Origin of the sequence: Butyrivibrio sp. XBB1001 (genome assembly GCF_000424505.1) — a bacterium.
Classification (GTDB): Bacteria; Bacillota; Clostridia; order Lachnospirales; family Lachnospiraceae; genus Butyrivibrio.
This window is the reverse complement of sequence record NZ_AUKA01000022.1, coordinates 1-52,089: the sequence shown is the minus strand read 5'-3', so window position 1 is coordinate 52,089 and position 52,089 is coordinate 1. Positions and strand designations below refer to the sequence as shown.

The window sequence follows — 52,089 nt, the reverse complement described above, 5'->3', positions numbered from 1 at the left end:
TGATATGATTCCCCTAAAGTAGACAATGGAAATATCCAAAGTCTCCTTTAGGGGGATTTTTTATGGCAAAAAGGAAACATTCTGCTGAGTGGATGATTGACAGAGTAAAAGAATACCTTAATGGTAGTGGATCTTATGAATCAATTGCCCGAGACAATGGGATTGGATATACCACAATCAGAAGATGGGTTGCCGCCTATCGTTATCATGGCGAAGCTGCATTTTTTGAAAGATACGGAAATAATCAATACACTCATGAATTTAAGATATCCTGTATTGAGATGGTTATAAGCGGAAAATTGTCCGTTGAGGAATGTACAGCGAGATTCGGAATCTCACATGCTAGCGTTCTTCGGAGATGGATTTCAGAGTATAATGCCAATAGAGAGCTTAAGGACTATGATCCTAAGCGGGAGGTCTATATGGCAGAAGCTAGAAGAAAAACCACTATTGAAGAGCGTAAGGAAATCGTTAAATACTGCATTGATCATGATCGCGATTATAAAGGTACAGCAGCCACCTATGATGTTTCCTATACACAGGTGTACAGCTGGGTGAGGAAGTTTGATGCTAACGGAGAAGAGGCCCTCATTGATAAGCGTGGACATCACAAAACAGATGATGAAGTTGATGAACTTGAACGTTTACGCAGAGAAAACCTGCGACTTAAACGGCAGCTTCAGGAAAGGGATATGACTGTTGAACTGTTAAAAAAAGTGAGAGAATTGGAAGGGATGTGAGGCTCGGCAAGGTTAGGTTTGAGTGCAAATATATAGCAATACTGTCTTTCTACAATGAAAAGCACTGGAGTATAAACTGGATGTGTAAAACGCTGGGTGTATCACACGCAGCTTATTACAAATGGCTTAATCGAGAGATCCCCGAAGAAGAACTGGAGAACCATAAGATTGCTGAACTTATAAGAGAGTATGACGATCGCTTTGGCCATATCCTTGGATACAGACGTATGACACTGTACATAAATCATTTCAATGGTACTGAATACAAGATCAAACGCATACACAGGATCATGAAGGCTCTTGGGATCCATGCCATTATACGCCAAAAGCGAAAACAGTATACGTATGCAACACCGGAAACAGTTGCAGCAAACAAGCTTAACAGAGATTTCCATGCTGACAAACCTAACGAAAAGTGGGCTACTGATGTTACTGAATTCAAAATCCCAGAGGTAAATAAAAAACTATATCTAAGCGCTATTCTGGACCTCTATGATCGTATTCCGGTATCATATGTAATCAGCACAAGAAACGATAATGCATTAGTGTTCAAAACATTTGATAAGGCAATAGAGGCATACCCGGACGCCACACCTCTGTTCCATTCAGATCGTGGATTTCAATACACTAGCAAAGTTTTCCAAATGAAGCTTCAGAACCAAGGAATGGATCAGTCAATGTCCAGGGTAGGACATTGCATTGATAATGGCCCTACAGAGGGATTCTGGGGAATAATCAAGACAGAAATGTATGCAATGTACGACATAAACGACGAAACATCGCTCAGAGATGCAATAGAAAAGTATCTCCACTTCTACACATATGAACGTCCACAGGAAAGATTTAAAGGAAAGACTCCGGCAGAAGTACGTAAGGAAGCCCTGCTCACAGACACTCCAGAGGATTATCCTATTGCAGAGAACAAGCGAATCCAGAAGTACAAGGCAAAGTGGGCAGCATAATTATCTATCCAAAATGAAGTCAGAGTCTGACGACTCTGCCCTTGAATAAAGTGCGCTAAAGCGCACAAATATCCTTGATCTGCTTGACTACAGAATAACTGTCGGGAAATATCAGTCAACCCCAACGCCGCTTCGCGGTGCGCTTGGCGCAGGGTTGACAGTTATTTCCCGGCAGTTATAGTAGTCAACAAGCAGACCAAGGATAAATATGATGGCTATAACCATCAGCATAACAAAAGGTGATCACAGTTTATGTGACCACCTTTTCGTTTGATGTTATTTTGTTTGTTTTGCCTGTCTACTTGACAGACCTCAGATCAATTTTTAAGCTGGCTCGTTTTTTTCTTTTCATTGGATAGCCAAAATTCATGTATAATGAAGAGTAACAATGTTAGAAAAGGAGTAATCTCATGAAATTCATATCCTGGAATATAGATTCAATAAACGCTGCTCTTACAGGCACAAGCCCCCGTTCAGACCTAAGCAGACAGGTTCTTGATACAATAGCAAAAGAAAATCCTGATATTATCGCAATTCAAGAGACCAAACTTCCTGAAAGTGGCATGAATGCCAAGCAGGAAGAGGCTTTGAAGGCATATTTTCCTGACTATGATTATGTATATGTTAGTTCAAGAGAGCCTGCAAGAAAAGGTTATGCGGGAACTATGGCACTTTATAAAAAAGATATCAAGGTAGTAGCAAGCTTTCCTGAAATAGGTGCTCCTGATACCATGGACAGTGAAGGTAGAATGATAACATTAGAGCACGACAAGTTCTTTTTTAACCTGGTATATACTCCTAACGCAGGCGATGGTCTAAAAAGGCTGAAAGAGCGCCAGGAGTGGGACGTTCAGTATACGAAATATCTGAAATCACTTGATGAAGTTAAACCCGTTATATCCTGCGGAGATTATAATGTGGCTCACGAAGAGATTGATCTTGCCAATCCTGACAGCAACCATATGTCAGCAGGCTTTACAGATGAAGAAAGAGCCGGTTTTACAAATCTTTTGGATGCGGGATTTACTGATACGTTCAGGCATGTGCATGGCAACACCCCAAATGTGTACTCCTGGTGGGCTCAGCGCATCAAGACCAGCAAGATCAATAATTCAGGCTGGAGAATTGACTATTTCCTTGTCAGCAACAGGATAAAAGATAAGGTTACAAGGTCAGACATGCTAGATTCCGGGGCACGTCAGGACCATACTCCAATCGCCCTGGAGATTGAGCTATAGTGGCTTTTCCCTGCAACAAATACTCTTGCCACGATGTATAATAGCAGTAATCAATTTCTCTAGGAGCATGTTTTATGTTTAAAAGAAAAAAATATTTGGCCCTTCTTCTGACTCTGGCTATATCTACATTCACACTATCAGGGTGTGCTGACTTTGGCTCTGATCCTGATGCAGAAACAATAACTCAGCTATTTGATGCTACTAAAGAAAGTCTTTATTATGCTACAAGTCTATCTGTTTCAGGATTTGGCCAATGTACTATAGATTGTAATTTTACGTCAACTACTGATACCAGCTCAACTAATGAAGGACTCGATGCCTATACAGCTATCGAGCATATTAATTTCTCTTTTAACCGACAATATGCCGGAACTAAAGACTATCGTAATACACTTGTAATAGATGATGCATATGAACAAAAGGACAATTCTGTAACATCAATTTTTTTAGACTACAATACATATGATAAGTCAGAGCACTACGGATACACACTGGTGCAAGAGGTAAAAAACGGTGAAGAAACCTCAGCTGGTTCATATGCTGATAGTTGGGAACCTATTCCAGATGTGGATATGATGGAGCTTTTATTTCCAGATCTTGATAAATGCTCTCTATATATAGATGAGTCAGAAGGATCCACTGATACGGTTGTGCTGAGCCAGAATCCTGAATATGGCTTTGAATATTATAAGCCTTTTTTAAAGGCTTTCAGCCAAAAGATAAACTACGATAAGATTGATAAAGTCAAATACACTTTTGACGCAAACACTCATATTTTAAAATACTTAAATATAACTGGGCATTATAGGGAGTCCAAAAAAGGCTTTCCCTCTTTTACGTATAATTCCACTTGTTATTATAGTATTGCTATCTCAGTTGATAGCTACGAATTTTAATAAAATACTAACCAAAGGTTAGTATTTTTTCTTTTAATTCCACCTTAATATTTATAGTGACTGATGAGAAGGTTTTCTTATGAGAAAGGTGGGATAAAATGAGTAAAAAATTTTTAGTTAAAGTGTTGGCACTGACAATATGTGCAGGGCTTACTTTGCAACCGGTAACGGTGCAAGCTGCAGAGACTACCGAGAAAGAAATCGGGGAAATTGCAGTTGAAGGCCAGGCAGAAGCACCGGATGAATCTACGGCAATCGTCTCAGATAATGAATCCGTTACACAGACCGAGGTCGATGTAGTAGTACCGGAGGATGAAAACAAAACACAAATAGAAACGGATAAAATGCAAAATGCAAATCCCGATTCTGATGATATGGAATGGGAAATTGAGATATTAAATATAAGCCCAGAACCCCCTTCAGAAGAAGCAGTTACAGGTGTAGCATCGCCAAATTCTTGGACATACCCGGATTTTGATTTATCTGTATCTGAGTATACATTTCCTGAGTTCGATGAATATCCTTTAGACGAGAATCGTCCATCACTTAGAGTAAACATAAAGTGGCATAGTACTTATAATAAATATTTTAATGATTCCCGCCCAGAATATGGTCGTAGACGATTTACTGTTAACTGGCCGGAGGGGAAGACCAATCCTCATTACTTTACAATAACTCCGAACCAAGAACTTGAAGCAGGTTCCTATGAAGATACACTAAAAATTTGGGCTAATAACGCATGGGGCGACCTTGTGGGTGAATATTATATAACCGTTAGGGCGAAGCTAAACTCTAAGCCATTGCTTAATACCATAGAGGCAACCAGTAATATAGCCGATATCTTTGGATACGAAAAAGAAACTAAACATCCCGATTTTACTGTGACATCAGGAAAAGAGGTCTTTTTTGATGAAACAGCTACATATCCATATGGTGTAAGCAAAAGCTATTGGAAAAAGAAAAACGGCGATAAATGGGAAAACTATACAGAGGATATATTTACCCTTGGAACTTATCAGTATTATACTTTTATAAAGTTGGACCCTAAATATATACCGAGTATGAAAATCTTGGGAGGGACCAATGTAGTAATTAACGGTCAGTCATGGAAAGCATGGGATTATTATTTTGCCGAAGGACAGATATTAGAGGTGTGTTCCCCAGAATTAGAGTGTAATTACCCCGAACTTTCCAATGTCAGACTAGAGGGAGATGTATTATCCTGGGATCCCGTCGAGGATGAAGATCTTTGGTACTATGTTGTAACTGTAGGCAAATACGAAAGTGTACAGTATGAGTGCAGTATTGATCTAAAGGAAATATGCAATGCCATAAATCTTTATGGGGGAACCCATACCGTAGAGATTGTTGCATATGATTACAATCGTGAGCCTCTCACCCAGACCTATAAATTTGAGTATGACTATGATGGTCCTATGCCAAAAGAGAGAACTACTATCAGTGACATCGTAATGACTAGTACTATTAAAGGTATGTTCAAGGAAGGTTATCCAAGTTCAAATATTATATCATCAGGCGACATGCCATGGATTGACTGTTCAGACTGGAACTGGGAAATATACGGCGAAGAAGGGTGGAGTGAATATACAGACTATACCTTCGGGGAGGGTACTTATAGGTATAAGACAAAAATACGAATTGCGCAGGACTATATCGACCAGTATATGCTCGATCCGGAGCTTAAACTGACTGTAGACAAAAATGAATGGACTGGTGGAGATACCAAATTTGATTTTAATGATGAAGTTGAATATAAAGAGTTTACATCACCTGAATATGTACTACCTCTGCCTGAGAAAAACAAGATAACCTCAGTATCAGCAAACTGTGACGATTTAAGTAATTATGTTATAAAGGACGCAGAGCTTGCTTTGCCTGAATTTACAAATATTGACAGAGAGGAAGTTTATATTAGATCAACCTGGTGTTTGCTTGAAAATGGAGAGCCTATACAGCCTGAGGGAACTACTTTTACACCAGGCAAATGGCACCTTATTGCGGCAGTGAAGATGAAAGAGGATTATGAAGAAGACTACGAGCTTGAAAAGACCACAACATTAACCGTCAATGGAATAGAATGGACCAATATAACAGGTAAAAGCGATCCATATTTCGGAGTATATTTTCTTTCTCCAGAATATGTGATAGAAGATGATGAACCAGTAATAGCAGGCGGAACCTGGTCTAGCAAGTGGGGTTCTACCTACTATGAGACAGAAGACGGCGAAAAATTAACTGGAATTCAAAAGATAAATGGAGAGTACTATCTCTTTAGCAAAAACGGCATACTTCAGTGTAATGTTTTCCATGAAGAAAATGGTCAGAAGTATTACTTTGGAAGCGAAGGCAAGATGAAAATTGGCTGGTTTGATAAGTGGGGTTCGACTTATTATGCTGACGAAAATGGCGTGATTCAGACGGGCTTTGTAGATATTGATGAAGATACCTACTACTTTAAGGCAGATGGAAAGCTTACCAGGAGTACCTGGATAACCGTTGGCGACGCTAAATACTATACAAAAACAACTGGTAAACTTGCTAAGTCAGAAACCATCACGAAATGGGGCAAGAAATATACCTTCGATGAAAATGGAGTGCTGATTCAGTAAAATATTTTTTATTCAATGTCCTGGCTTCTTTTTGGAAGCCAGGATTTTTAAGTTTATCTGAGCAAAACAAAAGACAATAATAGGAAAAAGTGATAATATTGTAATATAATATAGTATATGGCATAGGAATAACTAAATTGGATCAGGTAGTGGGAGTACTAAAGGGGATTGAGAAGCGTGTCTAGCACACGGGTCAAATATCCCCTTTTTGTTTTAAAATCAAGTAGGAGTCAGCTTACTTGATTATTGGAAAGAATAATCATGAATAAAAAGAACAAATTAGCTCGTTCAAGCATAGCGCAGATTGCCTGCATTTTCATCCTATTACTTTTTGTGGCTTTTTCTGCTGTTACAGGCAACAAGGAAATAAATACAGATAAAGCCATGCTAATGGACATTAATGAAGGCTGGGTCAATGAAGATGGAGAGGCAGTGGATCTTTATGATCTTGCTCTTGGAAAACACTTTGTCACATTGGATATTAGCAAGCACAATACTACTGGCAAAGCACTTTGCTTCAAATCTATCGATACAAATTTTAAAGTGTATGCTTCGGGTGAGATGATTTACGATTATGATCCTGTGATACCCAGGCATCTTGGTGTCTCATATGGTATGCAGTACCATACCATTGCAATTCCTGAAGGAAGTTCTTTTTTGACCCTGTATATCGAGCCTGTATTTTCAAATGCCCCCGCAGCTATACAAGACATAGCTATTGGTGATGCCGGGCAGTACATGACGAATGTCTTTAAAAGAAATCTCTTTTCATTTGGACAAGGCGCAGCCACTATACTTATCGGAATTCTTTTTGTTATAGCAGGAATAACAGGCCAAATAGTCATGAAATCAACAGGCATCGATTTTATATCTTTTGGTATAAGCTGTATAATGATCGGTTTTATAGGCTTTAATGATACGCTTCTTCTTCAGGTTCTGACAGGTCGTCCTGATCTGATCAGGGTTACTGAATATATGTTTCTCGTGTTTGTATCATTTCCTATGCTTTCTTTTTTCTCCAGTACAACTGGCGTTTCACATTCAAGGATATTATCCGGAATGTTTGTAACCTGTCTTTTAAATTTCCTTCTTCAGGTTGGCCTGACACAAAGTAGGTTATCAGATTATTACTATCTTGTGTATATTTCACAAGCTGTTATATTAGTTGGCTTTATGATAGCTGTTGTGCTTGTCATTATGGCAATGCGTCAGGGAACAATCAAGCAAACGTTGTTGCGAAGCGTAGTTTGGGGACTATGTGCTTGCCTCCTTGGTGCTGTAATTGATATGATCCGTTTTCATTTTTTGCACAGCTACGGAAGTTTAGCTTTTACGCGACTTGGAGTACAGCTGTTTACTGCATTTATGGGAATATATCTGTACATGGATCATATCGATTCTCTAAAGAAAAAGCAGCAGGAGAGTGCAGTATTTGCGTCTGAGATAGCAGAGGCTTTTGCCAAAGTGATAGATATGAAGGACACGTATACTAACGGTCATTCAGAGAGAGTAGCCAAATATACAGCTATGATCGCAAAAGAGATGGGGTATGACGCTGAGACTGTAGAAAAATATTATCGCATTGGCTTGCTGCACGATGTTGGCAAGGTCGGAATTCCCAATGCTGTGCTTAAAAAACCGGGTAAACTTACAGATGAAGAATATGATATGATTAAATCCCATACCATAAAGGGATACGAAGTGCTAAAAGATATAAGTGTTGTTCCCGAACTTGCAGTAGGCGCTCTGGCTCATCATGAAAGGCATGACGGAAAGGGCTATCCTAATGGACTTTCGGGAGATGAAATCCCTAAAGTGGCGCGTATTATTGCGGTGGCTGATAGCTTTGATGCCATGTATTCCGACAGACAATACCGTAAACGAATGGATTTTGATAAGGTTATAGCTGAGATACATGAAGTCTCCGGAACTCAATTAAATCCTGAAGTAGTTGATGCATTTTTCAGACTCGTTGATAAAGGTAAAATAAGGCCGGAATGAACTCTTTTGGATGATATAATATATTACACTTGCAGCGTATGCACATTACAGGCTGTATTTAAGATATAACGATGTGGAGGAGATATGTGATACGATGAATGCTTCAAAGAAAACACGTGGTATTTTAATTGGCCTTTTTGTAATAATCTTAGGTGCACTTGCAGTTGTAATTGGATACCTTAGTCAGCCAGCGAACATAGACGGCACCCCGGTTGTGGTATTAACTACCAGCTACTGGTCGGATATTGAAACAAAACCCAATGAATATACTAACGAATTTACAGACATAAAAAAGGGTGATGTCATATATGAATATGCCCATTACAAATTAACAGTAAAAAGAATCAGCGAAGATGCTGTTATCTTACGTTCTTCGGGTGGACTTATTGAGGCAAATCCAGATGGAACAATAAATCTTAACGATAAGGGTCCAAAAACCTTTACTATCCCTGTTAACAGCGAAATGAAAATATCCAGCCAGTCTATGGATGGGGGCGTGAGCCTGACTATCAGCTACCGTATTGAAGAAAAAGAATAATGAAATCTAGATGCGCGGAGATGAGCTATATCCTGATTGATAAAGATTGATAGTTTATCTTTATCCCCATGGAGGCAAGAGAAAGCGTGTGGCAGGGGCTATTTCATTGTAAGAACCTCATGCCGTTAGATTTTGATTTAGGGATAGTTTTTTCAACTTTTTCTATATTCTCAGCCTCTGTTTCTTTAAACTGGGCAACTATGTCTTTTTTGCAGTCAGGACATAGTTTTCCTGAGGATACAGGTTTTCCACATCTGTCACAGACAGCACCTAAATTTACAGCATTAGAAGATATCAGCCTTTCTTCTCGTACCCATTTGATCAAGGTACTAATGGGTACACCAGTAGCCAGGAATACTTCTTTGCCTTCAGCGCCAGGATACTGATCTAGAAATTTTTTGACAAGCTGAAACTGTGCTTCATCAGTACGACGACATTCCGGGCAGAGGATATACCCATAGCCCGGATATTTAAATACTTTATGGCAAGTCGAGCAGTTCTTCAATTCCATATTTTTCTACTATTCTTCGCTATATGTGAACCATTTTACATTTGTGTTTAACATAATTGTAAACAATATAATCCCATTAGTAAATGGTGTCAACTTAGCTTGACAGCTTCATAGGGATGGACTATACTGACTATAAATACAAATTTAGTCAAAAGGATGTAAAGAAATTTGCCTAAGTCATATTCGGATCAGGAAAGAGAATATATAGTTAAGAGACTCAAGGAAGAAGCTGCAAAGTGCCTATCCCAGTACGGTGTCAGGCGTACAACAGTTGATGAACTGGTACGGCGCGTCGGGATTCCCAAGGGTACCTTTTATCTCTTTTATAAGTCCAAAGAGCTGCTTCTTTTCGAGGTTATCCAGGATCAGCATGAGACCATCAATAAAGAGCTTTCTGATGCACTTTCGAAATTAGCAGGCAAGGGCTTTTCTGCAGATACTGTGACGGATCTGATCTTTGAATTTTTTAAAAAGACAGAAGAGATGCCAATCTTAAAGCTTCTTGATACTGATGAAGTTGAGCTTTTGGTGCGCAAGCTTCCGCGGGAAGTTGTAGAGGCGCATTTCCAGGATGACACAGACACTATCGAGCAGATGCTATCCATGTTCCCTATAAAGAAGGATCTGGATGTTAAGGTTGTCAGCGCTGCCTTCCATGCTGTGTACTTTGCAACACTTCATAAGAACGACATCGGCGTGGAGAATTATAATGAGGCGCTTCGCCTTTTGATTTATGGAATTGTTAAGCAGATGATGCAATGAATTGTTTTTTTTAGTCCGGTTTATGCCGGACTTTGATTAGCATTTTATTTGACTATATAATCACATATGGTCAAATAGATGCAAATGCTGAATAGAATCAATCAGGAGGAACAATGATGATAGAAGTTAAGGATCTTACTTTTAGCTACACGAGAAAGCCATTTATTGAAGGTATGAGTTTTGAAGTAAAGGAGGGAGAAATTTTCGGATTTCTGGGGCCTTCCGGTGCAGGAAAAAGTACCCTTCAGAAAATCCTTTTGGGAATGCTGCCTGGTTATAAGGGCATAGCCAAGGTTGGAGGCGTAGAGTACAAGAAATGTGGCGCTGATTTTTATAGAACAATAGGCGTTGACTTTGAATATTCAACTATGTATGAAAAGCTCTCAGCCAGAGAAAATCTGGAATTTTTCTCATCTTTATATGGCGGGAACGGGCGAAGTATAGATGAACTGCTTATTGCAGTGGGACTTGAGAATGACGCAGATAAGAGGGTTTCGGACTTTTCCAAGGGAATGAAGAGCAGGTTGAATTTTATCAAAGCCCTTGTGCATGACCCGAAGCTTCTTTTTCTGGATGAGCCCACAAGCGGCCTTGATCCAACAAACAGCCGCATGATGAAGGACCTTATTCTTGAGGAGAAGAGCAAGGGCAAAACAATTCTTTTAACGACTCATAATATGCAGGATGCAACTGAGCTCTGCGACAGAGTAGCCTTTATCGTAGGAGGAAAACTCTTTGCCCTGGATAGTCCCCATAACCTGATCATGTCAAAAGGGGCTGCGAAGGTGAACTATTCTTGGATTGAGGACGGAGAACAGATTGGCAGCTGCGAACTGGATAAGTTGTCAGAGGATAAGAAGCTTCAAGGTCTTATCGCTGAAAACCGCCTTACGTCAATCCACAGCAGCGAGCCGACGCTTAACGACATATTCTTGGAGATTACCGGGAGGACCTTGGTATGAGATTTGTAAGATTACTTAGATGGGATATGCGTTTTCAAGCCAGGTACGGTTTTTATCTGTTATATGGATTCCTTACGACCTTTTATACCCTTATTCTTTTTGCGCTTCCCGAAGTCTGGAAAGAGAATATGGCAGCAATACTGATATTTTCTGATCCGGCGGCCATGGGACTGTTCTTTATGGGAGCTATTATACTTTTGGAAAAGAGTCAGAAAGTCACTTCATATTTTGCAATCACCCCATTAAAAGTAAGGAACTACTTGTGGTCTAAAGTTCTTTCATTATGTGCGATTTCACTTATTGTTGCAGCGGTACTGGGAATTATCGCAGGTCATGAGCATATACTTCTGCTCCTTGCTGGGACATTTCTTGCCAGCGTGATTTTCACGCTATGCGGGATAATTGTGGCTACGAAGATAAGTAGCCTTAATCAGTTTATTTTATTCACAGTTCCGATTGAGATAATTGGATTTATTCCTGCGATATTACATCTATTTGGAATTGGTTCTTTCTGCAGAGGAAATTGGCTTTCTCCGGAAGGTTGGACAAACTTGTTGGCATTTTTAGTTACCTTTATGGGAAGAGTGTATCCCGCCAACGTGTGCATGGACCTTGTGATGGGGAAAGTGCCTTCAAGCTTAGGGCTTGTTGTGACTGCGCTTACGATAGTTCTTTTGACTAGGGGTGCCAACAAAAGTGTTTTCAATCTTTGGCAGGAGCAGGGAGGAATAAAACTATGAGGGCTATACGACTAAGCTTTATACAGATGTTAAGATTTGTGAGAAGAGATATGATGCTGATGGCGGCAGGGCTTGCGCCGCTTCTGATGGGAGCAGCAATCAGGTTTGGAATTCCTCTTATGGAGGAGGCGCTGATGACGATTACTGGGAGGCCACATATTCTAGCCCCATACTATAGCCTCTTTGATATATTTTATGCAGCAATCACCCCTGCTATGTTCTGCTTTATCGCAGCAATGGTGATGCTAGAAGAGAGGGATGATCATATAGACAGGTATCTGTTTGTGACGGAGCTTGGGAAAAGGGGCTACTATATATCACGAATAGTAGTTCCGGCTATGGTGGCTTTCGTAATTTCTTCGGTTCTGCTTCCTATTTTCAGGTTGGCAGTAAGTTCTTTTGTGGAGATACTATTTTTATCGCTTTCAGGTACACTTCAGGGAATAATCATTGCGCTTATTGTGGTGAACATATCCTCTAACAAGCTAGAGGGAATGGCACTTATGAAGTGTTCGTCACTTTTGATGCTAGGGGCTATGGGGCCGTATTTCATAAAGCGTCCCTTCAGCCATATTCTCTTTTTCATGCCATCATATTGGACAGCCCTAGGGATTACGGAAGGAAATGCTATTTACATGCTGCCTGTGGTGCTGGTTTCAGCAATTTGGATATGTATCCTATTTGAGCTTATCTGACTTATAAGAAAATCATAATCTGCTTCTATGCAGAGCCAGTGTGTGGATCTGGACTATGGATTTTTGACACCAAAATGGTCTAAATGTGTGATTTGATAGGCGACGATAACAAAGTAACGTTATTGCACACATTTTTTACTGCTGTAAAACAAGTTCTTGAAACTTAGCAGTAGCCCTCTTTTTTCACTACTGCTAGATTTAGGAAATTAAAAATTTTCTAGTAGCCTAAGCGATAATCTACCATATTTTAAACGGATGAGTTTAAATTTCTTACATCTATTTTTTATTTATTCATCAAAAAGGATGATAATTGTCAGATTCTTCATGAAAATGTTCAAGAATCCTATGCAATAAAAATTGCAGCACTACTATAAATATTTGAAAAATGGATATGCAGCAGTAATGAAAAATTTGCCCTACTGCTGATTTACAAAAAAGTCAAAAACACTCGTAAAAGATGCGGAATCGAGTAGAAGGCGGTCAGCCTTCCTACTCGTCTGCGAGCCGCTGGTCAGCTTAGCTGACATATTTCATATCAGCGGCTCTGCAATAAAAATACCCACCTTACTGGTTGTCCAGTAAAGAGGGTACATATCACACTGGTACTGTAATAAGATGCCTGGAATAGCATTCAAAACACCTTGTACTCATGCTTAACATCGAATTTCTTTTCTATAGCATTCATCATGATATTCATGGCCAAGTTGGCTTTTTTCTCAATATCATAATGGATGGTCTTAAGACCCTTGGAATAAACATGAAGATTATCTTCACAGGAAACTACAACTAAATCCTTGCATTTGGCATTCTGCTGAATTATCATTCCCAGCTGCATTCCATAAACAAGGACCTTTTTGCCTTTTAGCATAGAAAAGTCACTGCCTTCAAAATCTGAGAAAAAGAAAACATTTTCTCCTGGGAGATCTGCTAGCAGATAATCGCAATATCTTTTATTGTTGTACTTATCAATAACAAGGCAGTAATCTTCACCCAGAATTTCTCTGGCCTTGGCAGCGATGCTCTCCATGTCAGTATGTATCTGATAAAAAAGAAAATCGTTAATCATCATGTCAAGGCAAAGGATAGGGATGAAATACTGTCCTGACATCTGCTTGAACACAGATTCTTCAAGGTCTATAGCTATTATGCCATCAAGCCCCTCGATAGGTTTCTGATATTCTGCTGCAGATTCCAGTGGAATGAGCTGACAATTGAAGCCAATCCTAAAAAACCTGCCAGCCAGAAGATTTATAAGAGAAAGAATCTCTGCGTTTCTAGAGGGAGTATCCGCCATGAGCGTATACATAACGCCGATAGTATAGGCACCTTTTCTAGCATCTATATTCTTGTACTTCTCAGGAATACTGTAGTTGAGCAGATTTGCGACCTGTAGTACTTTCTTTCTGGTTACATCACTTATTTTAGTATCCTTTTTATCATTAAGTACATATGAAACTGTAGCTACTGATACACCGGCCTTTGCAGCAATATCCCGGACAGTAGCTTTCTTTTCGTTAGCCATGATTATAAGTCCTTCAAAATCTAAATAATATCAACGTGTTGGTACGCTGGGTTAACATGTTAAGTTAATAATAGCAGAGGTGCCAGATATTGACAAGGGATATTCAAAGTGTTATTACTAATTTAACAGTTAAGTTAACAAGCTTAACAAATTTAACAAGATATAAATGACAAAACAAAATCTAAATGAATATGTAAAGGGAGGACAAAACATGAAAAAGAATGGATTAGTAACAAGAATTTTAACCGGAACAATGGCAACTTTATTTGTATTATGCGGGCTTGCAGGATGCGGAGAGAAAGATGTGCAGGAGGCATCCAAGGAAGACATCACTATTACTTTTATGAATCAGGATACAACTCTTGGTACAGCCAAGGTAGCAGCAGGTGAACTTTTGGATAAGGCTTCTTATGAAGCATTTGAACAGACAGAAGAGGCTGAATTTAATGGCTGGTTCGAGACTCCATCATATCTTGAAACCAGCAAAAAAGATCTTTCTGTAGATACCTTTGAGAAAGACACAACTCTTTACGGAGATTTTAGAGCTAATAGTGTAGCAGAAGATACAAGACACTGGTATATTGCGGGTTCATCCAAGAAAGGTACACTTGCACTTAACAACTGGGCTGGAAGCCTTAGCGATGAAGAAAAAGCTACATTTGAACTAGTTCCAACCGGAAATGCTACTAATGAATTTGCTCTGACTATTGATCTTTTTGAAGGTGACGAATTTCAGATCATAGCAGACTGGTCATGGGATACACAGAAGGGCTTTGGTAAGTTTACAGAAATAGATGAGTCTCAGATGGAAAATGCAGGAGGCCTTGCCGGAACTGATGACAAAGCAAATGTTAAGGTTCTGACTGATGGTAACTATACAATTACTCTTACAACAAATCCTGATAACCAGGCTCAGGATACTCTTTCAATAGTAAGAAATTCTGATCCATTGACTGATGGAACAGCAAATGAGTAAAAGGAGCTGCTTAAATGAACCAGTTTGCACTTTTACACATTACAGATTCGGAATACTGTTTTCCCGTATCTGAAAATGAAATTGTCATAAGGCTCCGCACAGCCAAAAATGACATAGAAAGAGCATATATTATCTACGAGAGCAAATATGTTATTGGAAATAGTCAGCAAAAGCTTCAGATGAAAAAGGAATTATCCGGAGAGCTTTACGACTACTTTTCAATCAGTCTTAAGCTAGAGGACACCAGGCTTGCATATGTCTTTTACCTTTATGATGGAAAAGAGTATTACTATTTTTCTGAGGATGGCGCAACACTCACATATGATTTCACCAAGGGCTTTTACAATTTTTTCCAGTATCCCTACATTAACAGCGCTGATATTCTTAAAAAAGAAGAATGGTTGTCGCAGGCCAGCTTTTATCAAATCTTCATAGACAGATTCTGCATGGCAGATGAAAACAAAGATAAGAACTATATTAACCTTAAGTGGGGCGATATCCCTAATCCCAAGAGCTTTGCGGGAGGTGATCTTAAGGGAATCATCTCCAAGCTTGACTACATAAAAGCGCTTGGATGTGATGCCCTTTACCTTACACCTATTTTCAAGTCTCCTTCCAATCACAAGTATGACATTGTGGATTACTTTGATGTAGATCCAGATTTTGGAGACAAGACAGATCTTAAGAATCTGGTAAAAGAGCTACATAACAGGGAAATGAAGCTTGTTCTGGATGCAGTTTTTAACCATGTAAGTGAGCTCAATGATAAATTCCAGGATGTGATTTCAAAGGGAAAAGAGTCTGAGTATTACGATTGGTTCGTTATAAAGGGCGATTATCCTTGCGCTGAGCCGCTAAACTACGAGGTTTTTGCAGGATGCACATATATGCCCAAGTGGAATACCTCAAATATCCATGTTCAAGACTACCTGATTTCTATCGCCACCTATTATATCAAGGAGTTTGATATAGATGGGTGGAGACTGGATGTATCTGATGAAATAAGCCACGATTTTTGGAGAAGGTTCCGAAAGGAAGTTAAAGCAGCAAAAGAATCAGCGGTGATCATAGGTGAAAACTGGCATAATGCTAGTAATTACCTTAGGGGAGATCAATATGACAGTATTATGAACTATGCTTTTACTAAGGCTGCATTAGATTATTTTGCTTATGGACAGCTTGATGCTCAGGGAGTAGCCAATAAGCTTAATGATATCCTGGCAAGAAATACTGATACTGTCAATGATATGATGCTAAATCTCCTTGATAGTCATGACACAGACAGATTTTTTAGCGAAGTTCATGAAGACAGAAAGAAGCTTAAGGCTGCGCTGGCTCTTTTGTATATGTTTCCAGGTGCGCCATCTATTTTTTATGGAACAGAGTGCTATACTGTTGGAGGTTATGATCCAGATTGCAGAAGATGCATGGATTTTGCAAAAGAAAAAGAGGATACTCTTAATGATTACATAAAAAAGCTTGCTGATATAAGAAAAAAGTGCAGCTTCAAGTTCAGCGGAACCCGCATTTATGCTTCGGAGGATAAAAAGCTCTTTTGCCTACAGAGACAGGGCAGAAACGGTGACGTGATGCTGTATATAAATGAAACAGATAGCATTGGAAAAGAAAAAGATATTCAGGTAGAACCTGGAAACTTCAGATTATTTGTTTGTGGAGGAGAAGTACTATGAGAGGATTAAAGAAAGCGTTCGCGCTGCTACTTATATCATCACTTGGCGCCAGCATGACAGCGTGTGGAAGCGATAACGCAAAGGCAGCCACTGATTCTGCAAATGGTGAAGTGATCACACTTCGCATTCTTGAAAATGATACTGCCAAACAGGAAGGATACCTTGATGAACTCTTGTCTGCTTTTAATGAAGCATATAAAGATAAAGGAATTCAGGCGGTTGATGCAAACATGGAGGAATACAGCAATCTGGCAGAAAACGGCCCTTACGGCTACGGCCCTGATGTGCTTTATCAGGCCAACGATAAGTTGATGGCATATGCAGAAGATAAGCACATCCTGGCACTTAACAGGGATGATTTTGAGTGCGCAAGTCTCATCCCGGAAGAAGCATGGGATGCCTTTACCATGGCAGTCGACGGCAAACAGTACACCTGCGCCATTCCTGTCAATGTTCAGGAGCCAATGCTTTTTTATAGAAAAGATAAGCTGCCTGAAGGCTGGGAAGCCCAGTGGGATGAGGATGGAGATAAGACTCCGGATTTCCTTCAGAACTGGAGCAGCTTGTACCAATATTCACAGCAAATTGTAGAGTCCTCTGATGGCCAGAACTATGGTCTTGTTGCTTCCTGCAAAGATCTTTACATGATGGCGCAGTTTGACTTTTCTTATGGCGGATATGTTTTTGGAAAAGATGAGAATGGGCTTACAAAGGCAGAGGATGTAGGCTTTGGCAAAGGAGATGCTGCTAAGGGACTGTTAGCTCTTCGCCAGTTTGCAGGTCTTATGAATGAAGAGTGTATAGATGATTCAATTGCTCAGAATAGATATGCCAAGGTTGCTGATGGAACTTATTTTTGCTCTATTTCAACTCCAGATACCTATGTTCTTTTCCATGACAGGCTTGCTGATGTATATAAAGCTGAGGGAAGTAGTGACGAAGAAGCTGACCAAAAAGCTACTGAGAATCTTGGAATGGTAGAACTTCCTGGAAAAATGCCTGCAGATGGAGATTTAAGTAAAAAGGGAGATACCGTTGATACTGTAGTAATGGGCGGTGTTAATGGCTATGGAATCAGTGCTTATACAGAACACAGAGAGGCCTGCATTGAGTTCGTAAACTTTGCAACAAGTAGAGAAATGATAAAGAGAAGGGCCGAAATTCTTGGAATTGCGCCAACAAGGTCAGATGTAGCACAGGAAATGGGTGGAACAACAAGTATGATCTTTGATAGTCTTAACGCCGGACATATAAGCCTTATGCCGTCTGTTAAGGCTGTTGATCAGATATGGGATCCTATGGGAACCCTTCTTAGTGATGTGGCCAAGGATGCCTTTAGAGAGAAAAAAGGTGAAACTGTCAAGTATGCTGATGAAGCTTCCATGCAGGAGGCACTGGATAAAGCATCAAAGAGTATATACGATGCAATCTATACTTTGTCTAATTAAGGGAGCTTAACATGGATTCGAGAAATATTAAAACAAAATGCTCCTACGTCATCATGGGGCTTGGGCAATTCCTGTACGGACAGAGAATAAAGGGAATGCTTTATATGGCAGTGCTTGCCTTATATTTGTGGTATCTTTTTACCGCAGGATTTGGTGATATGGCAGGTTTTTTTACCCTTGGAACTGTAGAAGGTGATCCATGGCTTGGCACAAAGGGTGATGACTCTATCATCATGATGTTGAGAGGAATATTGGCATTTCTGATACTTATTTCGGTCATAGTATTTTATCTTTCTAACATAAAAGATGTCAGAAACACAGAAAAGCTAGTGGAGCAGGGCAAGCCTGTTCCCGGCTTTTTGGCATCATTGCAGCTGTTTGTGGATAAAAAATTTTATGTTGTAGCGCTGTTTCTTCCTGTTGCGGGAGTTGCACTATTCAACGTGCTTCCTATTATTTTCATGATCCTTATTGCTTTTACAAACTATGGCGGAGATATCGTGCCTCCAAAGCTTGTGGATTGGATAGGATTTGGGAATTTTATACAGATTTTTTCCCTGTCAGGAATAAAGGATACCTTTCTAAAGATACTAGGATGGAACATAATCTGGGCAGTGTGCGCAACAACGCTTAACTATTTTGGAGGTTTGTTTCTTGCACTTCTTCTAAATAAGAAATGTGTTAAGGGAAAGACCTTTTGGAGAGCCTTTCCTATTCTTGCCTACGCTGTTCCGGGATTTATTACCCTTCTGGGATTTAAGTTTATGTTCTCTTATGGTGGCCCGATCAATTACTACCTGAAAGTTATGGGACTTGCGCCGGTAGGCTTTTTGGATATTGATGCCGGATGGAAAGCCAGAATTATAGGGCTATTGGTTAATGCCTGGATATCAATACCTACTTCAATGTTGCTGGCTACAGGAATTCTTTCAAACATGAATAATGAACTCTATGAGGCAGCCAGTCTCGATGGAGCAGGCAGATGGAAGCAGTTTACAAAGCTCACACTTCCTTTTGTGGTATTTTCTACAACGCCAACGCTGATCACAAGCTTTGTAGGAAATTTCAACAACTTCGGTGTGTTCTACTTTCTAAGGGGAGGTCTTTATCTGGATGATTATTTCCTGGCAAGTGACACAGACCTTCTCATCAACTGGCTCTATAATCTGTCTATTGACAATAACTACTACGGAATAGGCGCAGCAGTCAGCCTTATCATTTTTATTATTACTTCAGTGATTTCTCTGGTGACATACGTGAATTCATCAGCATTTAAAAAGGAGGATACTTTCAGATGAAAAAAGAACGACTTTCAGAAGCTGTCGTTACACATATAGTACTTATCTTTGTATCCTTCATTTTCTTTTTTCCAGTGCTGTGGCTTGTATTGGCTTCTTTTTCGGCCTCTGGATCAATTTACGATTATGATGGATTTTTTCCTAAAAGTTATAGTCTTGGGACCTATATCAAATTGTTTACAGATACCCAGATGTATGACTATCCAAGCTGGCTTAGGAATACACTTTTTGTGGCTGTTTTCTCCTGTGTGCTATCTACAGTACTTGTGATTCTGACTGCATATACAATGAGCAGATTCAGATTCAAAATGAGAAAGCCTCTTATGAAGACAACGCTGGTACTTAGCATGTTTCCCAGCTTTATGGGAATGACGGCAGTTTATCTTATCATGATCAACTTCAATCTCATAAACAATCTGTGGAGCCTTATATTGGTGTATTCTGCAGGGGCACCTATGGGTTATCTTGTTCAGAAAGGGTATTTCGATACAATAAGTAATTCAATCTATGAGGCTGCCAGAATTGACGGAGCATCTAATCCAACTATCTTTTGGAAGGTTACAATGCCTCTTTCAAAGCCTATTTTAGTATACACAGCTCTTACATCTTTTGCATGGCCATGGAGCGACTTCATTCTTCCAAACATGCTTCTTAAAAATAGGGACCTCTGGACCGTAGCAGTAGGGCTAACACATCTTGGAGAGACGGAGTTTTCTAGATTTGCGGCAGGAGCGATATTTATCGCGGTGCCGATTGTAATCCTGTATTTCTCTTTATCAAGATTCCTTATTTCTGGAGTATCCGACGGAGCAGTAAAGCAGTAAAGGGAAAGCAGTTGACATACAGTTGTCAGAAAGTTATACTAACAACTAAATATTTTCTGAAAGCGATTTGAATTATGAAAAAACTTGATCTCGTCAATTCAATGCTAACTATTAAATCCATGAACAAATTTGATCAGGGATTTATTGTTAATGCATTTGATGGGGACGAGATAAATGCTTAGGTTTATACATTTTTAGCATTTTCATATTTTAACCGATGCCTCATCAAACTATAGATTTGATGAGGTTTTTTCATATCATAAGGAAATCGCACCCGACATCTATATCAAGAGGAGGATAGTTATGGACAAATTTGTTGATGAAAGAGATTTTAAGCTCCTAGACCAGGACAGATATACGTTTTTTGTTCTGCGTCGCATCCTTGGAGGCCCCTGCAAGCTGATCTTATCTGATCATGAGAGAGTAATAATCTGCTTCTCAAAAGAGCCATTTCCTGTATGGATCTGGACTCCGGATGATGCTACGGATAAAGATATGGCAGCTGCCTACGATGTAATTTCAGAAAACGGCCTTCTTGATGGAAATCACAACTACAATATTAAGTATAAACTGGCTGAATACTTCATAAATCGGGCTAAAGAAGAGGGGAAAGAGCTTTCCATCAGACAAAATATGTATGCCTATGACTGTCCCAAGTCCGTAGAGCCTCGGGAGAAGGCATCTGGAGAACTGCACAAGTGCACCCAGGATGACTTTGAAGAGCTTGTTGACCTGATAGATGGTTTCCACAACGCAGTAGGCATAGATATAATGGACAGAGCCGCCTACGAGCAGAATGCTGAGAAATGTATAGAAGATAGAAGGACGTTCTTTTGGCAGGATAAAGGAATTACTACAGCCTGTTGTAAGTATGTTCCAAACGGTGATATGGCCAGTATCAGCCTTGTGTACACCAAGCCAGAGTGCAGGAGGAAACACTACGCTGAGAATCTGGTTTACACAGTAACTGAACTTGCAAGAGCAGAGGGATATCTTCCCATGCTCTACACAGATGCAGATTACGTAGCATCTAATGCCTGCTATGAAAAAATTGGATATATTCGCCGGGGTGAACTCTGTACTGTCGGGTGAATTAGCAAACAGCTAAATGTTCTAGAAAAAGAAATCTATTGAGGAGAGAAAGAGTATGAGTCTGAAACTAATCAAGCTAACAAAGAGCTATGAGAAACAATTGGGGGAAATGATTGATGAGTGGAAGGAGGATCAGGAAAAGAACCACACAAACCACTCACCGTGGGCTATTTTTAAAAACGATTATCACGATTTTGATTATTATCTTGAGCATTTGGAGCTTACTAATCCCAGAGATGGCCTGGTTCCTGACTCAACCTTTTTCCTGCTTGATGACGAGAAAGATAGACTTCTTGGGGCAGTAAATATCCGCCACTATCTAAATGATGGCCTATTAAAAAGCGGCGGACATATCGGAGATGGGATCAGACCGTCAGAAAGGCGTAAGGGTTACGCCACAAAGATGATTGGTCTGGCCCTTAAAGAGTGCAAAAAGCTTGGTATTGATAGGGCACTAATCTGCTGTGACAAAGATAATATTGGCTCTGCCAAGTCAATCCAGAACAACGGCGGTGTATTGGAAAATGAGCTTGTAACTGATGATGGCGAAATAGTGCAGAGATACTGGATTTCAATAAAATGATGTAGGTGGCAAAAAATAATTGATAAGAATGGTGGCCATGATTCGACAGGATGCTGGAGGCAGGAGGCAGGAGCTGCTGTTTACGCCCAAATGCCTAACTAAATGTGTGACTTGATAGGCGGCGATAACAAAGTGGCGTTATTGCGCACATTTTTTACTGCTGCAAAACAAGTTCTTGAAACTTAGCAGTAGCCCTCTTTTTTCACTACTGCTAGATTTAGGAAATTGCAATTTTTCTAGTAGCCTCATGGATAATCAGCTATATTTTAAACGGATGTGCTTAAATTTTTTACGTCTCTTTTTGTGTTATTCACCAAAAAGGATGATAATTGTCAGATTTTTTAAGAAACTGTTTAGAAATCCTTAGCAATAAAAATCACAGCACTACTAAAAATTCTTGAAAAATGGATATGTAGCAGTAATGAAAAATTTGTCCTACTGCTGATTTATAAAAAAACCGAAAACGCTCTTAAAAGATGTATAAAATACTAACCAAAGGTTAATGTTTTTTCATTTGGTTCCATCCTATAATTTAAAATGATGAAGAGTGCTCTTTTTTGTAAAAAGAAATCTCATTAGAGCGTACCTATAGGAGGAAACAAAATGAAAAAAAGAAATGCATTGCTACTGTCGACTTGCCTTATGATCATCATGGTGCTGTCCGCCTGTGGAAGCAGCTCCAGCTCTAGCCAGGGTTATAGAGATATCATCACTTCTGTCAAATATGGCGATGATACAACATATGTCATAGGCCATAAAAGCCCAGACTCTGATACTGTTGGATCCACCATTGCCTATGCATATCTGCTCAATCAGCTTGGAATAAAGGCTGAAGCTGCTATAAGCGAAGAAATAAATGGCGAGACCAAGTATGCTCTTGACTATTTTGGGATTGCGGTACCAGCAGAAATCAAGGACGCAACCGGCAAACAGTTTGTCCTGGTAGATCATAGCACTTACTCACAGACTATTGATGGAATGGATTCTGCAATAATAGTGGGAATAATTGACCATCACGGAATTGGTGAAATAGAAGTAAGTGATCTGATCAATGTACGTAGTGCTCCTGTAGGTGCAGCAGCAACTCTTGTATATCAGTCATATAAAGAGTGCGGTGTGGATATTCCTAAGGATATGGCACAGGTCATGTTGATGGCACTTCTATCAGATACAAGAAATATGAAACGCGATGTTACAGGGCTTGACCAGGCAGCTTATGATGAGCTGATTAAAATTGCCAAGATAGGAGATATAAACGCATTCTACCAGAAAATGGCTGAAGCCATTGCTGATTACGGCGATATGACAGATGAAGAAATCTTCTATTCTGATTACAAAGAGTATACAGTAGGAGATTATTCCTACGGAATTGCTGATGTTATCGCTTTTGGCGAAGATAATACAAGAGCAATGGCCGATCGCATGTATGAAGTCGCAGCTGCCAAATATGCTGATTCAGGACTAGACTACCTATATGCCAAGGTTAAGAATCATGGCGATGACGATTCAGAGAACAAAATGTACACTATTGCTTACGGAGATGGTGCCGTAGAAGTGCTTGAGGAAGCCATCGGCGGCTATGATGGAACCAAGTATTTTATTCATAAGGAATCACAGTCCCGAAAGAAGGTAATGGTCCCAGCAATTGATAAGGTTCTGGAAAAGAAATAAAGATATGTTATTAGAACAAAAATCTCATCAAACAGGTAGTTTGATGAGATTTTTGTGTTATCCTAGATATGCTGATTTTCAGCAGCAATAAAGCTAGTTTTGGTTTGGAGGAGATTATGAAAAAGAATGTAGTGATAATGCTGACATTATGCAGCATTATAGGAACGACAGGTTGCGGGATTAATTCAAATGAAGGCGCAGTAAATACAAGCTCGGAGAGCACATTATTTGAGTCATTAAGTGAGGGTGTCGCAAGTGAAGAGGCAAGCACAGGAAATGAGCAAATGGAAGCAGCTTCTGACAGTACATCAGAAAATGAGGCTTCATCGGAAGATAGCTACGATGCATATCAGAAATATATGGATTATATTTCACCCAAGGACAAAGCTACTGTAAAGCTTGACGCAGAGTCTGAGAAACTATATCAGGCATTCATAGATGGCACAGAGCCAGCGCAGTACGACATTGACGGAGATATTGCTGAGTACATATGCCTGTCTGAAGCTTTGGAAAATGGTAAGAGCTATACACTAAATGAGATAAAAGAAAAACTTTCATCAGAGGGCCAGTATGGCGAAGGCTGGTTGTATGAGATTCAAAGTGAAGGATATATAGATCTTGGTCTTGATGAGAGCTATGAGCTATGCATGGATATTGGTGCGTCAGAGTTTAGTCTTACTCTCGTTGTAAAAAATATTGATGGCAAGCTAAAGATTTGCTTTGCAGGTGATTCCTGGAGCAGAAATAGTACGGTTGTAAAATACTCCGGATATGTTGAATCTTATGGTTCAGGCGGAGCCAACTATCACGGCGGTCAAACAGGATATATTGATGCAAACGGCAAGTACCACTTCTGGTATAGATCAACTGAAGAGGGTATACTTCCAGATGATGATGGCAAGCTTACTTATAATGATCAGCTTATCGGAGAAAATATCGGAATGTATCTTGAGAGTTTCTCCTTTGATAGATCCTATGAGGGCAAGGAATATCAGTACGTCTACATAGTAGATTCTGAAGGCAGAGAAGACGTGGAGGTTGACCTTTCACAACCAGGTAACGCTTACGAAATGGCGCAGAAAGCTATAGAGTCAAGTGGCAATACCTATGTTTCTGACACCGAAGCGAAGGCCCTTATGGACGAGCAGAGGAAAACCATAGGTCTTTCCGATGAAATCTACAAGTATGGAGAGGAACTATATCCTTACTAAAAAAGAATAGATAGGAAAACTAATGAACAGCAAACAAAAGAAGTCAGGAAAATTTGGAAAGCTAATAATAGGAATTCTTGCTGTATTAGGCATATTGTTTCTGATCTTCATGCTTATTCCAGATGATGAAACTGATGAGTCTTATACAGAAGAAATAAATGAAGAAAACACAGTAGTAGAACAGCATGAAAAGCCGGTACAGCAGGCTTTCGGTCCAGCAGATACTGTTGAACCGGTATCCATCGGTACAAACGCTCAGTCAGCTACTGTCATGATCTATATGAATGGGTCCGATCTTGAAACTAATGCAGGAGAAGCAACTACCGATATTGAAGAAATGATATCCTCCGGCATTGGCGAAAAAGTAAATGTTATTATCCAGACAATGGGAACCAAGGAATGGCAGGATTACGATATATCATCAAAATCAGCCCAGACCTATAAGATAGAAAAAGGCGGCCTTTCCCTTGTGCGGGATAATCTGGGGCAGCTTGACTGCACAGCAGAGGACACCTTATCTGAATTTATAGGATTCTGTAAGAACAATTATCCTGCTGACAGATACATCATTGTGTTCTGGGATCATGGCGGAGGCCCTGTTTATGGGTTTGGCTATGATGAGTGGCAGGATGATGAAGAAGCTGGTCTGACAATCAGCGAAATGGCAAGCGCTTTTTCGAAGAACAGCGATATCAATTTTGACATTATCGGTATGGACTGCTGCATCATGGCAAGCATGGAAACCTGCTATGCCCTTGAACCTTTTTGCAAATATGCATTGTTGTCTGAGGATTTCGAATCAGGATTGGGCTGGAGTTACAAGGGATGGATGAATGCTTTAGAAAAAGATCCCGGAATATCGACACCGCTTCTTGGTAAATATATAGTTGATGATATCATTACAGATAATGAAAACAACTTTGGAGGCGACTCTGCCTGTATAGGTTTATTTAATGTCTCTACTGCCAAAGATCTTTTTAATGCATGGAAAGCTTATGCTTACAAAAATGAAGATGTCCTTTTAAATACAAATTACAGCAGGAAACACAAAGCCAAAGGCAGAAGCCAGAACTTTTGGGGACTCTGGGGCTTGGATGAAAGTGATGTAACTCTTTCTGATTACTATATCAGTGACATTCTGGCACTTATGGAAAGCATAGATAACACAAGTAAAGAGGCACAAAACCTCACATCTGCACTGAAAGCTGCTGTGGCATACTATGGTCATACATCTGACAAGAATGAGCTGACAGGACTTGCGGTATCATTGCCATATGGTGATCCTGACTTTTATGATAAGCTGAAGAATGTGTACAAAGATATTGGCTTTGACGATGAATATATCGACTGGCTAAGCGGTTTTACGTCGAGCTATGGGTACGAGGATTACTATGATTTCGGTGATTTCGATGACAGCTGGGGCGGATGGGAATCATATGAAGAAGAATATGGCAGCAACATAAGTGATGGCAGTTCCTGTGAATATGGCTATGACTATGAGAACGAAGATTACAATGATGGCTGGATCTATGATTTTGAGGAAAAGATCTGGTACATGTATGAGGACGATATTCTCTATCTGTATGATGATGAGACAGGCACCACCTTCTATTATGATGAACAGGACGACAAAATCTATTATTATGATGAAGAAATTGACGACTGGCGCGAAGTAGAAGAATGAAAGAAAGCTTTTAGTCTGAATTTATGTTATTATAGAAAAGAGGCAAAGGTGCTGATTATGTAGGCGTCTTTGTCTCTTTTTCTTTGAAAAATTTGCAGTAGATGTATCTGGAAGGGGGAGTTTGTGGTGTATGGTTACGCTAAATGACTATCTTTACAATGGAGATACTGTACTAAAGATAATACAGATGTATTCCAGGGATTTAAAAGAATCCTCGCTAAAGACCGGGAATACAGTAGATATGTTTCATAGCAACTTCCTTCTACGTATGGAGGAATTGCTTGTTCACAACGACTTCCTGACCTCTCAGTCTCAGAGAATAAGGGAACTTTATAAATATATGACCAGGCAGTATCCGCAGCTTGCATTCACCTTCAAGGGACGGATCAAGTCGCTGATCAGAGCTGAAGAGAAGTTTAATGCATATATAGTTGAAACAATCTACAATTACTATAAGAAAAACGGATCTTTTCCTGAGCCTACACTGGTTAAGAGTAAAATTGAGCATTTCAGGGATCTTATCGCTTATAGGATTGTAATTTCTATGCCTAAATGCCATGTGAATAACTCTGATGAGAGAAAAGAGATAGAGCTTCAGTATCTTTATGAGATAGCCAATATAATCCCTGATTTCCTGGAACAGCGAGGGTTCAGCCCGGAAATATCAGCTATTGATAATGCAGTTTCATCAAATATGCTAAAAGAATCTGTTCGTCCTTATTTTAGAGACTATATCAGCAATCCAAGTTCCTATGGCTACGAGTCTCTTCACATAACGCTTTATGACAATGAATCCCGCAGTTATGTCGAGGTGCAGCTTCGTACAAAGGATATGGATGATTACGCGGAGATAGGGCCTGCTAATCATTTGGGATATGAAAAGAGGCAGCTAAAAGAAAGGACTCGAAGGAATAAGATTCCAAAAGGAGAAAGTATTTATTTCGATGAAGCCTTTGAGAGAGGAATGCTTCTTCAGCAGCTTGAACTGTCAAAGGTCGATGTAAATATGTTTGGTGCTATTGATAACAGTCTGATAAATGACGGCTGTGGACTGTACAGAGGTCGTTTAATTCTTCCCTTTGAGCACTTGTCCAGATTTCAAAACGATAAAATTGATTAAACTTGATTTCAATTTTTAAATAAAGATGCCGGTTTCTTATCCGGCTTTTTTTGGAGGTAATATACGTGGCAGAACAGAAGAATTTTACAGAAGGAAAAATACTAGCTCCGCTCCTTAAGTTTGCAATTCCTGTACTTTTTGCATTATTTTTGCAATCTCTTTATGGAGCTGTTGATCTTATGATTGTAGGTAAATTTGCAGAACCTGCAGATGTATCTGGAGTGTCAACAGGGTCACAGATCATGATGACACTTACAAACCTTGTAAGTTCTCTATCTATTGGCATGACAGTGTTTTTAGGACAGAAAATAGGTGAAAGAAAAGCATCTGAAGGAGGAGCAATTGTAGCAAATGGAATAATGCTGTTTATGTCGATAGGTGTTTTCCTTACACTATTCATATCTTTATTTGCCGGAAATCTTGCCGGTATTATGAACGCACCAGTAGAAGCTTATGATCTAACAGTTACTTATATAAGGATATGTGGAGCCGGAGCAGTTGTCATAATATCTTACAACCTGATAGGAAGTATTTTCAGAGGTCTTGGAGATTCCTTCACTCCGCTTGTAACTGTGCTTATAGCGTGTATATGCAACATCATAGGTGACTTAATTCTAGTCGCAGGCTTTGATATGGGAACAAAAGGTGCTGCCATAGCAACGGTAGCAGCACAGCTTATTAGTGTTTTGATATCCTTGTGGCTGATCAGTAAAAAAGAACTGCCATTTAAACTCGACAGGGCAAGCTTTAAAATGGAAAAAGGAATCATTAAAAAGATAGTCTTTATCGGAACTCCTGTTGCATTACAGGACTTTCTTGTAGGCATTTCTTTTTTGGTTATTCTGGCTATTGTTAATTCCCTTGGCGTAATTGCCTCTGCAGGTGTTGGCGTTGCTGAAAAGGTTTGTGCTTTCATTATGCTCATACCATCAGCATTTGCACAGTCAATGTCAGCATTTGTTTCGCAGAATAGAGGAGCAGGCAAGTATAGCAGAGCATTCAAGGGACTTAGATATGCCATAGGTGTATCTTTCATATTTGCTGTATTCATGTTTTATATTGCCTTTTTCCATGGTGATTTTTTGTCTAGCATATTCGCGAAAGATCCAGCAGTTGTCGATGCTTCATGGGATTATCTCAAGGCATATGCTATTGATTGCCTGTTTACGTGCTTTCTTTTCTGCTTCATAGGTTTTTTTAACGGAATGGAGTATACAAGATTTGTCATGATACAGGGTATAATTGGAGCTTTCCTAGTGAGGATTCCGGTGTCATATATCATGAGTAAGCAAGAGCCTGTATCGCTTTTTCATATAGGACTTGCAACACCGTGCTCCACAGTTACTCAGATTTTAATGTGCTTTGTCTGTCTTTATTCTTTTTTGAAACCAAAACTTGCGTCAGGTGGCCCTTATTGTGACTGTGGATATAAAAAGAAAGCATCAACCAGTTCTGTAGCCTATGATAAAGAAAACAAAAGGCCTGTAATTAAAGCAAGTATCTGCAATGGTGAGATGGTGGCAGGCTTTCAAGATATACATACAGGCGCATTTGAGGAAGTGCAACTTGTTAGGAATGATGATGAGATTAGGGATTTCATGCACCAGTATGGAATCACTGAAAAGGTAGAGAAGATTTATTGATACCTTATTAAAATAATAGTTATTTTGTTCTAGAAGATACCCCTGTTGATTTAATGCTTATTTAAGATAATTACATATCTATTAATGATATCATCAATGTGTAGACGCTTATAAATTATCGTTATCAAGATATATTATCACAGGAGGGTTCAATTGAATAACAAAACGCGAAAGCATTCATTATGCGAAAGAGCACCCTATATCTCAGTTATACTAAGCATAATCTTCTCTATGCTTTTGGTGGGAATAGGAGGCTCATTATTTGATAAGGTTTCAAGTAATGCCGGATATATTGGAGCATGTATTTTGGCAGTAATAACAATGATTGTTTTTTGGCTATGGTTTTCACCGGAATTTAAAGGCTTTGTAAAACCCGGGTGTTCGGCAAAGAGTATATGCATCTTAGTGATTCCTTTCGTGCTTCTTGAAATCTTCACACTGATCGAGCCTTTAATCTTGCAGCGTCCATTCTATTTCAATCCATCTCTTAATGCGGTTTTTATGGCGTTGGCTGCCGGGTTTGGAGAAGAGACAATGTTCAGGATATTGTCCCTGGCTATTGTCATGAAATATGTTAAGAAGGAAAAGAGATTCGCTGTAATAATTATCCTTGCTGTGATATTTGGACTTTCCCATGCTGGCAACGTAACACAAGGTGCAGATTTAGTAATGACAGTCGCTCAGGTGATTCATTCAACATTTATGGCATTTGTGTTTACCGGTTTATATCTAGGAACAGGCAGTGTAATATTTCCTATATTTGCGCACGGATTACATGACTTCATCTCTTTTACAACAGATCCGTCAGTCTCCGGGGACGGAATAATCGTACAGCAATATGGCATGGGACAACTTTTGTATGAACTAGTTTTAGCTATGATCATCGGAATTGCTGTACTCTATTTGCTCAATAAAAACAAACTTGCCAAAGCCAATGAACTATGGAGCGAAAAATGGTCAAATAACTGAAATGGTGAGAAAACATGAGGTCTGAGGGATTTTTTTACGGATGTATTCTTCTAATTATTTCACTGGTTTTTGCATATGTATTATGGCAGATTTGGGGCGGCCCCAGTCAAGTCTCTAGCACAGATGATGAGGATGAGACACAAAGCGGCGATCAGATAGTACGCATCCTACTGCCGATTGTTATCGGTATGTTTGCGCTTTCATTTATTTTGATAAGCGGTGTTTATGTATATTTTAATTACGTCGGCGCAGGTATTGCCGCTGGCGGAGCATTGTTTAGCTATATTGGTATTTTGTTCATAACATCTGGAAATAAAAAGAAAAAAAGGTGCACTGCCAGTTGCTTGGGATATGTGTCTGATCATTTGGAACAAGAAGATTCCGAAAATCGTGTGAGCTATGTACCAATCATCACTTATACTGTGAATGGCAATAAATATACCTTGCAAGGAGATTTCGGCGGTGGTAAAAAAGCAATTCCGCAGATTGGTGACGCTATAGAAGTTTTTTATGATCCAATGTCCCCCAAAGTGGCCCAGAGCGTACATGACCGTAAGGAAAGCAAAGTGTTTGCTATTTGGTTCCTGGCATTTGGCATTCCGATGTTTCTGATTGGTCTTGAAATATGTATACCATTGGAGCGCTTGTATTGGATTATACGAGCTTGGTTTTTGGCAAAATGGCGTTAGGAGAAGATTAGCTAATGATAGGCAAAAAATGGATTGTAATTAGAAAAACTACTTCAGTTATACTTTTGGCCGCTCTGGCTGTAATGTCTGCTGGATGTGGAAGCACAGCCAGCACGGCAGACTCTGGAATGTCTTCTCAAAAATTAGAAAGTACAGATCTTTCCGGAGTACCTGGAGGAGGTAAATGGGTCGATTCTGACGTTTATGGCATGGTGAAGCCTGAAGATAACATACGTCTTCAGGACGACTTTGCTGCAGCCGCTAACAAAGACTATATTTTGTCTGCAGTTATGGATCCTGCTTATGAAGAAGCCAGTATAGTTCTTGATGCATCTAAGCTGGTATATGAAAGATGCATGGCAATTGCCTCTGACGATACCATGACAGACGACAACGCCTCTAAATACAAAACTTTGGTAAAGCTGCACTCTAATTGGGATGAGCGAAACAAGCTTGGAGTGGAACCACTAAAAAAATATATTTCAGACATACAGAGCATATCATCTATAAGTGATCTTACGGAATATCAGGGAAGTACCAGTAGAAATCCTTTTAAACTTGGGTTACTTATGCCGGAATCCGTAGGAGTACAAGTGCAGTTCCCGGACAGGAGTACATTAAACCTTACGGCTCCAAGTCTTTCCCTCGGAGCTGTCTCTTCATATGTGGAATATACAGGTAAAACATTATCAGCCAAGGAAAGATGCGATGATGTAATTGGATATTTTCTTGGAAGAATTGGTTTTTCTGAAAAAGAGATCAAAGATACTTTAAAAGGCAATTACAGAATAGAAACTTTTATCGCCAGAAACAGTAATATAGATTACTTCGGCGTAAAAGAAATGTTTACAAAGGCTCAAAACAACAGAGAAGGGATAGATGCCCTGCAAGGGGATTATCCGCTCTTGCAGATACTAGATAGCAGAGGCTATTCCGGATGCGATAGTTTTTATGTGGATTACACATATCTCAAATCCCTGTCTGGGATTTATACAGAAAAGAATCTTAAGGATATCAAGTCATTTCTTATAGTCCATACCATCAATTCGACCAAGTATCTTCTTGACCGCGAATCATATGAAAAGATGGTTGCGCTTTATAACCAGGGCGCCGGAAGCCATGAGGAATTTTCAGATGGCCAGCTTAGCGTCCTCTTTAGAAATGATATGAAAATCTGTGGTTTTCTTCCATTATTGGATACTTTATACCTGGAAAAATATTTTAAGGACAGCGAAAAAACAGATCAGGTAAAAGAATTTACTGACGCACTGATAAAGGCTTATTTAAAAATACTGGATGAAGAAGACTGGATGTCAGATAGTACAAAAACTGCAGCAAAAGAAAAATTGCAAAATATGGCTCTACACCTCATAAAGCCAGATAATGTCGCTGACTACTCATCAGCAGAAATAAAATCCTACGAAGAAGGTGGTAACCTGGTTGAAGCTGCTGCTGAGGGCAGACGCATGCTGGAAGCTCACATGGCAGATAAAAGTAAGAGTCCGGATTGGGACAGGTTCAAATGGGATATTTATGATGCAGGTAGAACTACTACCGAGGTTAACTGTGTATATTATACAAACGAAAACGGCATCTATATAATGGCGGGTTATCTGGCCATGTGCGATGCCGCATTCGGAGATGCTTCATCACTTGAACAGTTTGCGGGAATCGTAGGAACTACTATAGGTCATGAGATAACTCATGGATTTGATTCTAACGGAACAAAGTTTGACCTGTACGGGCGCCAGTTTGATGAAAATATAAATGCCATCGACTGGATGGCTGTAGAGGACAGGTCAAAGATGGATGAAAAGGCATCAAAACTAGCAGGCTATTTCTCACTGGCAAGACCTATTCCCGGACAACAGAAAGTAAATGGAAACAGCATAAAAGATGAAGCCATAGCCGATATGGGAGGCGTCAAGTCAGTTCTATATGTGGCGAAGGATTTGCCTGATTTTGATTATGACGAGTTTTTCAGAGCCTTTGCAAGGCAATATGCGCTACAGACAACTAAGGAAAACGAACTTGGCACAATGAAAGTTGACATGCATCCACTTCCATTTCACAGAATAAACATTATGCTTCAACAATATGATGAATTCATCGAAACCTATGATATTAAGCCAGGAGATGGAATGTACTTAAGCCCGGAAAAAAGAGTATGTGTCTGGTGATGTCTTATTCAGGAAGGAGACTAATTATGGGATCAGATAGTTCAAAAGCAGCAATAAGGCTTGATAACATAATCAAAAGCTATGGCAAGCATGACGTTCTAAAAGGGGTCACCATGCAGGTTAATAAAGGTGACATCTACGGTCTTGTGGGCAAGAACGGTGCAGGAAAAACCACAATATTTAAGATGATCCTTGGATTGTCGGAATATACTTCCGGCAGTGTTTCCATAGCTGGTTCACAAAATCGAAAAGAACTCTTTGCAAACAGGTCAAAGGTTGGATTTTTTGTAGGATCTAATTTCTACGGTTATCTTTCTGGTAAAGCAAACCTTGAATACTATGCAGCTGCAAAGGGGCTCAAGGGAAAAGCGCTAAAACAGGAGGTTGATCGTGTTCTGAATGTTGTAGGCCTTACAGGCGGTAAGGAAAATCAGAAAGCCAAGGGATATTCCCTTGGAATGAAACAGCGTCTTGGAATAGGCAATGCAATCCTTGGTAATCCTGATATACTCATCCTCGACGAGCCGACCAACGGTCTGGATCCTCAGGGTATAGCCGATATCCGTCATATGATACGGCGATTCAGGGATGAGTTTGGTATGACAGTCATAGTGTCAAGCCATATTCTTGGTGAACTGGAAAACACCGCAGATCGCTTTGGCATAGTACACAATGGCGTTATAGCAAAAGAGATCACACAGGATGACCTTTCTGCAAAGCGCCCCGAAGTAGAACTTACTGTTTCTGCCGGAAATTTGGAAAGAGCCAAGAGCATTCTTGCAGAAAATGGTATTGATGTCCTAAAAGAAGGAAAAGAGAAAGTTACTCTGGAAGATTATTACTTTGAACTCATTGGAGGATCAGCAGAATGAGAAATTTGTTAAGAGCAGATTTGAAACGTATCTTTCGGGTTGGCCTTATCTATGGGGGGCTTTTGCTTGCGCTGATCTATATCTCATATGCAGTACTTGAAGGTGTAGTAAATGATGGCTCAATCGGACTTATAAATGGAGTGCAGAAATCACTTAGCGGAGCACCTATGGCTCTTTTCATAGTATTTCCTACATTCTATGCTGTTTTTGCACATGAGTTGTCTTCCAAATCCATGCAGACTGTGCTTGGTCATGGTATAACCAGGAATAAGCTCATAATCGCCAAGCTCCTTGATGCTGCCATTTTACTTCTTTGCCTGTATCTGGTCATAATTACAGCGGCTCTCATTGTTATAAATACAGAATCGGCAATCGTATTAAGCCAGCAGCAACAGGTAAATCTCATTATATATATCATCCTGAGGTGGCTTAGGCATTTTGGCTACATTGTCTTTTCTGCCATGATCATGTACATTTCCGGCTCTACAGTTCTTGGAATCATCGCATGTATAGCATTCACAGTTGTGTTTAAACTGGTATTTAACATAGTAGAATTTTTTTCTTCCCTTTCATTATACGATTATACCTATGATGGGTTGCTTGATTGGGCATATACCGGAATAGAAGTGGGAACAATCCCATGGCAGCTTTTGCCGGCTATCTGTTATCTTTTGGCAGCGCTAGCGATTACGACTTATTTTTTCCGGAGAAAGGAGTTTGACTTTTGAAAAATCTTATTTTCGCAGATGTGAAAAGAATCCTGAGAAAGCCGTCTTATTGGATCGTACTTGGAATATGCCTCCTTATTTCACTCTTTTGGACTATTCAATCAAACAATAGCGGGAACTTAAGTGGCTTTTCATTTGCTTCTAGTCAGGGAACAGCTATAAACACAATGAATCTGTTTATAGGAATTGCAATATACGTGAGCGTATATGCCGATGAGTTCACATCAAATTCTATGCAGTGCCTTATTGGAAGAGGGATTTCAAGAAGAAGGCTCCTTATTGCCAAGTTCATTAATTGCGTGATCGTAACCTTTATTTCATATGGAATCTATACTCTTTTTATCACTGTTACAGGTCTGATAGCGGGAGCAAAGATGAATGTGGCAGAAAGCAGCTTTTTATATAGCACGATACTAACCAATGCTTTTACTGTTCTGGGCTATGCAACAATATCCATGATCATTCTTTTCTGGAGCAAGAACGTTGCCTATGCAACACTTGTGGATGCATTCCTTCTTTTTGCAGGAGACACTCTGCTGAGCGGTCTGAATGCTATTCCTGTAATCAATCTCTGGCATATAGACAGGCATGTTTTTTCTCATGCCCTCGCATGTGCAAAAGTAGATTTGCTTCTTACCGGTGGCACGGCAATCTTTACACTGATTTGGCATGTTGCAAAGATCTGCGCTATTTCCATTATTTTGGCATATTTGCTCTTTAGAAAAAAAGAACTTGATTTTTGACTTTTTTTATAGGCAGGGTAAATACAGGTATAACCTACTAAGGAGGTGTTCACTATGACAATCGCAATGGCAAACGATCATGCCGGTACACAGATGAAGGAAGAAATTAAAGCTTACCTTTTATCGCAGGGCTACGAAGTAAAAGATTTTGGCACATATGATGAAAAATCATGTGACCTGTCAGATTTTGTTTACCCAGCGTCTCTTGCAGTTGCCAGGGGAGAATGTGACAGAGGCATTTTTTGTGATGGAGTCGGCTACGGAAGCGCTCTTATAGCCAACAAAATTAACGGATGCTATGCGGCTGTATGTCAGGATCCTTTGTGTGCGACACTTGCCAGAGAGCACACAGATTCCAATATCTTATGCCTCGGAGCCAAGATCATTGGAGGTCTTATGGCTATGGAGATAGTTAAGACATGGCTGAACACCGAGCCTCTAATGGAAGAAAAATATAGACGAAGAGTGCAGAAAGTCTGCGAAATCAACGATAAGCATTGCGTTCCAGTTAAATAATCCTATCAGTTTGTGATTGTACCACGGATTGTAGTATGATTATTTGCATATATCGACCATTTTGGAGGAATACTGATCTAATGAATATACAGATTTTTGGGACAAAGAAATGCAATGATACAAAGAAAGCGGAGCGCTTCTTCAAGGAGCGGGGTATCAAATACCAGTTCATCGACATGAAGGAGAAGGGCATGAGCAAAGGTGAGTTCACCTCTGTTGCCCAAGCAAACGGTGGTATTGATGCCATGCTGGATCTTAACTGCAAGGATCAGGATACTCTCTTGTTGATCCGGTATATCGCAGAAGAGGATAAGCTTGAGAAAATCCTTGTGAATCCGCAGGTGATCAAGACACCGGTCGTCAGAAACGGTAAGCAGTCCACCCTCGGCTATCAGCCGGATGTGTGGAAGAAGTGGGAGTAGGGAAGTTTCTTACCGGGGTATAGTGGTGGTCATATCAGTATTCAATATGTCAGAGACATGAGTATGGGTTTTTTTTTGAGATGATAACGCTAGAAAGGAGCAGAAATCTGGGGGATTCTGCTCCTTTTCGTTTAAGTAGGGGGTGTGTATGTATTATCCACGGGAGTCATATACATGTGTATGACGATCAGAATATTTCGATATCCATGGGAAGTAGTGTCTTGAATTTCTCCATCCATGCTGGGGTCTGAAGTGTGATCATGCAGATGTTCCAGCTTCCGAATGCCATGAGTCTTTTTTCAATCTTCTGGTCTTCAAGAACTGAGTTTAAGAATGTTAAGAACTTGGGATCAAACCAATCATAATTGAAAACAGCAGTAAATGAATAGGGTTTGCCATTACATTTAAAGGAAATCTCACATGTACCCTGGCCGCTTTCTTCAACTTCAGGATCAATTTTAGTAACGGCATCTTCAAAAACAATTTCATTTCCTGAAAGCTCCTGGACCTGCTTTACAAAGAATTCATATCCGAGGCCTTCAAAGTCCATATTAAGAGCATCAGGAGTCTGGATAAACATAAAAAGAAAATCCAAAAGCCATTTCTCATCTTCAGATTCCAGCATGCCATCCTCATTAAAGCCTTTTAAACCAGATATAACTGAGAACTCAGTACTATTGATTGTAAGACCGGTTTCTTCGATCTTTGGATAATATTTTTTTACGAATGCTACAACGTCTTTCATTGGAAGTTACCACCCTTTTTGTTTTTCATAAAAAGAGTATACGCCAGGCAAGGCATTGTATTAACAGGCATTTGAGTGAAATAAATGTATCTAATTCATCAGTGATAGCAAACTGTAGTGGAATGGCTATTATTTGTGGCAAAAAATTTTTTATAAGTGACTAAAATATATAAACACGAATATACCAAGGCAAATCATGATCATTCCGCCAAAAAGTGTCTTCCATTTGCTTAATAGAACATGTTTTTCATTGGCGGAAACATAAATACCATATTTTTTATGCTTCTTCATATTATTGCCTACCCAATAAAAAACATTGTCTATCGTGTACTTTTTTGCCTCTTATTATTCTATCTTGAACGAAAAATATCATGGCTTGTTACGGTTTTGATTCTCTTTTTCCTAATATGACAGTAAGAATCAAACAAAACCTTTTAAATTTTACTTCAAAAACAGCTTAGGGTTACTAAAAAAATAGCTATTTTATCATTCTAGCAGTAATGATTTTTATGGTTTACGGAGATATTTATTGATTTAAAAAGTAAGCAGTAAAAACCGCACTATAAAACGCTAGATAATTATCGATAATAGCAAATGGCAATAAATAGATTGGCAAAAGTGCAACTTCAAATTTAACAAAATCACTGCACACAGCCTAGGCAGGCCATCGCGCAGCGATTTTGTTCAATCGTGGTTTTCGAACTGTTACTATAGCTGACAAAACTACGCAAAGTAGGAAATGTAACATTTTTTCATCCCATCTATAATTGCATCAACAGGAGAAAAAAAGTATGGAGTGGATATCGTCATTGCAAAAAGCAATTACCTATATGGAAGAGCATCTTCTCGAAGAGTTCAATTATGAAGATGTTGCAAAGCATGTGCACATTTCAAGCTACGAGTTTCATAGAGCTTTCAGCTTTCTGACAGGAATCACAGCGAATGCTTATATCCGAAATCGAAGATTATCTCTAGCCGGAAGTGAAATAGTAGATACTGATATCAGAATCACCGATATTGCACTGAAGTATGGGTACGATACACCGGAAAGTTTCACCAAGGCTTTTACCCGTTTCCATGGCATATCACCCAGTGTTGCCAGGGAAGGTAATGCCAAATTAGTACTTTTCAATCCTCTTGTAATAAAAATTACAGTAGATGGAGGAAAAACAATGGAATACAAAATCGTACAAGCAGAAGCGAAGAAATTTATAGCATTGGTAAGGAGTTTTAAAACAGAAATCATAAATGATGAGGCCAATCATGATGTGGCGGATTTCTGGGCAGAGTGCAATGCCAAGCAGATGCTTGCTCCTATATGGATGCTTAGGGAGGATGGAAAACGTGACCTATACGGGCTATGCTCACCAACTACTGAAGACTCTGATACTTTTGATTATGGTATTGGAATCATCGTTGATGAGGATACTGCCGATTACAATCCGGAAGAAATCAAGAAAGCAGGCTTTAGAATCTGGGATGTCAATCCAGGTACATATGTAGTTTTTGAGTGTAAGGGTGAAAACGGAGACTGCATAGCTAAAACCTGGTCTCAGTTTTATAAAGAGTTCCTTCCACAATCCGGCTACGAAGCATCTGAAGAGACTGATTACGAGCTGTACTTTGATAGTGAGCATAAGGACCTCTTCTGTGAACTTTGGATTCCTGTAAGAAAGAGGTAATAGATGGATAGACCAATCACAACATTGTTCATGCTTATGTCTGTTGATGGGAAAATAAGTACCGGAGCATCAGATCTTTTAGATGTGGATAGAGACTTTCCAATCATCGAAGGCTTGAAAGAAGGACTGCATCAATACTATGAGATAGAACAGACAACAGATTTATGGTCACTTAATACCGGAAGAGTACAGGCTAAGCTTGGGGTTAATGAGAAAGCTATGCCGGTAAAAACACCAGTTTCATTTGTGCTCATAGACAATTCTCATTTGGACGAACATGGAATAAAGTATTTCTGCGAATTATCAAAAAAGTTCGTGCTCATAACGGCAAATCGAAATCACCCGGCATTTAATGTAGAAGCTGATAATATGGGGATTATTCTCCAAGAAGAATTATCACTTGAGAGGGCGCTTTCTGAACTTAAAGATAAATATGGATGTGAGCGAATCACAATTCAAAGCGGCGGGACGATAAATGGATTATTTCTTAGGAATAAGCTATTTGATTACGTTGATATAGTTGTGGCACCTGTCCTTGTCGGAGGAAAAGCTACATCAACCTTGATAGATGGAGAATCAATCACTGACAGAAAAGATTTGGATAAACTTGGAGTATTACGCCTTGTGGATTGTGAGAAACTTGAAGATTCATATATCAGGCTAAAATATGAAGTGGCTAAATAATGGTGGACAGATGGATAGTATCATTGAAAGACGTAGCATCAGGAAATACAAGGAAGTGGAAGTTTCAAAAGATCAGATAGAAATGCTTGTAGAAGCAGCTTTGAAGGCACCTTCTGCTAAGAACAGACAGCCCTGGAAATATATTGTATATTCTGAATCAGCCCTCTAGTTGGTTGCTTACAAATGAAGTACAAAAAGAAAAGACTCAAGCTTCGTAGAAACTTGAGCCTTTTCTTTTTATTCCTCGCCCGTATATGTTCTAGTATAGTGTATCATGCTTACTTTCTTGGCAATCCCCAGTATAAACAATGCTGCCATAATAGCAATTGCTGCTTCAAAACTGAAAAAGCTTACTACTATTGCAAATAATAATAGGAAAATAGCTGCAAACTTTACTGTAAACTTCCCAGATAGTGATTCGATATGACACATACGCTCATCATGCATTTCGTTATAGATTTGTGTAAGTTTCTTATCATCCTTAAGAGCATTTGAATACTTTACAAGATGATAAATACTTATGATGTCCAATACGATTACCATTCCTATTACAAATCCCTGCATGAAATCAGCATAATTAGATGTTGCATACCTTGCAGTTATAGTTGGTCTCTGTGACACAAAATACAATGCTGCACTAAGTAGTATAATTCCAACATATGCAAAATTCTGTTTTTTAATTGATTCTCTCATCTGATTCATTTTTTTGTTATTCATTAGTCTTCTTCCTCCAAGCTCTCAAAATCAAATACTTCCTCAATGTTCATATTGAAGTGATGTGCAATCTTATACGCTAATATCAGAGACGCTGTATATTTTCCTACCTCTATAGAGGTAATTGTCTGACGCGTAGTTCCAACAATATCAGCTAGTTCAGATTGCGAAAGTTTATTCACTTTCCTTAACTCCTTTATTTTGTTTTTCATGACAGCCTCCATACTCTTGCTAAGTTCACTTTGCAAATTCAGTATAGTTTACTTTGCATATTATGTCAAGCTAACTTTGCATTATTTTTTATATGATAATGAATTCTTATTGCTAACCATAATAACTACTTAATTGTGCAATGCAACGGCTCAGAGTATTGTCTTCTTAACAACAAAACAAGTTGCTGACTGGACAACCGGAGGCGAATGACTACTATCATCGGGTAGCTCATTTTCCTTCGGTTTTTTCAGTTTACGGGAATAAATGGTCAGCAAAATTTAAGGTGGTCTTATGAATTTTGGGGGAAATGAGATTCTATCGTCCGAAGGAGGAACGTACACGACAGTTTTTATCCAGGATCATGCCGGCGGATTCCTATGTGATCTAATAATTTTTAAGTCCAGGGAGCTTTTCGCAGCTCCCTTTTTCAATATCATTGATATGTTCTAACGGGAGAAAAAATGAAATATGACAGGAAATAGAAAACTGGTTAAGGAGATAATCATCCTTATCATACCAGCAATTATTGAATACTCGTTCCAGGCACTTGTCAATTATGCCGATTTTATTATGGTGGGGAAGCTTGGTATAGAGGCATCGGCAACTATAGGAATTACAAATGAAGTTACATTTTAGTAAGCTTTTCAGTAATGGAAATAAATATCAGAAGAGGCAATCTTGGTGTTATGGGAGCAGCCTATGCAACTGCAATTGCCACTATGACAGGCGGAATCCTTATGCTGTTTTTCAATGAAAAGCATAAGGATACTGCGATGATAGCAAAGGCTGATATCAAGGACAATTTTCTGAGGGCTGAAGGAAAAGAAATTATAGGGCAGTATATTTTGGTTGGCATACCTGCTTTTCTGACATCTGTAGTTACAAGCCTTGGAAGAGTCATTTTTACTGCTATGGTAGTTCCTCTCGGAACAGAAATATACGCTGCCCACTCTATTGCATTTACGGCCGAATCGGCTTTTTACATCCCTGCTGTCGGAATGGCCAGCGCTGTTGCATCCCTTTCCGGCAATGTAAGAGGTGAAGGAAATCTAAAAAAACTAAACAGGCAAACCAACATGGTCTGCGTGATTATTGTATTCATTATGATGATAGCAACAGGAATATTACTGATATGTGCCGATGGAATTATTTCATTTTTTACAAATGATGCAGGTGCACTTATTCTGGCGCTGAAGCTTCTGCGTATTGTTGCAATAAATGAGCCTATGTTCGGAATCTCCATAGTCATGCAATATGCATTTAATGGAATTGGGAAAACCAAGATTCCATTGGTGGTATCAGGATTTACGCAATGGTTTGTGAGAGTCCTGGGGGTATTTATATTTGTTCATGTATTAGGATTTGGAATAGAAATAGCGTGGATATGCATGATATCGGATAATATCCTTAGAGCAATACTGCTATATGGCTGGTATTGGGCAGATAATAAAAGGATATTGGCGTGATGTGGAGGTTCGCGATTGAGGTGGGAGATTTTTGTAGACAATTTTTGATATGATTTAGGTGTCAAACTCCCGTGCAATAAAAAACAGACGAATTTAGATTCAAAAAATGCGTTTATTTACGCAAGTTTAACAAAAGTTTAATTATGGTTAAATTTATTATTTATATATATACATGTAAAATATATTTGTATATGAATCTACGTACAATAATGTTTATTAATACATTTATAAATGGAGGGTAAAAATGGGAACAGCTTCAACTATTGGAAATAATGGAAAAAACAATTCGAGTGTAAAAAAAAGTATTGGAAAAACATTATTGATGTGTTTACTGCCTGTGATTATCATTGGAGTAGTTGCAATTATTCTTATTCTATCATTCAATGCTAAAGCTACAATTGAAGATGTATCTCTTATGGATCTTCAGGCTGAAACACAGGCTAATGCTTACAATATAGGAACCGGATTCAGAATGCTGTTGGCAAAATTTGGTCAATATTGTGATACCATGGAACAGGTTCCTTTTGAAGATGAGGAAGCAATTCTAAAATATATTGAGCCCTCTACAAATTACACAATCATTAACAATACAGGAATTTACATTGGTTATGAGGATGATACTTATGTTTTTGCCAATCATACCATACAGGCTCCTGACTGGAAGCCTACACAAAGAGATTGGTATAAACTTGCACAAGGACATGAGACATTTATTGAATCTGACCCTTATGTTGATTCATCTACCGGGCAGCTTTGTGTCTCTTTTGTAAGACAGAACAGTTTTTATAATGGAATGGAAGGAGTTTGTGCTGTTGACGTTTTCCTTGGTGATATTCAGAATGAAGCATCAAAATATACTCCCATGAAAACAGGTAATTCTATGATACTTGCCGGGGATTACATTATCAGCTATGTTAATCAGGATTTAAATGGTAAAAAAATATCTGAATCAGGAAATGCTTTTCTATCTAGCGTTAAAGCATATATTGATTCCGGTAGTACTGCGGTTACAAAAATAAAAAATCCGTTAAGCGGACTTGAATATTATGTTTGCTACTATAATATTCAGGGTACAAGTTGGAATATGGTTTCTTCTGTTCCTGTAAATGATGTTTTGGCATCATCCAACAGATTTATGATTATTGCAATGATTGCTATGATTGCATTGATTTTCATAATCACAGTTATTATTTTGATCACAATAAGCAAAGTTATTACTAAGCCTGTTAATAGTCTTTCTAATAGTATACTTAAGATTTCATCAGGGGATTTTACTACGCAGATGCCTCAGGATAAAGGTGATGAAATTGGTCTTATTAGCAAAGAAATGGAAAATTATGTTCAAGTAATGAATGATACAATTTCTAATATACAGGAGAGAGCGGAACAACTACAATTTGACTCAAACTCTTCAAAGGATGCTTCAAGTAAGATGACTGAAGGAGCTAATGAGCAGTCTAAATCGATGGAACAAATCCAGACAACAATGGATGATATTTCAAATGCAGTAGGAGAACTTGCTAATAATGCAACTATGCTTGCACAGTCAGTTGCAGAATTAACCGATAATGGAAATAAGACAAATGAGATAATGCTAAGTCTTGTAGATCAGGCTGAAGTTGGACAGAATGATATGAGCAATGTTCAGAAGAATATGGAAGTAATAACATCTTCCATGAGTGATATGAATGATGTGGTTTCTACAGTAGGAGATTCTGCAGATAAGATTACTGAAATAGTAGGGATGATTGATTCTATTTCTGAACAGACAAACCTTCTGTCACTTAATGCAAGTATTGAAGCTGCAAGAGCCGGAGAAGCCGGAAAAGGCTTTGCTGTTGTTGCTGATGAAATCGGTAAACTTGCTCAAAACAGCCAGGAAGCTGCTAAAGAAATCAGCGATATTATCGCAGAGATCACAAATCTTATTAAAGATCTTGCCGAGAAATCTCAGGCAAATATGGAGGCTATTACCAATAGTAGTGGAGCAGTTTCAAAAGCTGGAGATAGCTTTAGTAAGATCAATCAGGAGCTCAATAGTACAGCAGACACAATGCGCAACATGATTGGAATGATGGCAAATGTAAATGATATAGCATCAAGTGTTGCCGCTATATCTGAGCAACAGTCAGCTAGTTCTGAAGAAATAACAGCTACTGTAGCCAATTTGGCAGTAAGTGCTCAGGAGATTGCTGATGAATCAAAGGGTGTTGAGAATGTTGCAAATTCCGTATCTGATTCAGCTATATCCATCAATGAGCTGCTAAGCAGATTTACCATACGATAAGAAATGCAAAATCAATCGTGATTTAATAGTAATTTCACTGATAAAATCCTGTCTTTGACAGTTTTAATACCAACTAAAGACGCCAAAAGCCTTAATATATCAGGCTCTTGGCGTTCTTTTTTGGAAGTTATTTTGAGGTATAATACTATAAAACAGATGATCCGAAATACATAATAGTTAAGGGATTATCCGGATATCAATGGACTGAAAAGACCATGGTATCCGGATTTTTATATGAGAACATTGGAACCCACTCATTTAGGAAGTAATTCGCTACTGAGATATATGAAAACAATGATCACGATATTATCCTCGTGCAGCGATTATTGCAGCATAGTTCAGTTTCAACTGCTCAGACGTATATTGGACTGTATACTGAAACGATAGAAAAAGCGTTAAATAGACATGTGCAATTATTTTAGGGCAAATTTCCCTTTAGGCGTAGCATAAAACTAATGTTTTTCGCTTCACTTTACTACAACAAAACATACTGTAATGATGTATTATGAGTAGGTACTAACTTACAGATCGGACTGCATACGATGGCAGGAGTTATAAGGTATGAACAACACAAAATGGAATGAGATTTTCAGGGCATTCTACTACGACAATGAATGTCATAAAGATAGCATCTTAATCAGATGGAGAACTAAAGATATAAATGGTTATTTATGCTCATGGGAAGGAACTTGGTCACACTTTGGATGCGAACCCAGAAATTGGGAAGACATAGATTATCTACAGATAGAGCTTACTTTTGAAAATAAAGATTATGTCTTGGAAAAATTACGTTCTATTCATGTACCCGGTGAAATCAAGGACGACATTGTCACGATATATGGCTACAAAACAGATGTGGACTATATTAACTAAGTGAGAATAATTATGAACTTTTTTGATTTGTTTAGAGAAGAAAATAATCAGGTATGGGGAGCAATCCTTGAAGGAGGAAATAGACGATATACCTTTTTAAGAGAGATATTTTCTGCAATGGGCGATTTTCAGAACCAGTACAATCTGCTGATTACAGATATAGAAGCCTGTCCAAGAAATGATGAGGTCTATGTTAGACTCAACAATCCTGATAGGCACGTATGGATAAGCGGACAGGAATTAACAAAGATTGTTGAAGAAGATGATTTTCAGTGGATATGGGCTGTTTTGTCAGGATTTAAACCTGACGTTGAAGAAAAAGAAGTACTAAGATATCCAAAGCCTTATGCAGACGGATACAAAGGTTTTTGGTTGCCGGAATTGTCAATACAGCATCCATTGGCAGTTTTTGAGCTTGTGGCATGGGATAGTGGATTATTGCTGTTTTTCACCAGAGATCACGAGCTATATCTTGAATTTATGAAGCAATTTCCAGATGCAAAGAATCTGCAGAAATATAATACAAAAACGGATGATGGCGATAAGTATACGAAATGGCTTGAATCACATTCAGAATGATGTCATAGGTGAGATAAATAAATGGAAGAATTATATGTTTATGCACTACTTTATATAGTGGGATTCGAGTATTGGGATGAGTACTCTAACAAGCTCAATGATTTATTTCTTAAAGATTCTGAAAATGAAGAATTGCTTAATTTGGAAGAAGTAGGTAACTCTAAAAGTGCCATACTGCATATCCTTTCATTGATGGATTCGGCAAAAATCAATGAAAAAGCCATGAAGTTCTATAACAATTAAGCGTAAATAAAATGAGTAATTAAAATCTTACAGTTTTATGTTCAATTTTGGGAGTAAACCGCGTGAAGTATCATATAGATGATTCTGAAGAATACGTTATTGATAATATAAAGAAAATTGAATTAGGAAATGGAAAAACGTACATTATCTATAGTGGCAAGGAACCCGTTGTAACAGTAGAAATAAACAGATATGATTTCTTTACTGATGCTATTATTTTCAATGATTATGCAATCATAGGAAATTATTATGAAGGAATATATGTAATCAGCCTTAGCGATTATTGTGTCAGAAATATTAAAATAAAAGGCTATTTTGGATATTTTGAAATTGATAAAAATGCCTTGTACGTTCTTGGTTGTGAAAACATCGTGGCTTTTAGTCACGATCTCGAACAGCTATGGGAAAGTGATTCAGTGGCAGTAGATGGCGTGGTTTGTAATTGTATAAAAGATAACACTATGATGATTTTGTGCGAGATGGATCCGCCCGGTGGGTGGATTGAGAGAAAGATATCATTAACTGACGGTACGATTATGGAATGATTTAATACTGTTTAGCAGATTGTCATGATGATGATATATTTGAGTATTTTAAGGAAGTATGAAAAAAATAAAGGAGAGAAAATACATGAAAGAAGACCTGACTTTCGAAGATGTGTACAATGAGGCTAGTCGCCTGACCAAATCTAATCCATTTGAGATAAGGGATGCAGTGGTCAAAGAACTTATTAAGCCTATGTTAAAAGAACATGGTTTTACTGTAGGTGGAAATACCTGGTGCAGGAAGTTGTCTGACGGAGAGAAATTGGTCATCCACATGGATGGAAACAGATTTAACAATATATTGTCTGGAGTATCCTTTGGTTTTCGTATCAGTTTGCATGATGGAAGGAATGGAGCAAAACCAAAATACGGAATAGGTGAGATGAAGATAGATAGCAATTATTTCTTGCCGTATTTTGGAATGTGCTCACCTTTGTATAATGTTGAAGGCTACAATATAGGCGGGTTCAGGGATGGAATGCCCGTAGATATGCCTGTTGAAGAGATCAAGAAATATATAAGAGATGATTTCGAGCAGTATATTCTTCCGGAGTTGTTAAAAGTTGATAGCCGTGAAGACTATAAAGAAATGTACGGCAGATTCTGCCAGGAAAAGCGATCTAAGGACCTCGATGTAAGAATAGCATGGTTTATCAATAGTGTGCAATATTCGTTTATTTCGTATCGTGCGGATGGCAAAGTTCATGAAGACCTGATCAAGAGCAAAAGGAGCCTGAAAATAACAAAGGAAGAGATACTTTCCAATCTTGATCTTGCAGACAAGATGAGATGCAATTTGAATGACACCAGTATCGATGCCAAGCCTATTTTGATGCAGCTTGCTGAAGAAGAGTAGTTCGCATTCTAATCTTTGAATGATTTTGAAATGATTATGATAAAGCGATTTTGCTTGGGTCAGCAAAATCGTAGAGAAGGAGTATGAAAAATGGGGACTAAACTTTGCAATCTACACATCTATAATCCGGACAAAAGAGCTTATTCCGTAGCGCCAGGATATTCCGTAGTCAGGGTTGCTGATGGTTGGGATACTGTTTACGAAGATGAAATGACCTTGAATTTTAACAAGCTGGCGAAAATGGCAAGGGATCTTTCCAAGGAGCTTAATACGCCTGTCATTTCAGTGAACTATTTTGATGACGATGTTTTTGAGCTGAACGTAAACGTGGAAGGCAAAAAAGCTGCATTCTACAGCATAAATTATGGAAGGGTCTTTTCCAAAAAGGTTCCTGTCATGGTTGATGCCTTAAGGCTCGATGACAAGGACGCCAAGGCCTTCAGATATCTCGTCAAAAAAGAGATGACAGCACCCGAGGCAATCGACAGTATCAGCGCTATATGCGGACTTCCGCTTTATTCGGATATGCTTATGTATAAGGAAATGCCTGACAAGTTGATCCCGGATAAAGAGGCAGTTCTTAGCGATATCAAAAAGGAAAAAGCCAAGAATAAGATTTCATCAGAGAAAGCTGAGCTTTTGGAGGAATTTCCCGGAGCAGCTGTCTTTTACTACGTCGCACCTTCACCGGCAGACAATTATGACGGAATCATAAGAACCGTTGAGCCAAGCGAAGGAGAGCTGGACTACGGAAGAGTAAACTGCTATCAGATCGCCGAAGGCCCAGTTCCTTATCTGAAGAGGGTGTACAATTATTACATACCGATCCATGATTATACGAAGAGCCCGAAGAACACCAATATCTGGATAATGTTCCACCAAAAAGGTTCTGAGGACATGTGGCTGGATTTTCTTGAGCCGCCTGCTTATTGCCATTTCAGCACAAAAGATAAAAATACGATAGAAAAGATTAACGGACTCGGGATCATTCCGGAAGAAAAGCTTTCCAATCCACCCTACGAATTTGGAGAGTTCTTTTCCCGAATCGACAGTAGCAGACTTCCGAAGTACTATTTCCAGGACGTCACAAAAACAGATAAGGGCGTCTTTGTTAAACGCTACGAGGCGACACAGGAGAAAAGGCAGGGAGATTTTATCATTCGCCCTTCCTACTATACGGAATACGGAACCGGCAGTAACGAACAGTACGCGAGATTTGAGTTCTGGGACAGCAACTACGAGCTTGTACGAGATGAGATGATTCCGATAGATTTTTTGAAAATGCCTTTCCCTGTGTTGTTTGCAGACTTTGCATATATCGAGGAGAAGGACATAGTGGTGTACGGGGATCATGTCATTGATCTAAGCGAGAAGATCATAACCATAGACGACAGGCTTCCTGATAAGTGCACTTTTATTGAGAAAAGAACTGTCGGCGGCAGGAAACTTTTGATAATCGGAACCAGCAGATATGTGCATGTTTTCGATTATGACCTAAACCGCCTGAAGTCCTACAGCATTGTCGGCAAGTACGTGAACTGGTTCTTTGATGCAGATGATAATATGTACGTGGTGACCAGTTCCATGATGCACGGAGCTGATAACACCAGAGGTATGAAGCCTGAAGATAAGGTTAGGCTCTACAAGATCCATATCAGCTTATAAATTGATGAGGTATTTATGATTACTAATATACATAATTCTGCAATGAAAGAAAAGATGGATAAACTTAAAGACCTGAGCAACAGCATCGAGATTAAAGGCGAATTATCTGTTCTTTGGCCTGAGTTCTATGAAGCATCAGGATTTTATTTTATGCGCATCCGCGATGGGGAGAAGTATGCCAATCTGGATCGTGATAGAATGCTTGAAATGCACGATTATGCTACTTATCTTGAGGCCGGATGTAGTGATTGCCGTATTAATGATTTTTTTGAAGTGGAAAACGATGACGAAAGACTCAAGCTGGCATTCACTATAGCAGACATGTGGGCTATGAAGCTTAGTAATTTATTTCCCCGAGAAGAGTTTCATATTGTAATCGCTGAAAAGGATGGGAACATCACCATGAGATTTCACAAGTTCCGCGATGATGAACCCACCTGGCTTGAAGAAGATGATCTTGACGGTTATGAGTCAGAGGCAATCTGTGTAATGATTGTTGGAAAAAAAGAGAAAGATGACTGAGATTGTTACAGGATTACTGATAAATAATCCTGTTTAGAGATTCCGAGAGCTTTTATCTGCTATTTCTGAAATTCTTTTAGAAAGCGGCTCCTTTTTTCTTTTACGAAAATGCTTTGAATCAAGATATATCCCTAAGTCGTCCTGAGTAAATTCTTTAATACGTTCAAGGCTGGTTATACAGTACTCTTTAGAAAGCCCAGCGTCGACGCCAATTTTAACTAGATTTTCATCCATGACATCCTTTCCTTTTCCATTTACTGAAGTAGTCTGCTCACCAAAATAAGTTGTGCTGTATGTCAGATCGTATGCCGGAGCAAGCCTCCAACTATGGCCTTCAGTATAGATAAATGAAAAATTCTTGGTGTGGTCATCCCTGTTATGGCAAAGAGTATTAAAACACATGGTAAGGAACATTTGCTCTTTATCATGAGTGTTATCCTTAGTTAGAATCTGGATAAGCCGCATATATGCGGAATAATCACAGGATGGAGCTCTAAAATCCGCTTCTAAAAGGGCGGCGAATGTTATGGAAAAAATCTTTTCACCAGATACTCTGTCGAAACGTTTAGTCTTAAAATATCCCTCGCACATTTTGGAAGGAACAAGATATGTGTCAGTCATTTCTATTCCGCATTTTTTTGCACATAAAGAATAGTCATATTCTCTTTTCCCGCATACGGATGGATCCTTAGCAGCAGGAAATTTGATGATATAGTATTCATTATCTTCGTGCATAAGAATTTTAGGTCTGGTACCTCCGCTAGAACCAGCCATCTTAAATAATAGATCAAGCTGATCAGACGGCTTGGATGAAATAAGGTTTGCACAGGCAACGGCGAGTTCATCATAGTTAAGATCAGCATTATTTATATCAAAATCAGTTTCTCTGGATGGATAATACTCAAGAGCTCCCATTCCCGATGTACCGACATATGCAAGCCTGTCCAGTATTGTGAGCTGATCTCTATATATGCCAACAGATGAAAGATACCTGTCAAATAGCAGTTCTCCCCATGAATCAGGTAGACTATCAGCAAATACTCCAAAAAGCCCATGGAAGATGTCACGATTTTTTTCTGGTGGAACATACACTATGTTTGATAGTGGAAGAGAGCGTGGGCTTATTGAAAAGCCATCACGAACCCAGTCATCACTATACTGAAACGCAATACGCTTGTCTGGCATCTCAGCTAGCGTGCCTACAAGCTTATTATGATAGTAAACATCAAGTTTTCTGTTATTCATCGTTTAGAACCTCATCAATATTAAGATAGACCGGTTTGGAGAAAAGAGCCTTAATTTCATCTGCCATTCCAAGTTCCATTGTGATTTTTACCAGTGAAATAAGTGATATCTGACCGGTCTGTTCAAATTTTTTGAGAGTCGCGTAGCTGACATTACTCCTGTCAGCAAGCTGCTTCTGTGTGATTTTCCTTCTTTTACGGATTTTCTGTAACTTTTTTGCCAGATCAAGTGTTATCTCGGTCGGAGTTTCCCATATAAATTCTGCCATAATTATTCTCCTTCTATTGCTATTATTATAGCAAATTTTATATATTATAGTCAAAATGACTATTATAATATCTATTATCTTTAGTTGTATCATAAAACTAATGTTTTTCGCTACACTTTATCTCACCAAGTATATGGGACAATTAGCAAGGAATTATTGTATTATTTGATAGACGGAAAGATAATATTTTTTCGTCATAGTACGTGGGATAAGCAGGAGAGATAAATAAAATGAATGAAATAATACTGTTTGTTACAAAGACTCTGATGGCAGCATTTTTCATCATACTAGCACCATTTAGATTATATACTTTGTGGAATTGTAAGGAAGCGGTTATTGCTAGATTAGATGAGATAGTCTCGCATAAATCATCCGAAGCCTTTGTTTTCAGCTATATTCTCGATGGTACTGAACATCAAGGAACCGCAATGATATCTCTGATTTCATTAATGTTTGGTAAATTCAGAAATTATAAGGTTGGAGGTGAATATACAATATACGTAAACCGCAAACAACCTAGACTTGTAAATGTGAGAGAACATATTACGATTTGTGATGTTCTGCTTACAGCAGTAATGATGTTATTTGGAATTTTAATATTTCTAGTATTGAAGATTAATTGATATTTCTAGAGTGCAGAGGATGGTACGTGAGGCAATAATAAAATGCAAAACTACTTCTTATTAGATCCAGTAAAATTCAAAATTGAACAGGCTATTGAGGATGAAGATAAAAATGCCCAGTGCTGTAAAAAGCTGATAGAAGAAATAAAGCTATTAAGAGAAATTACTTCTGGTGAAATCAGGGAATTGGATAGAAAGCTAACTGAGTTTTACTAAATACAAATCGAAGTTTGTCGAGTCGCCCGGTTAACAAAGATGGATTGGCATCGATGGCGTGTGAAAATAACCGATATAACGTGCGGGTGTTACTGCCGGATATAGA

The 52,089-nt window shown here is 39.0% G+C and carries 53 protein-coding genes; 46 read left to right on the top strand and 7 right to left on the bottom strand.

The features are described 5' to 3' along the window. Window positions 1–62: 62 nt before the first annotated feature. From G631_RS0114925 to G631_RS0114895, 7 genes are all read left to right on the top strand, one after another. A complete protein-coding gene (locus tag G631_RS0114925; RefSeq protein ID WP_026488538.1) occupies window positions 63–740 on the top strand; it encodes a helix-turn-helix domain-containing protein in 678 nt (225 codons plus the stop codon). Beyond that, window positions 737–1,702 carry an IS3 family transposase gene (locus G631_RS0114920; RefSeq protein ID WP_026488539.1) on the top strand — a complete coding sequence of 322 codons (966 nt, stop codon included), beginning with the start codon at window positions 737–739 and terminating at the stop codon, window positions 1,700–1,702. Before G631_RS0114925 ends, G631_RS0114920 begins: the two co-directional genes overlap by 4 nt. Window positions 1,703–2,112: 410 nt before the next feature. Beyond that, entirely contained in the window at window positions 2,113–2,940 is an 828-nt protein-coding gene (locus G631_RS0114915; protein WP_026490132.1) for an exodeoxyribonuclease III, read from the top strand. A gap of 74 nt (window positions 2,941–3,014) precedes the next feature. After that, window positions 3,015–3,836, top strand: a complete 822-nt coding sequence (locus G631_RS0114910; protein ID WP_026490131.1) for a hypothetical protein — start codon at window positions 3,015–3,017, stop codon at window positions 3,834–3,836. A 98-nt stretch (window positions 3,837–3,934) separates the two neighbouring features. After that, complete coding sequence (locus G631_RS0114905; RefSeq protein WP_026490130.1) at window positions 3,935–6,466, top strand: N-acetylmuramoyl-L-alanine amidase family protein; 2,532 nt, start codon at window positions 3,935–3,937, stop codon at window positions 6,464–6,466. A gap of 261 nt (window positions 6,467–6,727) precedes the next feature. Beyond that, complete coding sequence (locus G631_RS20410) at window positions 6,728–8,467, top strand: HD-GYP domain-containing protein (protein WP_051197302.1); 1,740 nt, start codon at window positions 6,728–6,730, stop codon at window positions 8,465–8,467. A 94-nt stretch (window positions 8,468–8,561) separates the two neighbouring features. Further along, window positions 8,562–9,005, top strand: a complete 444-nt coding sequence (locus tag G631_RS0114895) for a hypothetical protein (RefSeq protein ID WP_026490129.1) — start codon at window positions 8,562–8,564, stop codon at window positions 9,003–9,005. Window positions 9,006–9,108: 103 nt separating this feature from the next. Here G631_RS0114895 and G631_RS0114890 read toward each other — a convergent pair whose 3' ends face one another. Continuing rightward, window positions 9,109–9,516 (bottom strand): hypothetical protein, encoded by a 408-nt coding sequence (locus G631_RS0114890; protein ID WP_026490128.1) that lies wholly within the window; start codon window positions 9,514–9,516, stop codon window positions 9,109–9,111. 168 nt (window positions 9,517–9,684) lie between these two features. Here G631_RS0114890 and G631_RS0114885 point away from each other — a divergent pair, with 168 nt between their 5' ends. The 4 genes from G631_RS0114885 to G631_RS0114870 all read left to right on the top strand — a co-directional run bounded on the left by G631_RS0114885 (window position 9,685) and on the right by G631_RS0114870 (window position 12,675). After that, window positions 9,685–10,278, top strand: coding sequence for a TetR/AcrR family transcriptional regulator (locus G631_RS0114885; RefSeq protein WP_026490127.1), 594 nt, complete (start codon window positions 9,685–9,687; stop codon window positions 10,276–10,278). A 116-nt stretch (window positions 10,279–10,394) separates the two neighbouring features. Further along, window positions 10,395–11,240 carry an ABC transporter ATP-binding protein gene (locus G631_RS0114880; RefSeq protein ID WP_026490126.1) on the top strand — a complete coding sequence of 282 codons (846 nt, stop codon included), beginning with the start codon at window positions 10,395–10,397 and terminating at the stop codon, window positions 11,238–11,240. After that, entirely contained in the window at window positions 11,237–11,980 is a 744-nt protein-coding gene (locus tag G631_RS0114875) for a fluoroquinolone export ABC transporter permease subunit (protein WP_026490125.1), read from the top strand. The genes G631_RS0114880 and G631_RS0114875 overlap by 4 nt, the downstream gene beginning before the upstream one ends. Next, a complete protein-coding gene (locus G631_RS0114870) occupies window positions 11,977–12,675 on the top strand; it encodes an ABC transporter permease (RefSeq protein WP_026490124.1) in 699 nt (232 codons plus the stop codon). Before G631_RS0114875 ends, G631_RS0114870 begins: the two co-directional genes overlap by 4 nt. A 631-nt stretch (window positions 12,676–13,306) precedes the next feature. Here G631_RS0114870 and G631_RS0114865 read toward each other — a convergent pair. Next, the gene (locus G631_RS0114865) at window positions 13,307–14,197 is read right to left on the bottom strand and encodes a LacI family DNA-binding transcriptional regulator (protein WP_026490123.1); all 891 of its coding nucleotides are present in this window, start codon (window positions 14,195–14,197) and stop codon (window positions 13,307–13,309) included. Between the two features lie 211 nt (window positions 14,198–14,408). On the opposite strand from G631_RS0114865, the gene G631_RS0114860 reads away from it, so the two are divergent. The 20 genes from G631_RS0114860 to G631_RS0114760 all read left to right on the top strand — a co-directional run bounded on the left by G631_RS0114860 (window position 14,409) and on the right by G631_RS0114760 (window position 36,557). Beyond that, complete coding sequence (locus tag G631_RS0114860) at window positions 14,409–15,173, top strand: hypothetical protein (RefSeq protein WP_026490122.1); 765 nt, start codon at window positions 14,409–14,411, stop codon at window positions 15,171–15,173. A 14-nt stretch (window positions 15,174–15,187) separates the two neighbouring features. Further along, a complete protein-coding gene (locus tag G631_RS0114855) occupies window positions 15,188–16,864 on the top strand; it encodes a glycoside hydrolase family 13 protein (protein WP_026490121.1) in 1,677 nt (558 codons plus the stop codon). After that, the gene (locus tag G631_RS0114850; protein ID WP_026490120.1) at window positions 16,861–18,312 is read left to right on the top strand and encodes a sugar ABC transporter substrate-binding protein; all 1,452 of its coding nucleotides are present in this window, start codon (window positions 16,861–16,863) and stop codon (window positions 18,310–18,312) included. Before G631_RS0114855 ends, G631_RS0114850 begins: the two co-directional genes overlap by 4 nt. 11 nt (window positions 18,313–18,323) lie before the next feature. Beyond that, window positions 18,324–19,610: a carbohydrate ABC transporter permease gene (locus G631_RS0114845; protein ID WP_026490119.1), complete on the top strand. Its 1,287-nt coding sequence runs from the start codon at window positions 18,324–18,326 to the stop codon at window positions 19,608–19,610. Continuing rightward, the gene (locus G631_RS0114840; protein WP_026490118.1) at window positions 19,607–20,434 is read left to right on the top strand and encodes a sugar ABC transporter permease; all 828 of its coding nucleotides are present in this window, start codon (window positions 19,607–19,609) and stop codon (window positions 20,432–20,434) included. The genes G631_RS0114845 and G631_RS0114840 overlap by 4 nt, the downstream gene beginning before the upstream one ends. A gap of 303 nt (window positions 20,435–20,737) precedes the next feature. After that, window positions 20,738–21,526, top strand: a complete 789-nt coding sequence (locus G631_RS0114830) for a GNAT family N-acetyltransferase (protein ID WP_026490117.1) — start codon at window positions 20,738–20,740, stop codon at window positions 21,524–21,526. A gap of 55 nt (window positions 21,527–21,581) precedes the next feature. Continuing rightward, the gene (locus G631_RS0114825; RefSeq protein WP_026490116.1) at window positions 21,582–22,109 is read left to right on the top strand and encodes a GNAT family N-acetyltransferase; all 528 of its coding nucleotides are present in this window, start codon (window positions 21,582–21,584) and stop codon (window positions 22,107–22,109) included. Between the two features lie 603 nt (window positions 22,110–22,712). After that, window positions 22,713–23,780, top strand: coding sequence for a DHH family phosphoesterase (locus tag G631_RS0114820; protein WP_051197300.1), 1,068 nt, complete (start codon window positions 22,713–22,715; stop codon window positions 23,778–23,780). A gap of 116 nt (window positions 23,781–23,896) precedes the next feature. Further along, the gene (locus tag G631_RS0114815; RefSeq protein ID WP_026490114.1) at window positions 23,897–24,991 is read left to right on the top strand and encodes a hypothetical protein; all 1,095 of its coding nucleotides are present in this window, start codon (window positions 23,897–23,899) and stop codon (window positions 24,989–24,991) included. Between the two features lie 22 nt (window positions 24,992–25,013). Further along, on the top strand, window positions 25,014–26,675 hold the full coding sequence (locus G631_RS0114810; RefSeq protein ID WP_026490113.1) for a clostripain-related cysteine peptidase: 1,662 nt from the start codon (window positions 25,014–25,016) through the stop codon (window positions 26,673–26,675). A gap of 130 nt (window positions 26,676–26,805) precedes the next feature. After that, on the top strand, window positions 26,806–27,795 hold the full coding sequence (locus G631_RS0114805; protein WP_026490112.1) for a guanosine polyphosphate pyrophosphohydrolase: 990 nt from the start codon (window positions 26,806–26,808) through the stop codon (window positions 27,793–27,795). A 65-nt stretch (window positions 27,796–27,860) separates the two neighbouring features. Then, window positions 27,861–29,438 carry an MATE family efflux transporter gene (locus G631_RS19405; RefSeq protein WP_081671376.1) on the top strand — a complete coding sequence of 526 codons (1,578 nt, stop codon included), beginning with the start codon at window positions 27,861–27,863 and terminating at the stop codon, window positions 29,436–29,438. 306 nt (window positions 29,439–29,744) lie between these two features. Further along, window positions 29,745–30,407 (top strand): CPBP family intramembrane glutamic endopeptidase, encoded by a 663-nt coding sequence (locus G631_RS0114795; RefSeq protein WP_196803884.1) that lies wholly within the window; start codon window positions 29,745–29,747, stop codon window positions 30,405–30,407. Between the two features lie 14 nt (window positions 30,408–30,421). Next, window positions 30,422–31,096 carry a DUF3592 domain-containing protein gene (locus tag G631_RS0114790; RefSeq protein ID WP_026490110.1) on the top strand — a complete coding sequence of 225 codons (675 nt, stop codon included), beginning with the start codon at window positions 30,422–30,424 and terminating at the stop codon, window positions 31,094–31,096. 14 nt (window positions 31,097–31,110) lie between these two features. Next, a complete protein-coding gene (locus G631_RS0114785; protein WP_026490109.1) occupies window positions 31,111–33,276 on the top strand; it encodes a M13 family metallopeptidase in 2,166 nt (721 codons plus the stop codon). 26 nt (window positions 33,277–33,302) lie between these two features. Beyond that, window positions 33,303–34,148 carry an ABC transporter ATP-binding protein gene (locus G631_RS0114780; RefSeq protein ID WP_035789882.1) on the top strand — a complete coding sequence of 282 codons (846 nt, stop codon included), beginning with the start codon at window positions 33,303–33,305 and terminating at the stop codon, window positions 34,146–34,148. After that, on the top strand, window positions 34,145–34,876 hold the full coding sequence (locus tag G631_RS0114775) for an ABC transporter permease (RefSeq protein ID WP_026490107.1): 732 nt from the start codon (window positions 34,145–34,147) through the stop codon (window positions 34,874–34,876). Before G631_RS0114780 ends, G631_RS0114775 begins: the two co-directional genes overlap by 4 nt. Continuing rightward, a complete protein-coding gene (locus G631_RS0114770; RefSeq protein WP_026490106.1) occupies window positions 34,873–35,619 on the top strand; it encodes an ABC transporter permease in 747 nt (248 codons plus the stop codon). Before G631_RS0114775 ends, G631_RS0114770 begins: the two co-directional genes overlap by 4 nt. Window positions 35,620–35,673: 54 nt before the next feature. Further along, complete coding sequence (locus tag G631_RS0114765; protein WP_026490105.1) at window positions 35,674–36,135, top strand: RpiB/LacA/LacB family sugar-phosphate isomerase; 462 nt, start codon at window positions 35,674–35,676, stop codon at window positions 36,133–36,135. A gap of 80 nt (window positions 36,136–36,215) precedes the next feature. Beyond that, complete coding sequence (locus G631_RS0114760) at window positions 36,216–36,557, top strand: arsenate reductase family protein (protein ID WP_026490104.1); 342 nt, start codon at window positions 36,216–36,218, stop codon at window positions 36,555–36,557. A 187-nt stretch (window positions 36,558–36,744) separates the two neighbouring features. Here G631_RS0114760 and G631_RS0114755 read toward each other — a convergent pair whose 3' ends face one another. Further along, the gene (locus tag G631_RS0114755; RefSeq protein WP_026490103.1) at window positions 36,745–37,302 is read right to left on the bottom strand and encodes a hypothetical protein; all 558 of its coding nucleotides are present in this window, start codon (window positions 37,300–37,302) and stop codon (window positions 36,745–36,747) included. Window positions 37,303–38,093: 791 nt separating this feature from the next. On the opposite strand from G631_RS0114755, the gene G631_RS0114750 reads away from it, so the two are divergent. The 3 genes from G631_RS0114750 to G631_RS0114740 are packed head-to-tail and all read left to right on the top strand — an operon-like array spanning window position 38,094 to window position 39,837. Next, window positions 38,094–38,984, top strand: a complete 891-nt coding sequence (locus tag G631_RS0114750; protein WP_026490102.1) for an AraC family transcriptional regulator — start codon at window positions 38,094–38,096, stop codon at window positions 38,982–38,984. A gap of 3 nt (window positions 38,985–38,987) precedes the next feature. After that, window positions 38,988–39,668: a dihydrofolate reductase family protein gene (locus tag G631_RS0114745; RefSeq protein ID WP_026490101.1), complete on the top strand. Its 681-nt coding sequence runs from the start codon at window positions 38,988–38,990 to the stop codon at window positions 39,666–39,668. Beyond that, the gene (locus G631_RS0114740; protein ID WP_026490100.1) at window positions 39,652–39,837 is read left to right on the top strand and encodes a nitroreductase family protein; all 186 of its coding nucleotides are present in this window, start codon (window positions 39,652–39,654) and stop codon (window positions 39,835–39,837) included. The genes G631_RS0114745 and G631_RS0114740 overlap by 17 nt, the downstream gene beginning before the upstream one ends. A 68-nt stretch (window positions 39,838–39,905) precedes the next feature. Here the strand turns inward: G631_RS0114740 and G631_RS0114735 are convergent, their stop codons facing one another. Beyond that, on the bottom strand, window positions 39,906–40,385 hold the full coding sequence (locus G631_RS0114735; protein ID WP_026490099.1) for a hypothetical protein: 480 nt from the start codon (window positions 40,383–40,385) through the stop codon (window positions 39,906–39,908). Further along, window positions 40,385–40,594, bottom strand: a complete 210-nt coding sequence (locus G631_RS0114730; protein WP_026490098.1) for a helix-turn-helix transcriptional regulator — start codon at window positions 40,592–40,594, stop codon at window positions 40,385–40,387. The genes G631_RS0114735 and G631_RS0114730 overlap by 1 nt, the downstream gene beginning before the upstream one ends. A 469-nt stretch (window positions 40,595–41,063) precedes the next feature. Between G631_RS0114730 and G631_RS21020 the strand changes: the two genes are divergently transcribed. From G631_RS21020 to G631_RS0114675, 10 genes are all read left to right on the top strand, one after another. Continuing rightward, window positions 41,064–41,231: a hypothetical protein gene (locus tag G631_RS21020; protein ID WP_155833941.1), complete on the top strand. Its 168-nt coding sequence runs from the start codon at window positions 41,064–41,066 to the stop codon at window positions 41,229–41,231. Between the two features lie 14 nt (window positions 41,232–41,245). Next, window positions 41,246–42,061 (top strand): MATE family efflux transporter, encoded by an 816-nt coding sequence (locus tag G631_RS19400; RefSeq protein WP_051197298.1) that lies wholly within the window; start codon window positions 41,246–41,248, stop codon window positions 42,059–42,061. 244 nt (window positions 42,062–42,305) lie between these two features. Continuing rightward, window positions 42,306–44,348: a methyl-accepting chemotaxis protein gene (locus tag G631_RS0114710; protein ID WP_026490097.1), complete on the top strand. Its 2,043-nt coding sequence runs from the start codon at window positions 42,306–42,308 to the stop codon at window positions 44,346–44,348. A 561-nt stretch (window positions 44,349–44,909) separates the two neighbouring features. Continuing rightward, window positions 44,910–45,221, top strand: a complete 312-nt coding sequence (locus tag G631_RS0114705) for a DUF6678 family protein (protein ID WP_026490096.1) — start codon at window positions 44,910–44,912, stop codon at window positions 45,219–45,221. A 12-nt stretch (window positions 45,222–45,233) separates the two neighbouring features. Beyond that, window positions 45,234–45,800: a hypothetical protein gene (locus G631_RS0114700; protein ID WP_051197296.1), complete on the top strand. Its 567-nt coding sequence runs from the start codon at window positions 45,234–45,236 to the stop codon at window positions 45,798–45,800. 21 nt (window positions 45,801–45,821) lie between these two features. Next, window positions 45,822–46,043 (top strand): hypothetical protein, encoded by a 222-nt coding sequence (locus G631_RS0114695; RefSeq protein WP_026490094.1) that lies wholly within the window; start codon window positions 45,822–45,824, stop codon window positions 46,041–46,043. A 62-nt stretch (window positions 46,044–46,105) separates the two neighbouring features. Next, window positions 46,106–46,588 (top strand): hypothetical protein, encoded by a 483-nt coding sequence (locus G631_RS0114690; RefSeq protein WP_026490093.1) that lies wholly within the window; start codon window positions 46,106–46,108, stop codon window positions 46,586–46,588. 85 nt (window positions 46,589–46,673) lie between these two features. Then, complete coding sequence (locus tag G631_RS0114685; RefSeq protein ID WP_026490092.1) at window positions 46,674–47,444, top strand: hypothetical protein; 771 nt, start codon at window positions 46,674–46,676, stop codon at window positions 47,442–47,444. 90 nt (window positions 47,445–47,534) lie between these two features. Next, the gene (locus tag G631_RS0114680; RefSeq protein ID WP_026490091.1) at window positions 47,535–49,109 is read left to right on the top strand and encodes a hypothetical protein; all 1,575 of its coding nucleotides are present in this window, start codon (window positions 47,535–47,537) and stop codon (window positions 49,107–49,109) included. Window positions 49,110–49,124: 15 nt separating this feature from the next. Continuing rightward, a complete protein-coding gene (locus G631_RS0114675) occupies window positions 49,125–49,631 on the top strand; it encodes a hypothetical protein (RefSeq protein WP_026490090.1) in 507 nt (168 codons plus the stop codon). A 33-nt stretch (window positions 49,632–49,664) separates the two neighbouring features. On the opposite strand, the gene G631_RS19395 is transcribed toward G631_RS0114675, so the two are convergent. Continuing rightward, the gene (locus G631_RS19395) at window positions 49,665–50,876 is read right to left on the bottom strand and encodes a type II toxin-antitoxin system HipA family toxin (RefSeq protein WP_081671374.1); all 1,212 of its coding nucleotides are present in this window, start codon (window positions 50,874–50,876) and stop codon (window positions 49,665–49,667) included. Continuing rightward, a complete protein-coding gene (locus G631_RS0114665) occupies window positions 50,869–51,144 on the bottom strand; it encodes a helix-turn-helix domain-containing protein (RefSeq protein ID WP_026490089.1) in 276 nt (91 codons plus the stop codon). The genes G631_RS19395 and G631_RS0114665 overlap by 8 nt, the downstream gene beginning before the upstream one ends. A gap of 230 nt (window positions 51,145–51,374) precedes the next feature. On the opposite strand from G631_RS0114665, the gene G631_RS0114660 reads away from it, so the two are divergent. Together G631_RS0114660 and G631_RS21015 are read left to right on the top strand one after the other, a co-directional pair. Beyond that, on the top strand, window positions 51,375–51,767 hold the full coding sequence (locus G631_RS0114660; RefSeq protein WP_026490088.1) for a hypothetical protein: 393 nt from the start codon (window positions 51,375–51,377) through the stop codon (window positions 51,765–51,767). A gap of 42 nt (window positions 51,768–51,809) precedes the next feature. Then, the gene (locus G631_RS21015; protein WP_155833940.1) at window positions 51,810–51,983 is read left to right on the top strand and encodes a hypothetical protein; all 174 of its coding nucleotides are present in this window, start codon (window positions 51,810–51,812) and stop codon (window positions 51,981–51,983) included. Window positions 51,984–52,089: the final 106 nt, after the last annotated feature.

What these genes read in the sequence shown, in the direction of transcription:
- G631_RS0114925 (WP_026488538.1), top strand. Translation starts at nt 63, where the DNA reads ATGGCAAAAAGGAAACATTCTGCTGAGTGGATGATTGACAGAGTAAAA.
- G631_RS0114915 (WP_026490132.1), top strand. Translation starts at nt 2,113, where the DNA reads ATGAAATTCATATCCTGGAATATAGATTCAATAAACGCTGCTCTTACA.
- G631_RS0114910 (WP_026490131.1), top strand. Translation starts at nt 3,015, where the DNA reads ATGTTTAAAAGAAAAAAATATTTGGCCCTTCTTCTGACTCTGGCTATA.
- G631_RS0114905 (WP_026490130.1), top strand. Translation starts at nt 3,935, where the DNA reads ATGAGTAAAAAATTTTTAGTTAAAGTGTTGGCACTGACAATATGTGCA.
- G631_RS20410 (WP_051197302.1), top strand. Translation starts at nt 6,728, where the DNA reads ATGAATAAAAAGAACAAATTAGCTCGTTCAAGCATAGCGCAGATTGCC.
- G631_RS0114895 (WP_026490129.1), top strand. Translation starts at nt 8,562, where the DNA reads ATGAATGCTTCAAAGAAAACACGTGGTATTTTAATTGGCCTTTTTGTA.
- G631_RS0114890 (WP_026490128.1), bottom strand. Translation starts at nt 9,516, where the DNA reads ATGGAATTGAAGAACTGCTCGACTTGCCATAAAGTATTTAAATATCCG.
- G631_RS0114880 (WP_026490126.1), top strand. Translation starts at nt 10,395, where the DNA reads ATGATAGAAGTTAAGGATCTTACTTTTAGCTACACGAGAAAGCCATTT.
- G631_RS0114875 (WP_026490125.1), top strand. Translation starts at nt 11,237, where the DNA reads ATGAGATTTGTAAGATTACTTAGATGGGATATGCGTTTTCAAGCCAGG.
- G631_RS0114870 (WP_026490124.1), top strand. Translation starts at nt 11,977, where the DNA reads ATGAGGGCTATACGACTAAGCTTTATACAGATGTTAAGATTTGTGAGA.
- G631_RS0114865 (WP_026490123.1), bottom strand. Translation starts at nt 14,197, where the DNA reads ATGGCTAACGAAAAGAAAGCTACTGTCCGGGATATTGCTGCAAAGGCC.
- G631_RS0114860 (WP_026490122.1), top strand. Translation starts at nt 14,409, where the DNA reads ATGAAAAAGAATGGATTAGTAACAAGAATTTTAACCGGAACAATGGCA.
- G631_RS0114855 (WP_026490121.1), top strand. Translation starts at nt 15,188, where the DNA reads ATGAACCAGTTTGCACTTTTACACATTACAGATTCGGAATACTGTTTT.
- G631_RS0114850 (WP_026490120.1), top strand. Translation starts at nt 16,861, where the DNA reads ATGAGAGGATTAAAGAAAGCGTTCGCGCTGCTACTTATATCATCACTT.
- G631_RS0114845 (WP_026490119.1), top strand. Translation starts at nt 18,324, where the DNA reads ATGGATTCGAGAAATATTAAAACAAAATGCTCCTACGTCATCATGGGG.
- G631_RS0114840 (WP_026490118.1), top strand. Translation starts at nt 19,607, where the DNA reads ATGAAAAAAGAACGACTTTCAGAAGCTGTCGTTACACATATAGTACTT.
- G631_RS0114830 (WP_026490117.1), top strand. Translation starts at nt 20,738, where the DNA reads ATGGACAAATTTGTTGATGAAAGAGATTTTAAGCTCCTAGACCAGGAC.
- G631_RS0114825 (WP_026490116.1), top strand. Translation starts at nt 21,582, where the DNA reads ATGAGTCTGAAACTAATCAAGCTAACAAAGAGCTATGAGAAACAATTG.
- G631_RS0114820 (WP_051197300.1), top strand. Translation starts at nt 22,713, where the DNA reads ATGAAAAAAAGAAATGCATTGCTACTGTCGACTTGCCTTATGATCATC.
- G631_RS0114815 (WP_026490114.1), top strand. Translation starts at nt 23,897, where the DNA reads ATGAAAAAGAATGTAGTGATAATGCTGACATTATGCAGCATTATAGGA.
- G631_RS0114810 (WP_026490113.1), top strand. Translation starts at nt 25,014, where the DNA reads ATGAACAGCAAACAAAAGAAGTCAGGAAAATTTGGAAAGCTAATAATA.
- G631_RS0114805 (WP_026490112.1), top strand. Translation starts at nt 26,806, where the DNA reads ATGGTTACGCTAAATGACTATCTTTACAATGGAGATACTGTACTAAAG.
- G631_RS0114790 (WP_026490110.1), top strand. Translation starts at nt 30,422, where the DNA reads ATGAGGTCTGAGGGATTTTTTTACGGATGTATTCTTCTAATTATTTCA.
- G631_RS0114785 (WP_026490109.1), top strand. Translation starts at nt 31,111, where the DNA reads ATGATAGGCAAAAAATGGATTGTAATTAGAAAAACTACTTCAGTTATA.
- G631_RS0114780 (WP_035789882.1), top strand. Translation starts at nt 33,303, where the DNA reads ATGGGATCAGATAGTTCAAAAGCAGCAATAAGGCTTGATAACATAATC.
- G631_RS0114775 (WP_026490107.1), top strand. Translation starts at nt 34,145, where the DNA reads ATGAGAAATTTGTTAAGAGCAGATTTGAAACGTATCTTTCGGGTTGGC.
- G631_RS0114765 (WP_026490105.1), top strand. Translation starts at nt 35,674, where the DNA reads ATGACAATCGCAATGGCAAACGATCATGCCGGTACACAGATGAAGGAA.
- G631_RS0114760 (WP_026490104.1), top strand. Translation starts at nt 36,216, where the DNA reads ATGAATATACAGATTTTTGGGACAAAGAAATGCAATGATACAAAGAAA.
- G631_RS0114755 (WP_026490103.1), bottom strand. Translation starts at nt 37,302, where the DNA reads ATGAAAGACGTTGTAGCATTCGTAAAAAAATATTATCCAAAGATCGAA.
- G631_RS0114750 (WP_026490102.1), top strand. Translation starts at nt 38,094, where the DNA reads ATGGAGTGGATATCGTCATTGCAAAAAGCAATTACCTATATGGAAGAG.
- G631_RS0114745 (WP_026490101.1), top strand. Translation starts at nt 38,988, where the DNA reads ATGGATAGACCAATCACAACATTGTTCATGCTTATGTCTGTTGATGGG.
- G631_RS0114740 (WP_026490100.1), top strand. Translation starts at nt 39,652, where the DNA reads ATGAAGTGGCTAAATAATGGTGGACAGATGGATAGTATCATTGAAAGA.
- G631_RS0114735 (WP_026490099.1), bottom strand. Translation starts at nt 40,385, where the DNA reads ATGAATAACAAAAAAATGAATCAGATGAGAGAATCAATTAAAAAACAG.
- G631_RS0114730 (WP_026490098.1), bottom strand. Translation starts at nt 40,594, where the DNA reads ATGAAAAACAAAATAAAGGAGTTAAGGAAAGTGAATAAACTTTCGCAA.
- G631_RS21020 (WP_155833941.1), top strand. Translation starts at nt 41,064, where the DNA reads ATGACAGGAAATAGAAAACTGGTTAAGGAGATAATCATCCTTATCATA.
- G631_RS19400 (WP_051197298.1), top strand. Translation starts at nt 41,246, where the DNA reads ATGGAAATAAATATCAGAAGAGGCAATCTTGGTGTTATGGGAGCAGCC.
- G631_RS0114710 (WP_026490097.1), top strand. Translation starts at nt 42,306, where the DNA reads ATGGGAACAGCTTCAACTATTGGAAATAATGGAAAAAACAATTCGAGT.
- G631_RS0114705 (WP_026490096.1), top strand. Translation starts at nt 44,910, where the DNA reads ATGAACAACACAAAATGGAATGAGATTTTCAGGGCATTCTACTACGAC.
- G631_RS0114700 (WP_051197296.1), top strand. Translation starts at nt 45,234, where the DNA reads ATGAACTTTTTTGATTTGTTTAGAGAAGAAAATAATCAGGTATGGGGA.
- G631_RS0114695 (WP_026490094.1), top strand. Translation starts at nt 45,822, where the DNA reads ATGGAAGAATTATATGTTTATGCACTACTTTATATAGTGGGATTCGAG.
- G631_RS0114685 (WP_026490092.1), top strand. Translation starts at nt 46,674, where the DNA reads ATGAAAGAAGACCTGACTTTCGAAGATGTGTACAATGAGGCTAGTCGC.
- G631_RS0114680 (WP_026490091.1), top strand. Translation starts at nt 47,535, where the DNA reads ATGGGGACTAAACTTTGCAATCTACACATCTATAATCCGGACAAAAGA.
- G631_RS0114675 (WP_026490090.1), top strand. Translation starts at nt 49,125, where the DNA reads ATGATTACTAATATACATAATTCTGCAATGAAAGAAAAGATGGATAAA.
- G631_RS19395 (WP_081671374.1), bottom strand. Translation starts at nt 50,876, where the DNA reads ATGAATAACAGAAAACTTGATGTTTACTATCATAATAAGCTTGTAGGC.
- G631_RS0114665 (WP_026490089.1), bottom strand. Translation starts at nt 51,144, where the DNA reads ATGGCAGAATTTATATGGGAAACTCCGACCGAGATAACACTTGATCTG.
- G631_RS0114660 (WP_026490088.1), top strand. Translation starts at nt 51,375, where the DNA reads ATGAATGAAATAATACTGTTTGTTACAAAGACTCTGATGGCAGCATTT.
- G631_RS21015 (WP_155833940.1), top strand. Translation starts at nt 51,810, where the DNA reads ATGCAAAACTACTTCTTATTAGATCCAGTAAAATTCAAAATTGAACAG.